General features: G+C 56.1%; 54 protein-coding genes and 1 pseudogene (1 of these 55 running past the window's edge). 9 read left to right on the top strand and 46 right to left on the bottom strand.

What is annotated here, in order from left to right; translation table 11 throughout:
* The 14 genes from ftsY to rsmD form a co-directional block, all read right to left on the bottom strand.
* A protein-coding gene (gene ftsY, locus AAC01S_RS08890; RefSeq protein WP_067621338.1) for a signal recognition particle-docking protein FtsY crosses the window boundary here: on the bottom strand, window positions 1-379 show its start. It extends 533 nt beyond the left edge of the window; 379 of the gene's 912 nt are visible here — the first part of the coding sequence; it begins with the start codon at window positions 377-379; its stop codon lies beyond the left edge, outside the window.
* 14 nt (window positions 380-393) lie between these two features.
* Window positions 394-3,966: a chromosome segregation protein SMC gene (gene smc, locus AAC01S_RS08885; RefSeq protein WP_067621337.1), complete on the bottom strand. Its 3,573-nt coding sequence runs from the start codon at window positions 3,964-3,966 to the stop codon at window positions 394-396.
* Window positions 3,947-4,672 carry a ribonuclease III gene (rnc, locus tag AAC01S_RS08880; RefSeq protein ID WP_067621336.1) on the bottom strand — a complete coding sequence of 242 codons (726 nt, stop codon included), beginning with the start codon at window positions 4,670-4,672 and terminating at the stop codon, window positions 3,947-3,949. Before rnc ends, smc begins: the two co-directional genes overlap by 20 nt.
* A gap of 127 nt (window positions 4,673-4,799) precedes the next feature.
* On the bottom strand, window positions 4,800-6,044 hold the full coding sequence (gene fabF, locus AAC01S_RS08875) for a beta-ketoacyl-ACP synthase II (RefSeq protein WP_067621335.1): 1,245 nt from the start codon (window positions 6,042-6,044) through the stop codon (window positions 4,800-4,802).
* 72 nt (window positions 6,045-6,116) lie between these two features.
* Window positions 6,117-6,356, bottom strand: a complete 240-nt coding sequence (acpP, locus tag AAC01S_RS08870) for an acyl carrier protein (protein ID WP_067621334.1) — start codon at window positions 6,354-6,356, stop codon at window positions 6,117-6,119.
* Between the two features lie 24 nt (window positions 6,357-6,380).
* Window positions 6,381-7,121: a 3-oxoacyl-[acyl-carrier-protein] reductase gene (fabG, locus tag AAC01S_RS08865; protein WP_067621333.1), complete on the bottom strand. Its 741-nt coding sequence runs from the start codon at window positions 7,119-7,121 to the stop codon at window positions 6,381-6,383.
* Window positions 7,118-8,074, bottom strand: a complete 957-nt coding sequence (gene fabD / locus AAC01S_RS08860; RefSeq protein WP_067621332.1) for an ACP S-malonyltransferase — start codon at window positions 8,072-8,074, stop codon at window positions 7,118-7,120. Before fabD ends, fabG begins: the two co-directional genes overlap by 4 nt.
* Before the next feature lie 40 nt (window positions 8,075-8,114).
* On the bottom strand, window positions 8,115-9,113 hold the full coding sequence (plsX, locus tag AAC01S_RS08855) for a phosphate acyltransferase PlsX (protein ID WP_067621331.1): 999 nt from the start codon (window positions 9,111-9,113) through the stop codon (window positions 8,115-8,117).
* The gene (gene fapR, locus AAC01S_RS08850) at window positions 9,110-9,697 is read right to left on the bottom strand and encodes a transcription factor FapR (protein WP_067621330.1); all 588 of its coding nucleotides are present in this window, start codon (window positions 9,695-9,697) and stop codon (window positions 9,110-9,112) included. Before fapR ends, plsX begins: the two co-directional genes overlap by 4 nt.
* Window positions 9,698-9,944: 247 nt before the next feature.
* Window positions 9,945-10,121: a 50S ribosomal protein L32 gene (gene rpmF, locus AAC01S_RS18755; protein ID WP_083511638.1), complete on the bottom strand. Its 177-nt coding sequence runs from the start codon at window positions 10,119-10,121 to the stop codon at window positions 9,945-9,947.
* 36 nt (window positions 10,122-10,157) lie between these two features.
* Window positions 10,158-10,661 (bottom strand): YceD family protein, encoded by a 504-nt coding sequence (locus tag AAC01S_RS08845; RefSeq protein WP_067621329.1) that lies wholly within the window; start codon window positions 10,659-10,661, stop codon window positions 10,158-10,160.
* Window positions 10,658-11,506, bottom strand: coding sequence for a patatin-like phospholipase family protein (locus AAC01S_RS08840; RefSeq protein ID WP_083511637.1), 849 nt, complete (start codon window positions 11,504-11,506; stop codon window positions 10,658-10,660). The genes AAC01S_RS08845 and AAC01S_RS08840 overlap by 4 nt, the downstream gene beginning before the upstream one ends.
* Window positions 11,507-11,527: 21 nt before the next feature.
* A complete protein-coding gene (coaD, locus tag AAC01S_RS08835) occupies window positions 11,528-12,007 on the bottom strand; it encodes a pantetheine-phosphate adenylyltransferase (protein ID WP_067621328.1) in 480 nt (159 codons plus the stop codon).
* An 11-nt stretch (window positions 12,008-12,018) separates the two neighbouring features.
* A complete protein-coding gene (gene rsmD, locus AAC01S_RS08830) occupies window positions 12,019-12,597 on the bottom strand; it encodes a 16S rRNA (guanine(966)-N(2))-methyltransferase RsmD (RefSeq protein ID WP_083511636.1) in 579 nt (192 codons plus the stop codon).
* Between the two features lie 357 nt (window positions 12,598-12,954).
* Between rsmD and AAC01S_RS08825 the strand changes: the two genes are divergently transcribed.
* Both AAC01S_RS08825 and AAC01S_RS08820 read left to right on the top strand, forming a co-directional pair.
* Window positions 12,955-13,602 carry a CBS domain-containing protein gene (locus AAC01S_RS08825; RefSeq protein WP_067621327.1) on the top strand — a complete coding sequence of 216 codons (648 nt, stop codon included), beginning with the start codon at window positions 12,955-12,957 and terminating at the stop codon, window positions 13,600-13,602.
* Between the two features lie 42 nt (window positions 13,603-13,644).
* Window positions 13,645-15,036 (top strand): amidase, encoded by a 1,392-nt coding sequence (locus AAC01S_RS08820; protein WP_067621326.1) that lies wholly within the window; start codon window positions 13,645-13,647, stop codon window positions 15,034-15,036.
* On the opposite strand, the gene AAC01S_RS08815 is transcribed toward AAC01S_RS08820, so the two are convergent.
* From AAC01S_RS08815 to AAC01S_RS08790, 6 genes are all read right to left on the bottom strand, one after another.
* Window positions 15,018-16,172, bottom strand: a complete 1,155-nt coding sequence (locus tag AAC01S_RS08815) for a glycosyltransferase family 4 protein (protein WP_067621325.1) — start codon at window positions 16,170-16,172, stop codon at window positions 15,018-15,020. The genes AAC01S_RS08820 and AAC01S_RS08815 overlap by 19 nt on opposite strands.
* A 9-nt stretch (window positions 16,173-16,181) precedes the next feature.
* The gene (locus AAC01S_RS08810) at window positions 16,182-17,330 is read right to left on the bottom strand and encodes an NAD-dependent epimerase/dehydratase family protein (RefSeq protein ID WP_067621324.1); all 1,149 of its coding nucleotides are present in this window, start codon (window positions 17,328-17,330) and stop codon (window positions 16,182-16,184) included.
* Between the two features lie 143 nt (window positions 17,331-17,473).
* Complete coding sequence (gene asd / locus AAC01S_RS08805; protein ID WP_067621323.1) at window positions 17,474-18,316, bottom strand: archaetidylserine decarboxylase; 843 nt, start codon at window positions 18,314-18,316, stop codon at window positions 17,474-17,476.
* Window positions 18,317-18,491: 175 nt separating this feature from the next.
* A complete protein-coding gene (locus AAC01S_RS08800; protein ID WP_067621322.1) occupies window positions 18,492-18,692 on the bottom strand; it encodes an alpha/beta-type small acid-soluble spore protein in 201 nt (66 codons plus the stop codon).
* A gap of 83 nt (window positions 18,693-18,775) precedes the next feature.
* Window positions 18,776-20,818, bottom strand: coding sequence for an ATP-dependent DNA helicase RecG (recG, locus tag AAC01S_RS08795; RefSeq protein WP_067621321.1), 2,043 nt, complete (start codon window positions 20,816-20,818; stop codon window positions 18,776-18,778).
* 105 nt (window positions 20,819-20,923) lie between these two features.
* Window positions 20,924-21,280 (bottom strand): Asp23/Gls24 family envelope stress response protein, encoded by a 357-nt coding sequence (locus AAC01S_RS08790; RefSeq protein WP_067621320.1) that lies wholly within the window; start codon window positions 21,278-21,280, stop codon window positions 20,924-20,926.
* Window positions 21,281-21,461: 181 nt separating this feature from the next.
* Here AAC01S_RS08790 and rpmB point away from each other — a divergent pair, with 181 nt between their 5' ends.
* The gene (rpmB, locus tag AAC01S_RS18750) at window positions 21,462-21,653 is read left to right on the top strand and encodes a 50S ribosomal protein L28 (protein WP_083511633.1); all 192 of its coding nucleotides are present in this window, start codon (window positions 21,462-21,464) and stop codon (window positions 21,651-21,653) included.
* Between the two features lie 98 nt (window positions 21,654-21,751).
* Here rpmB and spoVM read toward each other — a convergent pair whose 3' ends face one another.
* The 14 genes from spoVM to AAC01S_RS08720 form a co-directional block, all read right to left on the bottom strand.
* Entirely contained in the window at window positions 21,752-21,838 is an 87-nt protein-coding gene (gene spoVM / locus AAC01S_RS20215; RefSeq protein WP_067621319.1) for a stage V sporulation protein SpoVM, read from the bottom strand.
* 156 nt (window positions 21,839-21,994) lie between these two features.
* Window positions 21,995-22,648 (bottom strand): ribulose-phosphate 3-epimerase, encoded by a 654-nt coding sequence (rpe, locus tag AAC01S_RS08780; RefSeq protein ID WP_067621349.1) that lies wholly within the window; start codon window positions 22,646-22,648, stop codon window positions 21,995-21,997.
* Window positions 22,649-22,653: 5 nt separating this feature from the next.
* Entirely contained in the window at window positions 22,654-23,529 is an 876-nt protein-coding gene (gene rsgA, locus AAC01S_RS08775) for a ribosome small subunit-dependent GTPase A (RefSeq protein WP_067621318.1), read from the bottom strand.
* Window positions 23,530-23,543: 14 nt separating this feature from the next.
* Window positions 23,544-25,745, bottom strand: a complete 2,202-nt coding sequence (gene pknB / locus AAC01S_RS08770; protein WP_067621317.1) for a Stk1 family PASTA domain-containing Ser/Thr kinase — start codon at window positions 25,743-25,745, stop codon at window positions 23,544-23,546.
* Complete coding sequence (locus AAC01S_RS08765; protein WP_067621316.1) at window positions 25,745-26,503, bottom strand: Stp1/IreP family PP2C-type Ser/Thr phosphatase; 759 nt, start codon at window positions 26,501-26,503, stop codon at window positions 25,745-25,747. The genes pknB and AAC01S_RS08765 overlap by 1 nt, the downstream gene beginning before the upstream one ends.
* Window positions 26,504-26,541: 38 nt before the next feature.
* A complete protein-coding gene (gene rlmN / locus AAC01S_RS08760; RefSeq protein ID WP_245630136.1) occupies window positions 26,542-27,606 on the bottom strand; it encodes a dual-specificity RNA methyltransferase RlmN in 1,065 nt (354 codons plus the stop codon).
* An 8-nt stretch (window positions 27,607-27,614) separates the two neighbouring features.
* Window positions 27,615-28,979 carry a 16S rRNA (cytosine(967)-C(5))-methyltransferase RsmB gene (gene rsmB, locus AAC01S_RS08755; protein ID WP_067621315.1) on the bottom strand — a complete coding sequence of 455 codons (1,365 nt, stop codon included), beginning with the start codon at window positions 28,977-28,979 and terminating at the stop codon, window positions 27,615-27,617.
* Entirely contained in the window at window positions 28,976-29,920 is a 945-nt protein-coding gene (gene fmt / locus AAC01S_RS08750; RefSeq protein WP_067621314.1) for a methionyl-tRNA formyltransferase, read from the bottom strand. Before fmt ends, rsmB begins: the two co-directional genes overlap by 4 nt.
* On the bottom strand, window positions 29,920-30,423 hold the full coding sequence (gene def / locus AAC01S_RS08745) for a peptide deformylase (RefSeq protein ID WP_067621313.1): 504 nt from the start codon (window positions 30,421-30,423) through the stop codon (window positions 29,920-29,922). Before def ends, fmt begins: the two co-directional genes overlap by 1 nt.
* A gap of 28 nt (window positions 30,424-30,451) precedes the next feature.
* Window positions 30,452-32,887 carry a primosomal protein N' gene (priA, locus tag AAC01S_RS08740; protein WP_067621312.1) on the bottom strand — a complete coding sequence of 812 codons (2,436 nt, stop codon included), beginning with the start codon at window positions 32,885-32,887 and terminating at the stop codon, window positions 30,452-30,454.
* Entirely contained in the window at window positions 32,884-34,101 is a 1,218-nt protein-coding gene (coaBC, locus tag AAC01S_RS08735) for a bifunctional phosphopantothenoylcysteine decarboxylase/phosphopantothenate--cysteine ligase CoaBC (protein ID WP_067621311.1), read from the bottom strand. The genes priA and coaBC overlap by 4 nt, the downstream gene beginning before the upstream one ends.
* 140 nt (window positions 34,102-34,241) lie before the next feature.
* Complete coding sequence (gene rpoZ, locus AAC01S_RS08730) at window positions 34,242-34,436, bottom strand: DNA-directed RNA polymerase subunit omega (RefSeq protein ID WP_067621310.1); 195 nt, start codon at window positions 34,434-34,436, stop codon at window positions 34,242-34,244.
* Window positions 34,437-34,553: 117 nt separating this feature from the next.
* A complete protein-coding gene (locus AAC01S_RS08725; protein ID WP_067621347.1) occupies window positions 34,554-35,432 on the bottom strand; it encodes a YicC/YloC family endoribonuclease in 879 nt (292 codons plus the stop codon).
* A gap of 100 nt (window positions 35,433-35,532) precedes the next feature.
* Window positions 35,533-38,253 carry a calcium-translocating P-type ATPase, SERCA-type gene (locus AAC01S_RS08720; protein WP_067621346.1) on the bottom strand — a complete coding sequence of 907 codons (2,721 nt, stop codon included), beginning with the start codon at window positions 38,251-38,253 and terminating at the stop codon, window positions 35,533-35,535.
* Between the two features lie 202 nt (window positions 38,254-38,455).
* Between AAC01S_RS08720 and AAC01S_RS08715 the strand changes: the two genes are divergently transcribed.
* The 3 genes from AAC01S_RS08715 (at window position 38,456) to AAC01S_RS08705 (ending at window position 42,975) form a co-directional block, all read left to right on the top strand.
* Window positions 38,456-40,273: an Rqc2 family fibronectin-binding protein gene (locus AAC01S_RS08715; protein WP_067621309.1), complete on the top strand. Its 1,818-nt coding sequence runs from the start codon at window positions 38,456-38,458 to the stop codon at window positions 40,271-40,273.
* 92 nt (window positions 40,274-40,365) lie between these two features.
* On the top strand, window positions 40,366-41,652 hold the full coding sequence (locus AAC01S_RS08710) for a Glu/Leu/Phe/Val family dehydrogenase (protein WP_157071108.1): 1,287 nt from the start codon (window positions 40,366-40,368) through the stop codon (window positions 41,650-41,652).
* Between the two features lie 69 nt (window positions 41,653-41,721).
* Window positions 41,722-42,975, top strand: coding sequence for an MFS transporter (locus tag AAC01S_RS08705; RefSeq protein WP_067621308.1), 1,254 nt, complete (start codon window positions 41,722-41,724; stop codon window positions 42,973-42,975).
* A 416-nt stretch (window positions 42,976-43,391) separates the two neighbouring features.
* Here AAC01S_RS08705 and AAC01S_RS08700 read toward each other — a convergent pair whose 3' ends face one another.
* From AAC01S_RS08700 to AAC01S_RS08670, 7 genes and pseudogenes are all read right to left on the bottom strand, one after another.
* Complete coding sequence (locus AAC01S_RS08700) at window positions 43,392-44,255, bottom strand: PhzF family phenazine biosynthesis protein (protein WP_067621307.1); 864 nt, start codon at window positions 44,253-44,255, stop codon at window positions 43,392-43,394.
* 158 nt (window positions 44,256-44,413) lie between these two features.
* Window positions 44,414-44,956: a GNAT family N-acetyltransferase gene (locus tag AAC01S_RS08695; RefSeq protein ID WP_067621306.1), complete on the bottom strand. Its 543-nt coding sequence runs from the start codon at window positions 44,954-44,956 to the stop codon at window positions 44,414-44,416.
* 589 nt (window positions 44,957-45,545) lie between these two features.
* Entirely contained in the window at window positions 45,546-46,415 is an 870-nt protein-coding gene (locus AAC01S_RS08685) for a serine hydrolase domain-containing protein (protein WP_245630135.1), read from the bottom strand.
* A 249-nt stretch (window positions 46,416-46,664) separates the two neighbouring features.
* On the bottom strand, window positions 46,665-47,102 hold the full coding sequence (locus tag AAC01S_RS18740; protein ID WP_169794029.1) for a DinB family protein: 438 nt from the start codon (window positions 47,100-47,102) through the stop codon (window positions 46,665-46,667).
* 292 nt (window positions 47,103-47,394) lie between these two features.
* Complete coding sequence (locus tag AAC01S_RS08680) at window positions 47,395-47,796, bottom strand: AAA family ATPase (protein WP_217997820.1); 402 nt, start codon at window positions 47,794-47,796, stop codon at window positions 47,395-47,397.
* A gap of 179 nt (window positions 47,797-47,975) precedes the next feature.
* Window positions 47,976-48,446 carry a group II truncated hemoglobin gene (locus tag AAC01S_RS08675; protein ID WP_067621304.1) on the bottom strand — a complete coding sequence of 157 codons (471 nt, stop codon included), beginning with the start codon at window positions 48,444-48,446 and terminating at the stop codon, window positions 47,976-47,978.
* Window positions 48,447-48,486: 40 nt separating this feature from the next.
* Window positions 48,487-49,650, bottom strand: a pseudogene (locus AAC01S_RS08670) (IS256 family transposase).
* Between the two features lie 1,590 nt (window positions 49,651-51,240).
* On the opposite strand from AAC01S_RS08670, the gene AAC01S_RS08650 reads away from it, so the two are divergent.
* Complete coding sequence (locus AAC01S_RS08650) at window positions 51,241-52,131, top strand: hypothetical protein (RefSeq protein ID WP_067621300.1); 891 nt, start codon at window positions 51,241-51,243, stop codon at window positions 52,129-52,131.
* A gap of 72 nt (window positions 52,132-52,203) precedes the next feature.
* Here the strand turns inward: AAC01S_RS08650 and AAC01S_RS08645 are convergent, their stop codons facing one another.
* From AAC01S_RS08645 to AAC01S_RS08620, 5 genes are all read right to left on the bottom strand, one after another.
* The gene (locus tag AAC01S_RS08645; protein ID WP_067621299.1) at window positions 52,204-52,782 is read right to left on the bottom strand and encodes an ATP-dependent Clp protease proteolytic subunit; all 579 of its coding nucleotides are present in this window, start codon (window positions 52,780-52,782) and stop codon (window positions 52,204-52,206) included.
* 24 nt (window positions 52,783-52,806) lie between these two features.
* The gene (locus AAC01S_RS08640) at window positions 52,807-53,466 is read right to left on the bottom strand and encodes an RNA polymerase sigma factor (protein ID WP_245630139.1); all 660 of its coding nucleotides are present in this window, start codon (window positions 53,464-53,466) and stop codon (window positions 52,807-52,809) included.
* Between the two features lie 103 nt (window positions 53,467-53,569).
* A complete protein-coding gene (locus AAC01S_RS08635) occupies window positions 53,570-54,055 on the bottom strand; it encodes a GNAT family N-acetyltransferase (protein ID WP_067621297.1) in 486 nt (161 codons plus the stop codon).
* Between the two features lie 42 nt (window positions 54,056-54,097).
* Window positions 54,098-54,391 (bottom strand): hypothetical protein, encoded by a 294-nt coding sequence (locus AAC01S_RS08630; RefSeq protein ID WP_067621296.1) that lies wholly within the window; start codon window positions 54,389-54,391, stop codon window positions 54,098-54,100.
* 901 nt (window positions 54,392-55,292) lie between these two features.
* Complete coding sequence (locus AAC01S_RS08620) at window positions 55,293-55,886, bottom strand: TetR/AcrR family transcriptional regulator (RefSeq protein ID WP_067621294.1); 594 nt, start codon at window positions 55,884-55,886, stop codon at window positions 55,293-55,295.
* Between the two features lie 199 nt (window positions 55,887-56,085).
* On the opposite strand from AAC01S_RS08620, the gene AAC01S_RS08615 reads away from it, so the two are divergent.
* Window positions 56,086-56,670: an NADPH-dependent FMN reductase gene (locus AAC01S_RS08615; protein WP_067621293.1), complete on the top strand. Its 585-nt coding sequence runs from the start codon at window positions 56,086-56,088 to the stop codon at window positions 56,668-56,670.
* Window positions 56,671-57,087: 417 nt separating this feature from the next.
* Window positions 57,088-57,666, top strand: a complete 579-nt coding sequence (locus AAC01S_RS08610) for an MFS transporter (protein WP_245630134.1) — start codon at window positions 57,088-57,090, stop codon at window positions 57,664-57,666.
* Window positions 57,667-57,671: the final 5 nt, after the last annotated feature.

Raw genomic sequence — 57,671 nt, 5'->3', positions numbered from 1 at the left:
TCTTGTAGTACTGCGCCAGCTTGCCGATACTCGTCGTCTTGCCGGCTCCATTGACGCCCACGACGAGAACGAGGGTAGGACCGTCCGGTTGGAGGTTCATTTCCCCGCCCTCGATGTTCAACATCTCGACCATGGCTTCAATCATGACGTCAGGCAATTGATCCGCCTGTTCAATCCTCCGTTTGCGGGCGCGAGTCCGAATGCTCTCCACCAGCTCCATGGCGGTCTCCACGCCCATATCGGACGAAATGAACGCCTCTTCCATCTCTTCGAAAATCGATTCGTCCAACTTCCTGCCGCCAAACAGATTCGTCAATCTGGAGGCCAGCGCCGATCTCGACTTCTGGAGTCCTTGCTTAAATTTATCGAACAATCCCACAGACTCGCACCTCCTTACGCGGTTTCATAATCCGCATCGTCCGTCAGACGCACGCTCACCATGGACGACACGCCCTTCTCCGGCATCGTCACGCCGTACAGCGCGTCAGCCTCTTCCATCGTCCCGCGTCGATGCGTGATCACAATAAATTGAGTCTGCGCCGCGAACAATTTGAGCTGTTGCGCGAACCGCGCGACATTCGCCTCGTCCAACGCCGCTTCCACTTCGTCCAACACGCAGAACGGCACCGGCCGCACGCGGAGGATGGCAAACAACAAGGCCATCGCCGTCAACGCACGTTCGCCGCCAGACAGCAGATTCAAGTTCTGCAGCCGTTTGCCTGGCGGCTTGGCGACGACCTCGATGCCTGTCGTCAGCGGATCGTCCGGATTCGTCAGCGACAGGTCAGCTTCGCCGCCGTTGAACAACACCTGAAAAGCCTTGGCAAACTCCGCCTGAATCTGACGGAACGTATCCATAAACCGCTGCGACATCTCGGTGTCGATCTCGTCGATGAGCTTCTCCAGTTGCTCCTGCGCGCCGACGAGATCGTCCCGCTGCTGAACCAGGAAACCAACTCTCTCAGACAATCGTTCGTGTTCTTCAATCGCCCCAAGGTTGACATCCCCCAACGCGGCGATCTGACGGCGCAGCGACTGCACTTCCTTCTCCAGCGTTTCCAATGGAGCGTTCAGCGGATACCTCGTCTTCGCCCATTCGTACGTCATACCGTGGGCTTCGCCCATCTTTTCCAAGGCGTGCGCCAGATCTGCGTCCGCTCGTTCCGCCGTGACCGCGCTTCGATGGAGCAATTCCTCTTCGGTCGACAACTGCTGACGGTGGCGAAACACAATCTCTTCCTTTCTCCGCACTTCCGCCTCTCGTTCCAACCGATCCCGCCGGACGGATTCCATTTGCGATTCGCCCTCCGCGACGGCGTCCAACAGCGATTGAACAGTCTCCTGGGTTGCCCGTTGCTTCTCAATCAATCGTTCGCGGGTCACGCGCGACTCGCTCACTTCGGACTCAAGCTGGCGAAGGGATTCCATCAGCCTCGCCTGGCGATTCAGCAACTCCTGTTTCCGACTGACAAGGGTGTCACGCTCTTGGCGCAGCGTCGCCACTTCGATACGAAGGCTGGTCACTTGCTCCTGGCGCGTCACGAGTTCGCTTTCAACCGTGGCAAGCTGAGCCCGCTTCTCGCGCAACTCCGCGGCGATTTGCTCCAGCTTCTGTTCCGTCGCCTCCAGCTCCGCCTTCGCCGTCTCACTGCGGGTCGCGATGGCGTCGCGGCCCGTCTGCAATTGGTGGGATTCCCATTTGAGCGCGTCGATCCGCTCTTCCGCAGACGACTTCTGATGCATCGTGTCACGCACCCTGCCCTGCAACGACTGGCGCTCTTGTGCCAAAGCCTCCAATTGCACCTGCTCGTCCCGACGCACATCCTGCAACTCATTGACGCGCTGGCGCAGAGCCACCTGCTGCTCCGTTAGTTCGCGCTCCTTGCGCTCCAAGCTCTCGACGCGCGCTTCAACGTCCTGGCGCTCGCGGGATCGGCCCAACAAGCCTGGACCCTTCCGATTGTGGTGACCGCCGCTCATGATACCGCCCGGCGACACGACGTCGCCCTGAATCGTCACAATGCGATTTCGGTAGCCGAGCTTGCGCGCAAGCATGTTGGCATCTTCCAGTGTCTCCGCAATGATGACATTGCCAAGCAAGTGTTCGACTGCGACTCGATACGCCGCCGACGCGTCCACCAAATCGCTCGCGATCCCGACGTATCCTTTCTCGCCGCGAACCGAATCCAACTCGCCGTCGCGCATCCGCCTCGATTTAATCACATCGAGTGGCATAAACGTCGCGCGGCCAGCTTGCCGCTGCTTGAGCAGTTGGATGGCCGCGCGGGCGTCCACTTCCGTACCGACCACCACGTTCTGCAAGGCTCCGCCAAGCGCGGTTTCAATTGCGAGTTCAAAGCGCTTGTCCACTCGAATCAATTCGGCGAGCGACCCGTGGATACCCTTCAGCACCCCCCGTGAGGCCTGCTGCAAGACGGTTTTGACGCCGAGGGCGTACCCGTCGTATCCTTCTTCCAAGTCTTTGAGCAATTCGAGTCTGGCGCGAAGGGCTTGCAAATCGCCCTGGACGCGGTGCAGTTCCGACACGCAGTTGGACTCCTCGGCCGCAGCCTGATCTCTCGCGGAATCGTACTCTTGAATGCGAATGGTGCACGCTTCCATGCGCTTCTCCACATCCGCAATCTGCAATTCCAATTCGGCGCAAAGCGAGACAGCCTGCTCCACCTGCGCCTGCCACTTGGCGACGTCCTCTTCGTACCGCTGGCGCTTACCCGCCTCGGATGCCGCCTGCTCAGCCAGCATTTTCAATTCGTTGCGCAACGTTGCAGCACGGTGGTTGGCGTCGATAAAATCGGCGTTCAGGTTGTCGATCTCGGCCGAGATCGACTCCTTCCGCCCTTCCCTCGCGCCTTCCGCCGCAATCTCCAACTCTCCAGACTTGAGGCCAAGCCGCGCTTCGACGTCCGACATCGCGACTTGCAATTTCTCGATCTCTGCCTCAACGTCCGTCAATTCGGCGGCTTGCTGTTGTCTGGCTTGTTCGCGAACCGTCTCCGTCGTCTGCAGGTGACTCATCTGCTGCTCAATCAACGCCAAGTCGCCCTGCGCCTTCTGCCTGCGTTCAATCAACTGAACGTACTGGGTCTGCAACGCGTCGACGCGGGCTGCAGCTTCGTCCAGTTGATCCCGTTCCTTCCGCCAAGCCTCCTCGACTTCAGCCAAGGCCTGCGCCGCGGCGTCGCGGGCCGACTGACGCACGAGCACCGCCTCGCTCGCTTGCTTGAACCGTTCGTTCAATCGGTCGATCTCGACGACCAACAGCGTGATTTCGCCCTCTTCGAGGGCGTCGGCCAAATGTTGATAGCGCTCGGCGCGTTCGCGCTCCTGCGCGAGCGGACCCAATTGTTGTTCCAACTCGGCGAGAATGTCCTCGACGCGAACCAAGTTTGCTTGAGTCTCGTCCAGTTTGCGTTCCGCTTCTTTTCGGCGGTGTTTGAACTTCACAATGCCCGCCGCATCCTCGAACGGTCCGCGGCGGTCTTCGGGCCGCGTCGACAACATCTCCTCGATCTTGCCTTGGCCAATGATGGAATACGCGTCGCGGCCAAGGCCGGTATCCATAAACAACTCGTGAATGTCTTTCAACCGGCACGGTTGACGATTGATGAGGTACTCGCTGTCACCGTTTCGAAACACCCGGCGCGTCACGGTCACTTCGTCAAACAGGACGGGAAGGTGGTGATCGGAATTGTCCAGGACCAGGGAAACCTCGCACAGATTCGTCGGTTTGCGGAGATCGCTGCCCGCAAAGATAACATCTTCCATCTTGCTGCCGCGCAGATTTCGCACACTCTGCTCCCCGAGCACCCAGCGAATGGCGTCGGCAATATTGCTCTTGCCGCTGCCATTCGGGCCGACGACACCGGTGAGACCAGGCGACAGAACGATTTGGCACTTGTCTGCAAATGACTTGAATCCAACGATTTCAATCTGCTTGAGATACACTCGTCATCTGCTCCCCCGAATTCTCTTCAACCAATGCCGCCAAAGCGGCCGCAGCCGCCTGCTGCTCTGCTTCCTTCTTCGACTTGCCAAGGCCTACGCCCTTCACCTGATCTCCAATTTGCACGTGCACCACGAATTCGCGCGCGTGAGCCGGTCCACGCTCTTCCACGATGAGGTACCGAAGCGGCACACCCAATCGTTGTTGAACCCACTCTTGCAACGCCGTCTTGTAGTCGACGCCGACCTTTGCGTCGCCAAGATAGGGTATGACATGGGTATGGACAAATTTGCGCGCAGCTTCAATGCCCTGATCCATATACACCGCGCCCAGAAACGCTTCAAAGACATCGGCCAGCAAGGCCGGGCGAGACCTGCCTCCGCTTCGTTCCTCGCCGCGGCCAAGGCGAATAAACTGCTCGAAGGTCAGTCGACGCGCAAACATGACGAGCGACGCCTCACACACGATGGCGGCTCGCATCCGGGTCAATTCCCCTTCGGGAAGGCGCGGGTAGGTCTGAAAAAGAAAGTCGCTGATAATCAGTTCCAGGACTGCGTCGCCCAGAAACTCAAGTCGTTCGTTGTCTTCAATTTGCGCCTTGCGATGTTCATTCCGATACGACGCGTGCGTGAAAGCCTGTTTCAACAAATTCAGGTCGACAAACCGAATGTCGACAAGGCGCTGCAATTCGTCCCATTTGGTCAACACTGTGTCTCTCCCTTTCGGGAATTTTGAGGCGCAGTCGCTCCCACGTCCGCTCGAAGAGCGGCGGCCCCTCAAAACCCTGATTGCACAAAAGCCCCCGGATTGACCAGGGGCATGTGTTTCCAGCCGGTTATTCGGCCGTGTACTTGCGGAAAATCAATGAAGCGTTGTGACCGCCAAAGCCGAACGAGTTGGACATCACGACCTGGACATCCTGTTTGCGCGCCACATTTGGAACATAGTCGAGATCGCACTCTGGATCCGGTGTGTGATAGTTTGTCGTCGGCGGAAGGATTCCTTCCAAGAGCGTCATCACGCAGGCCACAGCTTCCACGCCGCCGGCGGCGCCGAGCAGGTGCCCCGTCATCGATTTGATGGAGCTCATCGCCAGCCTGTAGGCGTGATCGCCAAACAACCGTTTCACCGCGAGCGTTTCGATCCGATCATTGAATTCTGTCGAGGTGCCATGCGCGTTGATATAGTCGATGTCGGTCGTCTGCAGTCCCGCGTCGTCGAGCGCCGCCTGCATCGCCCGAATCGCGCCATCTCCGCCTGGAGCCGGAGCCGTCACGTGGTACGCGTCGCCAGACATGCCGTAGCCGACGATCTCTGCGAGAATCTTCGCCCCGCGCGCCTGCGCGTGTTCAAGCGACTCCAAAATCAATATGCCCGCGCCTTCGCCCATAACGAATCCATCGCGATCCTTCTCAAACGGCCGGCTCGCGCCGGTTGGATCGTCATTGCGCGTAGACAGAGCCTTCATATTGCTAAAGCCAGCCAAGGCGATGTCGACAACGGCAGCTTCCGCTCCGCCCGCAATCATCGCATCGGCAGCGCCACGTTCGATAATCTTGAATGCGTCGCCAATCGCGTTCGATCCCGTCGCGCACGCGGACACCGTAGAACTGTTCGGGCCCCCAACGCCAAACTCGATGGATACTTGTCCAGTTGCCATATCGCCTATCATCATCGGCACCAGGAACGGACTGACGCGCTTCGGACCACGTTCTAATAAAATACGATAATTGCTGAGCGTCGTTCCAATGCCGCCAATGCCAGAACCGATATACACACCGATTCGATTTCGATTTTCATCCGTGATGACAAGCCCGGAATGCTTCACCGCTTCATGCGCAGCGTAAAGCGCATATTGCGTAAACATGTCCATATGTCGAAGCTCTTTCTTATCAACATATCGCTCCGGATCAAAATCCGTCACCAATCCGGCGATCTTGCAAGGATATTCGGACGTATCGAAGCGATCGATCTCTCGAATGCCCGACTTACCTGCCACTAGACTCTGCCAGAAAGTCGGAACATCGTTTCCGACCGGCGTGACCGCGCCTAATCCCGTTACAACTACACGTCGCACCATGAGTTCACCTCCCTTAAATAGCAGAAAGCCCCGGCTCGCGCACGGGACTGTGCCATACTTGAAGCCTAAGCATTAACCTTGGTGCTCAGAGATGTATGTAACTACATCGCCCACCGTACTGATTTTCTCCGCGTCCTCGTCAGAGATTTCGAGGTCGAATTCATCTTCCAGTTCCATAATCAGCTCGACGATATCCAACGAATCCGCACCAAGATCATCTTTAAATGTGGCATCCAACGTGATCTTATCTTCATCGACGCTGAGTCTGTCGACAATAATTTTCTTCACTCGATCAAACACTTCATTTGCCATCCTCTCACCTCCTTCAGCAGTATACTACATGACCATGCCGCCGTCGACATTGAGAACTTGGCCGGTGATATACCGAGCCTTGCTCGATGTCAGGAAGGCGACAGCAGCGGCTACATCTTCCGGCGTGCCGGCTCTGCCCAAGGGTATCCCCGCTCGCATCGCGTTCGCCGCTTCTTCTCCAAGCATTTGCGTCATCTCTGTCTCAATATACCCAGGAGCAACGGCATTTACCGTAATATTTCGCGACGCGAGTTCCTTGGCGACCGATTTGGTCAATCCAATCAACCCCGCTTTGGCCGCGGAGTAGTTTACCTGTCCGGCGTTGCCAATCTGGCCGACCACGGACGTAATATTGATAATGCTACCTTGACGCCGCTTCATCATCGGACGAGTCACTTCGCGAATGAGCAGAAACGCGCCCCGCAAATTCGTGTTGTGCACCGCATCCCAATCCTCGTCCTTCATGCGCATCAACAAGCCGTCCCGGGTGATTCCGGCGTTGTTGACGAGCACGTCGATCTGTCCGAACGCATCCAACGCGGCAGCGACCAACCGCTCGACGTCAGCCGCAACGCTCACGTCCGCCTGGACGACCAGCGCTTGTCCACCGTTGGCGCGAATGGCGGCCGCCGTCTCCTCCGCCGCTTCGCTGCGCCCCTGGTAATTGACGACGACGTTTCCGCCGTCTTTGCCCAATTCGATGGCGATGGCTCGGCCAATTCCCCGCGAAGCGCCTGTCACAATCGATACCCTGCCTGTGCTCAACGCCCTGCCTCCTCAGCGGAAAGCCGCTCACAAACTGCTGCGAGCGTTCCAGGATCTTCGATATGCAACGTTTCAAGTCCTCTATCGATTTTGCGAATCAATCCCGACAAAACGGTTCCAGGTCCCAGTTCAACGACGAGATCCACACCCATGTCGCGAATGGTCAATACGTCGTCCGTCCAACGAACGGGGCTGTAGAGCTGCTTCTTCAGCGCATCGCGAATATCCTGCGCCGCGGTGTAAGCACGCCCGTCCACATTTGCGACGACCGGCAGCTGCGCGTCGCGGATGGAGGTACTGTCGATCAACGCCGCAAAATCGTCCGCCGCCGCACGCATCAAGCTGCAGTGGAACGGTCCGCTGACCGCGAGCGGGATCGCCCGCTTCGCTCCGGCTTCCTTCGCCAGTTCTCCAGCTCTCGCAACGGCCTGGGCCGTGCCGGAGATCACGATTTGACCAGGGCAGTTCAGGTTGGCGATCTCCACAACTTCCCCCGTCTCTTGCGCGGCAGTTTGACACACTTGCAGCAACGGCCGTTCGTCCAGGCCAAGAATGGCTGCCATCGCGCCAGTTCCTGCAGGCAAGGCCTCGTCCATCAGTTGGCCGCGGCGGTATACGAGCGCCACGGCGTCGCGAAACGAGATGGCTTGCGCAGCGACAAGCGCGGAATATTCACCGAGACTGTGCCCAGCAGCAACCGCGGGCCTGACGTCGACGCGCTCTTGCAGCGCGCGCAGGACGGCGACGCTCATCGCAAGCAGAGCGGGCTGCGTATAGTAGGTCAGGCGCAGCGTGTCTTCTGGCCCTTCGAGCACCATCTTCGTCAATTGGAAACCGAGCGTCTCATCCGCCTCTTCAAAGACCATCCGAGCCGCCGACGACATCGACAGCAATTCGCTTCCCATCCCGACGTACTGCGCGCCTTGTCCAGGAAAGACAAACGCCGTTTTCATATGTATTCATCTCCCTAACGAGCTAGACATTCGTCCAAATTCATTCTTCGCGCTCTTCCATGGCAAATGTCAGCTTGGACAACAGCTCGCTGACGATAAACTTCCTGCCTTGCGAAAGCGCCATAAACCAAGCCCTCGCATTGGAGCTGCCATGCGCCTTGATGCACCCTCCATTGACGCCGAGAAACGGTGCACCGCCATGCTCCGCCCAATCGTAGCGTTTGCGAAGTTCACGCAGCTTGCCGCCGACGAGCATGGCGCCAAGACGCGACTGGAACGAGCTGGTCAAGATATCCCGAATTCCGGAAAACAGTCCAAGCCCAATCCCTTCAGCGAGCTTCAACACCACATTGCCGACAAAGCCGTCGCAGACAACCACGTCCGCTTCGCCAGTCATCATTTCCCGGGCTTCGACATTGCCGACAAAATTCAAATTCGACTGTGAAAGCAGGGAAAATGTATGTTTGACAACCGAGTTGCCTTTCGATTCCTCGGTGCCTACGTTGAGCAGGCCGATCCGCGGATTGTCGATATCGAGCACGTGTTTGACATACGCGTCCGCCATGTACGCGTAGGTCAACAGATTTTCGGCCGAAGCGTCCATCGTCGCACCCGCGTCCAAGAGCAGTACGCCCCTGCCGTCAAACGTCGGCAGAATCGGTGCGAGCGCAGGCCTTTCAACCCCCGGCAGCCGCCCAATGACGAGCATGCCGGCGGCCATGATCGCTCCGGTATTGCCTGCGCTGACCATGACATCCGCTTCGCCATTCGCAACCATCGACGCACAAAGGACCAGCGAAGATTCCGGCTTGCGGCGGACAGCTCGGACGGGCTCATCCTCTCCTGAAATCACGACATCCGTATGCCTCACCGTCACGTTGCTCGGATAGGCTTCCTTCGCGCATTGGGCGATTTGTTTCTCGTCTCCGACGAGGATGAAGTGCGTATCTGAAAACGTTCGCGCCGCTTGGAGCACAGCTTCCACTGGTGCATTCGGTGCGTAGTCCCCGCCCATCGCATCCACGACCATAGTGATCACTGGGCTTCCCCCTCATCGATAAACTCCGTTCCGAGATTGGCTGGATCCTTCTGTACCCAAACAACGCCTTCCACCGCGACTTCCGCGTTTACATGGCTAACCGCCCGGCAACGAACGACGTCCCCGTGCTCCCCGATGACATCCACCCGCGCGCGAACCACTTCACCTAGGCGCACAGGCCGATAGAACCTCAATTCGGTTTTGGCTGTCAGTGCGATATCGGCATCCATGAGTGCGGTGGCCAAGGAGTTAATTTGCGCGAACAGAACGTGTCCTCGAACGATGTTCGTCCGACGAAACACATGCGCTTCCTGGATGGTCAATTCCGATTCGGCGTAACGATTCAGCTCCAGCTTGACGAGCCGGCCGATTAACTCTTGCTCGTCCAACGATCGCAAATCGTCCCGTCGGTCCGAAGCGACTCTGCGTATGCGTTCACGCACCTCGGGAATGTGCAAAGCACTCCGATCCAGTCGGATCGTCGCAATGCTTACGCCAAATTTTTCCGCGAGCTGCTCATCCGTCGCAAATGGATTTTGTTCAAGAAGTGAGACAAGCGCGTACCTGCGCTCGGATTTTTTCAGAACGAATACCCTCTTTCAAATCCACCAATCGATCTCCGGTGCAAGGCTGCTTCACTTAATACCACATAATAATAATATATGGATTTGCCTCCTCAGTCTATGACAGTCGACGACATCTCCAAACGTTCGCCCAGAGGGCGCGGATTTCCAACTCAATTTTCTTTCGCGGAGATTTGGCACCCATGACAAAGAGGCTGCCCCTGTGCAATGTGAACTGTGCACGGGACAGCCTCGCTCGCGATATGGATTACTTGACCGTGAGAACCGTTCGTCCTTTATAGGTGCCGCAATTTTTGCAAGCGTGGTGCGGGAGCTTATATTCTCCGCATTGCGGACAGGTGACCAAAGTCGGCTTTTCCAGCTTGAAATGCGTTCTACGCAGACGTTTTCTCGTTTTGGAACTACGATGTTGTTGAACTGCCACACGAGACACCCCCTTTACAGACTACCGCCGAATATCTTACTCCGAAGGAGTATCAGAAAGCAAGCCCCTCAATGCTTCCAAACGGGGATCGACGGTCTCCGTCTCGCATGCGCAGGTGGATTCATTGTGATTGACACCGCACGACGGGCACAGCCCGAGACAGTCTTCTCGACACAGCGGACGCTCGTCTATCGCCAGAAAAATACTTTCCTCCAGCTCCGGCGTGAGATCGATCTCGTCGCCCTCGACCCAGCGAATGTCGTCGTCGGCGCGATTCGCGTCGGTCGTGTAGAGCTGATGAAAATCGGTGGAGAGCGGTCTGGAGAACGCCGTCAGGCATCGACTGCATGTGTAGTGCACGACGGTGTCGATGGTGCCGTCAACGACAATCAACGGCTCCTGATACGTCGCTTTGATTTCGACGTGCACGTCCTCCAGCGATTCGACGTCGACGACAGCGGCGGCGATCCGGTTGAGACGTACGTCGTCTTCCCGGATCAGCTCACCTTCGCGGATGAATGGTTTTACGTCTATCTTCAACTGATGGCACCCTCTCTGCTGTCTTCCGTTGCCAGCCGGAGCGGCTTTTCGTTCGCGTCGACCACTTGTCGCTTCGCTTTGTGAATCGCCTCTTCGATGGCTGGGAGTTGAGCGACTGTAGCTTGATAGCCAAGCTCGATGGCCTCGGCGGCTCTGCCAAATTGCGACGTGCCGATATGCGACACTTCCGGAATGACCGAAACGGTCTGCGAGGTCGAACGCAAGGCGTAGACCTCGTCCTGCATCAGTCCGAGACTCTGCATGATCACGTCGACCATGGAATTCGGAATCGTCCCAGGCGGCGTACAGGACACGTCGACGCCAATCACGACATCGGCGCCGAGATCCCAAGCGGATTGCACAGGCACGCGTTCGATCACGCCGCCGTCGACATAGACTGCGCCATCGCGCACCACTGGCACGAAGACCCCGGGAATCGAAATGCTGGCGCGGACCGCGTCCGCGATGATCCCTTCGCGGAACACCACCAGTTTGCGCTGGACGAGGTCCGTCGCGACAATCGACAACGGGATTTTGGTGTCTTCGAACCGCCCATGTCTCGTCATCAGAGCGACGACCTCGCGCACCCGATCCCCCTGGATCAAGCCCATCTTCGGGACGGTCAAATCCAGCCAGTGCCGCCGCTTCAAACCGACCGCCAGGCCGCGCATCATGCCGGGACTCGCCCCCATCGCGTAGACGGCGCCAACCAGCGCGCCCATGCTCGATCCCGAGATGGCGTCAATCGGAATGCCGTGATCGACCAAGGCAGTTATGACCCCGATGTGCGCAAACCCTTTGGCACCACCGGACCCGAGCGCTAAACCGACTCGCACACTCGACATATCGTGCGCCCCCTTGAATCGTTATCCGTTCAATTTGGCTGCCAACGCGCGCAAAACACAAGGAGGCACGAAGTGCGAGACATCCCCGCCATGCGCCGCGACGTCCTTGACCAACGTCGAGCTCACAAAGGCGTTGGCGGCGGAGGTCGGCACGAAGATCGTGCGAATCGTTGGGAGCAGCGACGCGTTCATATGCGCCATCGCCATCTCGCCGAGCAAATCCTGGCTGTTGCGGATGCCTCGGATCACGGCGTCGCACGACTCCCTCTGGTAATAGTCTACGAGTAAACCTTCAAAGGAATCCACGCGAACGTTGTTCAGGTCGCGAACAGCTTCCTGAATCAGCGCCACGCGAGTCTCCGTCGGAAACCAGGGAACTTTGCCAGGGTTGTGAAACACGCCGACGATCACTTCGTCAAACAAGGACGAGGCGTGCTTCAAGATATCGATGTGGCCGTACGTAATCGGATCAAACGTACCTGGATACAAAACTCGCCGCATGACGCAACTCCTCACTCTGAAGGCTGCCGCCACGGCCTGTAGATCGACACGGAGATATCTCCGTAGACCTTTACCTTGGTCTGCGACAGACCGTTGATGGTTTCTGGCAATTGGACCGATCTCGGCGATTCACAGACGACTCCGCCGTGCACCAGTTCAATGGGCAGCACCTCGAGAATGGACTCCCAAAGATTCATCCGATACGGCGGATCGAGAAAAATCCATGACATAGGCTGCCCAGACTGGGTCCACTGCTCGACAGCCCGCCGCCAATCCATTTGCCACACTTGCGCTTCGTCCTTGCAGCCAAGGCGCCGCAGATTTTCGCGAAGCGTGCGTAACACTTTGCCGTCTTTGTCCACGAAGATCGCGTTCGTCGCGCCGCGGCTCAACGCTTCAATCCCAAGGGAGCCGGAGCCGGCGAACAAATCGAGCACATGTCCGTCCAATTGGTGAGGCAGCAGGTTAAACATCGACTCTTTGACTCTGTCCGTCGTAGGTCGAGTCGCGCCGCCGCTCGGCACTTGCAAGGTCAATTTCTTCCACTTTCCCGCGATGACTCGCACGTTGTTCTCCGCCTTCTTGGACAATCGAGATGCAGACTTCGACAATATCGTATAGGTTCACACTAACACACGTGTTTTTATCAGACAAAGTCATGTCACACATCGGCCATGACTCTTGTATAATCTGCGACGCAAAGGGAGAGAATAGGAATACCAACGGCGATAGCTGTTGTAGGCGACCGCGTGTGAAGAGACAATCCCCATCCACTCTTCCTCCGGTTTCTCCTCTCCCAGAATTTGTGCAGATCCTTTGGGGTGGCACAAGAGGATCCCACGCGTACCCGGGCGTGGGATTCTTCTCTGTTCAGGCGGCACACAAAGTTCTCCCAGACTCCTGTAGACATAGTATAATGGCATCAAAATACGGGGGAGTGGATGCACATGTTCATCCGAAACTGCCTGACGCCAATCCAACACCTGACGCTTTTGCATCCGACGGATACCGTTGGCGCCGCGCTTCAGAAAATGGGCAGCTTGTTGAGTTTGCCTTGCGTCGACGAAGAAAATCGGTTTCTGGGATTGGTGAGCAAACGAAGTATGTTTGAACTGCTCGAGAGAGACACGTTTCCGGACGGTGATATTGAAGAATTTTTGAACAAGCCTGTCGTCGAATGTGTCCTCCGAGACGTTCCCAAGCTGACACTCTCCGACTGGTTTGAAGATACCATCGAAATTATCACCCGCATTCCATTCGTCCCCATCGTCGAAGGCGACAAACTCCTTGGCATCGTGAAACGCAGCGATGTACAACGATCGCTTGCCGTCGTATTCGCGCAGAATATGCCTTGCGTTCGCCTGATCCTCGGCGTGCCAGAAGTCGAGGGCGTCTTGGAACGACTGTTCAACATCACGCATCGACTCGGGATCGACGTAGTGACTTGCGTGCCATTTGACGCTGGCGGCAATCTGAATCGGCGATTGATTCTCAAGGTGCATCCGTCGCCAAAGGTTCCCGCACTGATTGACCAGCTCGAGCGGTCCGGATTTTTGGTCGTGGAACACTCCGCAGATCGCCAGGCGATATCCTAAGCACCACGACCACCACCGAAGAATCGTACGACGAGAGGAGTCATGAAATTGAGTACGGCGGATGACAAGCTCGGTTTGCTCGGCTTGCGATCAGCGATGATGACGGGGGAACTCAGCGCAACGACCGTGGTCGATGCCTGCCTGAGCCACATCCAGACAGAAAACCCCGGTCTTGGCGCGTATCTGCATGTTTGTGAAGAACGAGCCAGACGAGCCGCCGCGACTGTCGACGCCGTCAGACAGCAACAGCCTCAGCTGCTTGGGGAACTCGCGGGTGCCCCTTTGTCCATCAAGGACTTGCTGGACACTTCATACGCTCCGACCACGTATGGAAACGGGCATTTTCGAAACAACGTGCCGACGACGACGGCGACCGTGATCGAACGGCTTGAGCGAGAGCACGCCATCGTCCTCGGAAAAACCAACCTTCACGAATTCGCGTTCGGTGTGACCAACGAGAATCCACACTTCGGCCCAGCCCGCAACCCGCGGGATCCAGAGCGAATCACGGGAGGCTCCAGCGGTGGCAGCGCCGCATCCGTGGCCGCAGGCCTCGCCGTCGCAAGCATTGGCACAGACACCGGTGGCAGCGTGCGCATTCCCGCGTCGTTGACCGGCGTTGTCGGATACAAACCGTCCTTCGGACTCGTTCCGACAACAGGGGTCTATCCGTTGGCACCATCTCTCGATCACGTCGGACCACTCACCACCTCCGTCTTCGACGCGGCACTCCTCACCGATATCATGGCGGCTATCGGCGGCCATCGACTCAGTCGTTCTGTGGCTCGGGCGAAGAGTGCTCCTGGTTCGTCGATACGCGCAGGCATACCGAACTCGCTTATCCAGACATACGCGCGAGCCGATGTGGCTCTTTGGTTCATTGACTTGATTGGGAAGATGAGCCACGACGGCGTGATTCGCAACAGTGCCAACGTGGAACTCGATGGTGAAGTCATTGCGCGTCATCAGGGGAACATCATCAGCGCGGAAGCCTATGCGGTGCACGCGGACCAACTGGATTCGAACCCGGATGTGTACGGCAAAGATATCCGAGAACGCCTATCCGCAGGCAGACTCATTTCGGCGAAGGACTATATTGGGAGCAAAGCATTCCAGACATCATTTGCGTCTCAGCTCGAGACGTGGTTTGAACGAGTCGACTGCATCTTGATGCCCACGACCCCCATCACCGCGCCGCGGATTGGCACCGCAGAGATTGTGTTTCCATCGGGCCCGGTTCCAGTGCGCCAGCTCTTGACCCGGTTCACAAATCCATGGAATCTGTCCGGTCTGCCGGCTATCACTCTTCCCGCCGGGACAATCGAAGGCATGCCAATCGGCCTGCAAATCATAGGGCCACGCGACGGAGACGAACATCTCCTGCGCGTGGCCGCATGGATTGAATCGTATTTGCCTTATCGAGTGGGGGATTGAACCGGCGACGGCACCAGCGCGTGCATCTGACACACTCTCTCGTAATGTCCCAGAAGCTGCTCACTGGGCCCGTCCCAGTCGAGCGTCTGGGCGATTTCCAAACCGCGGGCGCGAACCTGTTCCCGCCGCTCTGAATTGGAAATCATGTCCTTGACGAGTTGTATCATCGACTCCGTCGAAGTCGGATCAAAGATGAACCCTGCCCGACCGTCCTCCAGCACTTCGCGCGTTGGCGCACTGTCCGCCGCCAAAACTGGAAGCCCTGCGGCCATGGCCTCAAACAGCACCAAACCCAGCGTTTCCGTCGTCGACGGAAACAGGAACGCGTCTGCGGAAGCGTATGCTTCGGCCAGCGTGGTTCCATGCATGTAGCCGGTAAAATGGGCGTTCGTTCCAGCAAAAATGCGCTCCAAGTCGGGGCGGTATGGCCCGTCCCCTACGATGGCGAGATGTAAATTGGGAATGGCGTCGAGACACGGCCGAATTCGATCGATATTTTTCTCGGAAGCCAACCGTCCGACGTAGAGTAGAACGGGATCGGATGGGCCGGCGCCTGGCGCCAACCGTTTGCGCATTTCCTCAGAGCGCTTCGCACTTTGAAACAACTCGACATCAACGCCGCGTTCCCACAAATCGAGATTGAGGAACCCGTGTTCCTCCAATTCCCGCAACGTCGCTTTGGACGTCGCGAGGTTGAGGTGCGCCCGGTTGTGCAGCGTTCGAAAGTACCACCACAAGGCCGGTTCAAGGAAATCCAGCTTATAGTGCCGAGCGTATCCCGGAACGTTCGTGTGATAGGATGCGATGAACGGAAGCCGAAACTTCCAGGCGTAATAGACGCCGCCGATACCAAGAAACGCCGGATTCACGGCGTGAATCAAATCCGGCCGAAACTGTTTGATGCGGCGTCCGATGCGCGGCATCGGCAAGGCGTAACGCTTCTCGGGATAGAGAATGAACGGGTAGGCTGGAATGCCCACGATGGTCGCGGAGGCATATGTTGACGGCGACCCAGATGGAGCAAACAACAACACTTCATGACCCTTTCGCTCCAAGTATTTGAGCGTGGCGCAAAGTCGTGTCACAATTCCATCGGTCGACGGCAAAAACGTCTCCGTAAACATCGCGATTCGCATGGCTATCCCTTACCTCCAAGTCGCATTCGGACGAATGACTTCAAAATCAACTCGATCACGATAGCGTTGCGCTGTTTCGATCAATCCTTGAATCAACTCATCCGACAACAGGTGCGGCTGAAGTCCCAGGTCCAACAGCTTCGTGTGCACCGCGTGATAGTAGTGTTCTTCCTTCTCCACACGCGGATTTTCGAGGTGAGCCACTTTCGCTTCGATGCCCATGTCGGCAGCCACACGTTGTACGCGTTGTGCAAGTTCCAACACGGAGAACTGCTCCGTAAATTGGTTGAACACGCGGAATTCACCGCGATCGGCAGGATTCAGAGCCGCCAGTTCGATACATTGCAGCGTATCCCTGATGTCGAGGAACGCGCGTGTCTGACCACCCTTGCCATACACCGTCAACTCGTGCCCAACGGCTGCTTGAATGCAGAAACGGTTGAGCGCCGTGCCAAATACCCCGTCATAGTCGATCCGGTTGTAAAGGCGCTCATCCAGCTTTGTTTCATCCGTCCACAAGCCATACACGACACCTTGATTGAGGTCGGTCGCGCGAATGCCCCAAGAGCGGCAGGTGAACATGATATTGTGGCTGTCGTGCACCTTCGACAAATGGTAGAACGAGAACGGCTGCTTCGGATAGGGAAGCACGTCTTCGCGCCCCTTGTGCTGGATGCGAATGTAGCCCTCTTCAATATCGATGTTCGGCGTTCCATACTCGCCCATTGTACCCAACTTGATCAGGTGGCAATCAGGCGCGTGCTCCTTCATCGCGAAAAGAACGTTCAAGTTTCCGACGACGTTGTTCACCTGAGTGAAGACCGCGTGCTGGCGATCGATCATCGAATAAGGAGCGGATCGTTGTTCCGCATAGTGAACAAACGCCTCTGGCTCGAAATCTTTAAAAATATGTTCTACAAAATCATAGTCCTGCAAGTCGCCAAAATAGAACTTAATATCTTTTCCCGAAATCTCTTTCCATGCGCGCAAACGTTCTTCCATAGTCGCAATTGGCGTCAGAGACTGTGTTCCGAGCTCCTTGTCCCATTCACGACGAATGCAGTTGTCTACGATGGCAACCTCGTGTCCACGTTGTGAGAAATACAGTGCAGTAGGCCATCCGCAGAAACCGTCACCGCCGGCAATTATGATCTTCACGTCGACAATTCACCCCAACAATTCATATAAACGCTAGTTACTCCCTTAACAATGTACAAGTTTTCCGGGTACCCGGCAACCCCAGCAAGGGATTGTCAGTCATTGTAACCTCGCTGCAAGCTTGCTCAAACCTTGCTCAGAGCCTACTCGACAGTCGGCTGACGGGCCTGTACATGCGCGATGGCCTGTCCCATTTGGACCCGATCGCCGGCCTTGACCAGCCATTTCACCTCGACCTGGTTGGGAAACAACACGATCACGGTCGAACCCAAGGTGAAATAACCGACTTCATCGCCTCGTTCAAACGTTTGACGGCACTCCTTCGAATACCATGTCCTGCGACGGGCGGTGTTCACATTTGGATCGAACGACAGCTGCACGGTGCCAACGCCAGCCGCGCCCACCATCACCATGATGAACGGACCATACATCGACTCAAACCAGCCGACGGTCCGTTCGTTTCTCGCAAACAACCGCTCGATATGGTTGGCCGAGAAGGCGTTCACGGGAAACAGCGTGCCAGGAACGTGTACATACTTCCGCAGCGTGGCCGCCATCGGCGCATGGATTCGATGATAGTCGCGCGGACTCAGATACACCGTGATGTACGAGCCCCCCAGAAACAGATTCAGGTCGTCACCAGTTTGCGACACCAACTCAGACAGGCGGTACGCCTTGCCTTTGACTTGAATCATCGTTCCATCGGACGGCAGCGATCCGATCACCTGGACGCGGCCATCCACTGGCGACACAACGCCTTCGGCGATAGGACGCGCTCCCGCTTTGAGAGTTCTCCGGAAGAAGGCGCCAAACGTTTGGAAATTGGACGGGGAACTGTCGACTTCCGTCAGATCAATTTGATAGTGAGCGACAAACTGCTTGATCAAGAATCGACTGAACGGGGTTTCGACGAACCGTCCAAGCCACTTCGTATACATATATGTTGGAAACATTTTCAGCAGAACAACCGCAAGCGCATTTTTCATCGTATGTCCTCAATTGGCGAGACCTTGAGGTTGCGCGGCCACGCACATGCCGCCGCCTCACCCACCACCTTATGTAACGTGACTCGTCGATATGTACCCCATTGTATGTCCAGAGCACACAAAGAAAAAGAGCCGGCCGTTACGCCAGCCCTTTTTCATTTCAAAAGAGGTGCACTTAGCGGCCGCCTGCGAGTTGTTGCTCGGCAAACGCCACCAACCGCTTCGTGATCTCCCCTCCGACAGACCCGTTTTGACGAGCTGTGGTTTCGGCACCCAACTGCACGCCGAATTCCGAAGCGATTTCGTACTTCATTTGGTCGAGCGCTTTGCTTGCACCCGAGATCAATACTTGATTGCTACCGCTTTGATTCGCCATGCTGTTTCACCTCCCCTTCGTGGTACACCTAGTATGTTCGGGGAGTGGAGATTTATAATTGCCATTTGTGTCCACCAAAGCGCTTAATCCCGATAGAGCGCTGAATCCGGCAGCGATGAAATAGCTTCCCGGAGTGCCGCGGTCGATGGAGACAGCCAGAAGGTATCGGATGAGAGCAATGCGTTTGCTTCTTCCCGAGCGACTGCCATGACATTCTGGTCCTGCACGATGTCCCCAACCGCAAATTGCGGCAAACCGCTCTGTCTCACGCCGAGAAATTCGCCTGGTCCTCGCAGTTGCAAGTCCTTCTCGGCAATGTCGAAACCATTTTGCGTCTCGACCATCGTCTGAATTCTGGCCCTCGCGGTGTCGTGGTTCGCCTCGGCAATCAAGATACACGTGCTCTTGTGCGGTCCGCGTCCCACGCGTCCGCGCAATTGGTGCAGTTGGGCCAGACCAAACCGTTCGGCGTTGTAAATCATCATGATGGTTGCGTTGGGAATATCGATCCCGACTTCGATAACCGTCGTCGAGACGAGCGCTTGAATCTCCCTGTCGCGAAACGCTCGCATGGTCGCGTCTTTGTCCTTCGCGCTCATGCGCCCATGCAGCAGACCCAAGGAAAAGCCTGCGAGCTTTTCCTTCATCCGCTCATACAGTTCCGTCACAGCCGCCATGTCGAGGGTTTCCGATTCCTCAATGGATGGCGCGACGATGAAAGCTTGTCTGCCGAGGCTCAATTCCTTCCTGACCAAGCGAAGCGCGTCGTCTTCACCCTTCATCGAGAACGCGATGGTCTGAATCGGCTGTCTGCCTTTCGGCAATTCGTCGAGTGTGGACACGTCGATATCCCCATAGACAGCCAATGCCAGCGTCCTTGGGATCGGGGTTGCCGACAACATCAGAACGTCGGGAAACACGCCTTTGCTTCGCAAAGTCGACCTTTGCGATACGCCAAACCGGTGTTGTTCGTCTGTGACAATCAAGCCCAAACGAGCGAACTGAACATCGTCTGTAAGAAGCGCGTGCGTGCCCACGACCACGTGCACTCGCCCAGCGGCGAGATCGGCCAGAATCGACGAACGTTCCTTCGACGACACGCTGCCAGTCAGCAGGCGAACTTCGACGCCCGCCTTCGACAGTACTTTTTCCGCTTCCTTGTAATGCTGCTCGGCCAAGATTTCGGTCGGCGCCATCAACGCCGCCTGATCGCCACATCGGAACGCCGCGTAACAGGCAAACAGGGCGACCCACGTCTTCCCGGAGCCGACGTCTCCCTGAATCAAGCGGGCCATCGCCTTGGGCTTGACCATATCATTCAGGATATCCTGTGTCGCACGCTGCTGAGCGGCAGTCAGATCCGCCGGGAGCAATTCGCGAAATCGTTCCATTACGTCCGCAGGGACGTCGCGGGCAATGCCTGTCGGCTCGTCGCGATGCATACGAAACCAGTGCAATTGCATTTGAAACAGCAAAAATTCTTCGAACGCCAAGCGCCGGTGGGCCTGCCGGAGATCCTCCTGGCTTTTCGGACGGTGCATCGCGATCACGGCGTCGCGGTGACTCCACAATTTATACTTCTGCACGAGACCGAAGGGGAGGATTTCCGCCAAATGATCCGCATGGAGTTCGAGGGCCTTGACGATGAGCTGATGAATCTGCTTGGAACCAAGGTCCTTCGTCCCGTGATATACCGGCAAGAATCCATTCATGCGGTAATTGGAACCCGCGTCGAACGACGTCTCCGAAACGACGATGATCCGTTTTTCCGCGTTCCATTTGCCGCTCACCGTAACCATGCGGCCGTCCGTCAAGCGAGGCTTCAAATAGTGTTGTGAGAACCACGTCCCCAACACCAGCTGTTGACCATCCACACGAAGCCGAGCCGTCATCATCGATTTTGGCCCCCGCCAACGAATGACAGCTTCGCCCGCTACGGTCGCGCGCACCGTGACTCTGTCGCCGTCTGCCCATTGCGACAGGGGGCGGGGTGTGCGGTCTTCGAATCGAAACGGAAAATAGTGCAACAAATCATGCACCGTATATAGCCCAAGCGCCGCCAGGGACTTTTCCTTGGCAGGCCCGACGCCAGGCAGGCTGCGAACAGAGAGCTGTTTCAATTCCAAACCCGCGCACTCCAAACCGGTCGTCCGAACCAGGCAGCGCCCGCATGCAAGCAGCCGCCGCCGCACGAATCCGAACGCTCATTTCAGTGTGATCCAAAAATGTCATCAAAACTTGACGCCCTGGACGTATATATTGATAGTTGCCGTGTCGATCCCGACGTTTTCGGCAAGCACGTACTGGACTTTTTGGCGGATTGTCTGGGCAGTTTCGTAGATGTTGACGCCGTAATTGACTACGACAAACAGATCGACATGCACTTCATCGTTATTAGGCAGTCGCACTTCAACGCCGCGCCCCGGATTGTCCCGGCCAAACACTTCCGTGAGCCGATCAACCACCTGACGTCGGGATGCCATCGATGCAAGCCCCTCACATTCCATGGCCGCAAATCCTGCTGTTGTCGCGATGACTTCTTCGGCCACAGAAACGGTTCCATACTGTGTCTCAAATGTTTTTGACATGGAGACCCTCCCGACTCATGGTGCACTGAGATTTGCCTCCATTGTACTATAAACCAACTTGTCACAGGAAGAATGGTTGCGGTATCGGGGCCAATATGCTAAGCTAGGCAGGGTCAATTTCGCGATCGAACCGGATGTTATTGCGAAAAAATTATGGACGCCGTGGTAAGGAGGTGTTCGCATGGCAAGACGGTGTGAAATTTGCGGACGCGGACCTCAGGTCGGTAACAAGGTCAGCCACTCGCACATCCTGACCAAGCGTCGTTGGCTTCCCAACATTCAAGTGGTAAGAGCCAATGTTGGCGGGACAGTAAAGCGAATTCGCGTATGCACACGCTGCTTGAAAGCAGGCAAGGTGACGCGTGCTGTCTAAAGTTGTCTAAAAGAGGGCAAAGAAAAAGCACCCATGGGGTGCTTTTTCTATCGCCGAGACCAACGACCCGTTCCATGTTCCCACCGACGAGATGATGACTAGTCCTTCGTAAACGTTCCGAGCACAGCCTTCACAATGCCTCCCAAGAATCGCGGCAACTTGATGGTATAAACTTTCAAGACCACTTCCCCCCTCGTCCAACCTGCACCAGACTGTCCGAGCGAGTCCAAACCCTCACAGGTCCCGCTGATCGGCTGGGCAAGCGCCTCTACGATACTATGTATATTCCCAAACTGTCGAAATGTGCTGAGACGGGCTCAACAATCTCGCAAGTTCCCGCCTCAGGCGTGGAGCGCAGTCCGCAGCCGATCGACGGCCGTTTGTCGATTTTCCTCGCCAAATACCGCGGAACCCGCTACGAACACGGTCGCCCCGGCTTCCGCGACAGATCGAATGGTCGACGCGTTGATCCCGCCATCGACTTCAATTGCGACATCGGAACGGTGCAATGCGGCAAGGCGGGACTTGGCGTCGGCAATCTTGCCGAGCGTGGCTGGTATGAACGCCTGACCGCCAAAGCCGGGATTCACCGTCATAATCAGAAGCAAGTCCAACAGATCAGCAACCTGTTCCAGCCCATCGAGGCCTGTCCCTGGATTGACTGCGAGCCCAGCTTCGATGCCGTGATCCCGAATCATCTGTAAAGCCCGATGCACATGCGGCGTGGCTTCCTTATGAACTGTGATGACATCGGCCCCGGCGTCGGCGAAAGCCGGAATCAGACTCTCCGGATTGGACACCATGAGATGAATATCGAGCTTACACGAAAAGCGCTTGCGCAAAGCCGATACGACGAGCGGGCCCATTGTGATGTTCGGCACGAAGTGGCCATCCATGACGTCGACGTGGATCCAGTCGCACCCGCACGCCACCACAGACGCCACCTCAGATTGCAAATCACCAAAATCCGCCGATAAGATCGACGGTGCGATAATATAGTTCAATATTCGTTCATCTCCCGTTCGCGAATCTCGAAGTACAGCTGACGGTAGCTGTCGTACCGCGACTGCGCGATGTTCCCCTGCTCTGCCCAGCGCTTGACGCCGCAATCCTCTTCATCGATGTGCAGACAGCCTCGGTACGGACACGATTCGGCGGCTTCCTGAAAGTCCGGAAAATGCAGGCGAAGTTCGCGCGAATCGACATCCAGCTGGAGCTGACTGAAGCCAGGCGCGTCCGCGAGCCAAGTGTCCTGTTCCAATTGGAACAGTTCGACATGCCGCGTGGTCTGCTTGCCTCGGCCAATCTTCTCGCTGACCTCGCCCATTTGCAGTCGAAGGTTCGGAGCGAGCGCATTCGCGAGCGTCGATTTCCCCGCCCCGGACGGCCCCGCTACGACGTTGACCCGCCCCTTCATCAAACGCCTGACTTCTTCGATCCCGACGCCTTCTTTCAACGCGACGGTCAACGCCGTGTATCCGCACTGCTCGTAGATGCAGCGAATCCGTTCGGCTTCGTCGGCGGGCGCCAAATCAGCCTTTGTCAGGATGACACTGGGCCGGACACCGGCCAGCATCGCGGCGATGATCGTCTTGTCGAGCATAAGCGTGCTGAGATCTGGCGTGACCAGCGAAAAAACAACCAGAACATGGTCGACATTGGCGATGGGTGGACGAATCAGTTCGTTCACCCGCGGCAAAACTTCGGTAATGATGCCTTCTCGCGAACCGATCGGCTCGTAAGCGACTTGATCTCCAACCAAGACGGTGACGCCGTTCTTCTTGAACACGCCGCGCGCCCGACATCTGCGGACGCCATCGTCACCTTGAACATCGAAAAAGCCGCTGATGGCCCGAATGACTCTGCCTTGTGCCACACAACCCCTCCTGGTCACCCTTGAACCGGGTCGTCCTGTACTAATTTGCCGTTTTCGTAAACCTTCAAGTCGCCCTTTTCACCCGGTGTGAGATACAGCGTCTCTTCCCAGATGGTCTCTTGATTCACGGTTTGATCCACGACCGTCTGATTGCTGCCCCGAGCGTCGCTGATCACGATTTCCACATCGGTGGGCCGTCCCTGTGGATTCACCTTCACCTGAATCAACTGCGGCTGCGCGTTCGGCGGTGGGTTGGTCGTGGTGCCGGTACCGTGCGACGGCGGGCCTGGATGTCCCGACACCGGCTTCCCTGTTCCACCCGTCGGCGCTCCTTGCGCCGTTGTGCCCACAACGTTGCCACCGTTGGTCACTGACGTCGTGTTTTGCAGCGAATTGCCAGAAGTCCCATTCGTCGATCCGCTGCCCACTCCGTTGCTTTCGCCCGTCGTCGAATTGCCCGTGGTGTTGGCGGCATTGTTCCCAGTCGAGTTGATGTCGTTGGTCGATCCCGTCGTCGAATTCGCCGTGTTGTTCTGCGTTTCGTTGCTCGGCGCGGCAGGATTGCTGACCACGTCGATGTCGACCGTCGAACCCTCTGGCACGGACTCGCCCTCCAGCGGGTACACGTACGATACGAGCGGATCTTGCGAAACCAGGTTGCTCGGCGTGATCGATCCGACGACGAGGCCAGCCGACTTCAAAGCCTCCTCCGCTTGCGACAATGTCAAGCCCACGAGCTTCGGCACCTTGACATACTCTTGCACGCTGACCGACAGGACGATCTTCGAATTCACCGGAACCTTGGTGCCAGCGGCCGGATCGGACGAAATCACCTGGCCAGAGGGCACCGTCGCACTCTGCTCGGTCTGTTCCGAAATATTGTTCGCGGAAAACCCTACACTGACCAGCGATTGTTTCGCTTGATCGTAAGGCTGGTTGGTCACGTCCGGAACCTTCACCTCGGGTGCTCCCTGACTGACGTATAAGGTGATCTCTCTCGTCTTTTTCACTTGCGAGTTGCCCGGCGGCTGCTGCTGATAGACGATGCCCTTCGCCCGTTGAAGGTTTGGCGCACGCTTGATTTCGATCTGATTGCGCGCGAAACCCGCGTTCTCGAGTGACGTCACGGCGTTGGTCTCGGGTTTGCCGACCACGGAAGGCAAATCGACATTCGGCACGCTCATCAGGCCGGTCACAAGCGTGATGGCGGCGTAACCGCCGACGCCGAGCGCCGCGATCGCGACGATGACGATGCCCGTGATCAGGCTGATCCGCTTCCACCGTGGCACTTCCTTCTTCGGCTGGACCACGTTGGCGAGCCCTTCGGCCATGGCGGGAATTTCGATGGTCCGATCATCCATCTCGTCCCTGGGCACAAACTTCGGCACATTGGGATTGCTCAAGGCGCTCTCCAGATCTTTCTTCAGCGCCGCCATATTTTCATAGCGCCCATCCGGCGATTTCACCAAACACTTCAGAATGATGTTCTCGACACTCTGCGGAATGGCCTTGTTCAACTGCCTTGGTTCGACGAACGGTTCACGCAGATGCTTCAACGCCACACTCACTGGAGAATTGCCGCTGAACGGCAGTTCGCCCGTGAGCATCTCATACATGACGACGCCGAGCGAATAGATGTCGCTCTTCGCGTCCGTCTGCACACCGCGCGCCTGTTCGGGCGAAAAATAGTGGACAGAGCCAAGCACGCTCGTCGCTTGTTTATCGGCGATGGTGTTTCCGGTCACGGCACGGGCGATGCCAAAATCGGCGACTTTCACTTGGCCGTGTTTGCTCAGCAGAATATTGTGCGGCTTGATGTCCCTGTGAATCACGTTCAACTCGTGTGCATGCTGCAGGGCCGAACAGATCTGCTTGCAAATCTCGATTGTCTCTTCCACGGACAGCGGCGCTCGTTCGACGATCACGTCCTTCAGCGTCGGTCCGTCGACATATTCCATCACAATGTAGTGTTCGTTGTTGGTCACACCGACGTCGTAGACGTTGACGATGTTCGGATGAGAAAGTCGTCCGGCCGATTGCGCCTCCTGGCGAAACCGACCGACGAACTCGTCGTCTTCCAAGAACTGAGTCCGCAGCATCTTGACGGCGACCACGCGGTCAAGCAAGGTATCCACAGCGCGATACACGACCGCCATGCCGCCGCCGCCGATCACGTCCTCAAGCTGGTATCTTCCACCGAGAATGCGCGAGGTCATCAATCGTCGGCCCCCTCTCGATTGACAACCACGAGTGCCGTGACGTTGTCGGTTCCACCTCGTTCAAGTGCTTGCTCAATCATGTCGTCGACCAGCGATTCCAGATCGCCAGCGTTGTCGCACAGGCGCGCGCGACGCAGATACTCCGCCAATTCGCTGTCGCTGACCAGGTTGGTCAGGCCGTCGGAACACAGCAGGGCGACATCGCCGTCGCGCCATGCGACAGAGTCGAGATCCGGCAGACTTTGTGGCTCTGTGCCCAGGGATCTCGTCACGATGTTCCGCTGAGGATGGATCTTGGCCTCGTCTTCCGACAACTGCCCTCGGCGGACGAGTTCCGCCACCAGCGAATGATCCCGTGTCACTTGCCGAAATTCATCCCCAACCAGCACATACGCGCGACTGTCGCCGACGTGCACGATGTGGATGTAATCTCCGACCGCAAGCGCGCAAACGACCGTCGTCCCCATCCCGTGATACGCTGGATTCTCACAGGATTGCTGAAAAATCGCAGCATTGGCGTCGTGCACGGCATCCACCAAGACTTGTGGAGCATCGCTTGTCGGCAGTAAATTGGCCGCCATGTACTCGCCGACACGCTGAACGGCGAGTTGGCTGGCGACATCGCCGGCCGATGGCCCGCCCATTCCGTCAGCCACCAAATACAACTGTCCAACGGGCAGTTCCGACAATATGACATATCCGTCCTGATTCATCGACCGAACGAGACCAATGTGCGATTTCGCAGCGTATAACATGGATAACACCCCTGGGTTCAAAGAAACACACACGCCGGCTACTGCGCGCGTCGATTCATATGTTGAGCTCGAAGCTGGCCGCAAGCGGCCGCAATATCGTGGCCCATCTCTCGGCGTATGGTCGCATTGATGCCGGCGTCCTGCAGCGCGTGCCAGAACGCGTAAATCTGCTTGCGATCCGTGCGGCTGTAATTCCGTTCCGGCACGTAATTGACCGGGATCAAATTGACGTGGCACGGCAGTCCGCGAATGAGTGCCGCCAATTCCTTGGCACACTCCAAGCTGTCGTTCTGACCGCCCACGAGAGCATATTCAAACGAGATCCGCTTCCCCGTTTTTTCATTGTAATAATGACACGCATCCATGAGCTTGGCAATTGGGTACGCCTTATTCACTGGCATCATGGCGCCGCGCAATTCGTCGTTGGGCGCATGCAGCGACACCGCCAGTGTCACTTGACGGCCCTCGTCGGCAAGTCTGCGAATGCCTGGCACGAGACCGACCGTCGAGATCGTGATATGTCGCTGTCCGATGTGCAGCCCGTGTTCACTGGACACGATCTCGATGAATCGCATCACCTCGTCGTAATTGTCCATCGGCTCGCCGCTTCCCATCAGGACAATCGACGAAACGCGTTCCCCAACGTCGTCCAGCAGTCGTTGACTGTATAACAACTGCTCGACCATCTCTCCCGCACGCATTTGCCGGATCATGCCGCCGAGCGTCGACGCGCAGAATGTGCATCCCATCTTGCAGCCGACTTGCGACGAGACACATACACTGTTGCCGTAGCTGTGCCGCATCAGCACCGTTTCGACGGTGACGTCGTCGGGCCACGCGAGCAGGAATTTCGAGGTCGGATCGACCTTGGAATCCTGCCGCACGGCTTCTCGCGCGGTAATCAGCACGGCCCGCTGTGAGAGTTCCTCTCGCAGCTGCTTCGGCAGATTCGTCATCTCCTCAAACGAGGTCACCCGCTTCTGGTACATCCACTCAAACAACTGCACGGCGCGGTACGGTTTCTCTCCACATTCGGCCACGATCCAATCTTTCAATTCAGCCAACGTAAAATTATACAGATGGGTCTTCTGAATCGTCGTCACCCCCTCATTTAACGTTTTAACAATCTCGCCATATAAAAACCGTCCGTGTCGTACAATTCCGGTGTCAATGTCACGCCAACCTCGCCCTGTCGAATGCCCTTCGGGAGATCGGACGAAAGATCGTCCAGTTCCACCCGACCGCCTTGACTCTGCAGCACACGGCGAACCACGGCGTCATTTTCTTCCGGAAGAATCGTACATGTGGCGTAAACAATGACGCCGCCAGACTTCGTCAATTCGCACGCTCGCTCGAGGAGCGCCTGCTGAAGAATCGCAAGAGCTTCCACGTCTTCCGGCTTCCGCCTGTGGCGAATATCCGGCCGCCGGCGAAGTACCCCGAGCCCGCTGCACGGCGCATCGACCAGCACTGCGTCATACGGTTCCAATTCTTCGTCTCCGACGCCGATTTCCCGCCCATCGCCAAGCCGCGGATGGATGCTCGTCAGTTGAAGCCGGCGACTGATGTCCTGCAGCATCCGCACCTTCTGCAAATACACATCGTACGCGTCGATCAGCCCCGAGTCGCCCATCAACTCGGCGATGTGTGTCGTCTTGCCGCCTGGCGCGGCGCACATATCGAGGACGCGCATCCCAGGCTGCACGCGCAGCAACGGCGCAATCAGCATGGCGCCCTCGTCTTGAATCGTCAAATGGCCTTGCTGATAGGCTGGCAGGCTTTCCAGATCGACCGCGGCGTGAATGCGAAGCGCGTCGGGACTGAGCACACCCGGCTGCACGTCGTCGATCCCAGCCTCGCGCAACGACGCAATGGCTTCGTCCAGGCTGGATCGAAGACGGTTGACACGAACCGTCGTCGCGCCAGGCTGGTTGCCGACGTCGAGAATCCGCGTCGTTCGTTCTTCGCCGTACACATCAAGCAGACGCTCGACCAGCCAAGTCGGATACCCGTATCGCAGCGACAAACTGGCGGCGGAATGCGGGTCCTGTCGGCCAATCAAGGTGTCGATCCGCTGATCGACAGTCGCCTTGCTCCTCGTGAAGGACCTCAAAACGCCATTCACGAACGAAGCAGCCTTCGGCGCCTTCGCCTTGGCCAATTCTACGGCTTCACTGATCACGGCGTAGGCGGGCACCTTGGCCAGATAGCACAACTGGTAAACACTCATCCGCAGGATCGCAAGCACAGCTGGGTCGACCTTGGCGAGGTTGCGGCTGACGAACGGTTGAACCAAGGCGTCCAGCGTGATTTGCCGCCGTACGGTCCCATAGACAATCTCGGTCACCAGCGACTTGTCGCGCGGGGACAGGTCCGTGCGCGCCAACGCGTTCTGCAAGGCGACGTTCGTATAAGCATGCTCTACTGCCACGCGCCGCAGCGTATCAAACGCGACGCGTCTTGCTGGTGATATCATTCGTGTCGACCTTTCTGGAATACGACGGTTTCCCCGTGAACGCCAGCCAGCCAGTCGCGCGCAGCCATCCTGCGCTTGCCGGCGGGCTGAACCTCTTCCAACAGCAACGCGCCCTCGCCGCAACGCACCAGGAGTCCTCTGCTGGTCTTCGTGCCAACGCCCACATCCGTCGATGGGGTGTCTGAAACCAGCGCGGCCTTCCACACTTTCATCGCCTGCCCATCGGCAAGAACCGCCGTCGCGCCTGGCGAAGGCGAGAGGGCGCGAACGTGGCGCTCCACTTCGACCGCTGACGCCGTCCACTGCAGCAACTCGTCCTCGCGTTCGATTTTGTTCGCGTACGTGACCTGGTCCTCGTCCTGCGGCGTGGCCGTTCTCTCACCGGCCAGATACAGCGGCAGGACGTCGCGACAAATCTCCGCGCCAAGCTTGGCCAACTTGTCGTGCAGCGTCCCCATCGTGTCCGTCGGCTGGATCGGGATGGCGCGAGCCTCAATCATCGGCCCTGCGTCCAAGGCCTGCACCATCTCCATCAACGTCACGCCCGTCTGCTTGTCCCCCGCCATGATGGCCCGATGAATGGGCGCCGCCCCGCGCCACCTTGGCAACAACGAGGCATGGACGTTCACAGCGCCGACACGCGCAATGGCGAGGACGCGCTTCGGCAGAATTTGTCCGTACGCTGCAGTCACCATCAGGTCCGGCGCAAACGATCGCAGCGCTTCGACACTGGCCTCGTCACGCACGCGCTCAGGCTGCATGACTGGCAACGCCAATTCGAGCGCGCGCTGCTTGACTGGCGACGGCGTCAACACCCGCTTGCGGCCGACGGGTCGATCCGGCTGCGTGACCACCAAGACTTCATAGCCGAGATCGACGATGGCCTCAAGACTGGGCACCGCGAATTCGGGCGTCCCCATAAACACGACGCGCGGCTTCATCAAGTGCTCTCTCCGACCGTCGCCCGCTCAATCTGATCGGGACGGAGATAATCGGTGAACAGGATGCCGTCGAGGTGATCAATCTCGTGCTGGATGCACCTCGCGAACTGATCCCGAGCCTCTATCTCAAAGAATTCCCCATTTCGGTCCTGCGCCCGCACTTTTACATAGGCCGCCCGCTCAACGGTGCCCCAAATGCCAGGCAGCGACAGACAGGCTTCGCTGCCGACCTGGCTGCCCCGCTTCTCGACAATTTCGGGATTGACGAACTCGACCAAGCTGCTCTTGCCTTCCTGATGCTGCTTTGGCCCTTCGACGTCAATCACGACAAGCCTCTTCAGAATGCCAATTTGATTGGCGGCAAGGCCAATCCCTTCGGCGTGGTACATCGTTTCCGCCATGTCGTCCAACAGCTTATGAATGGCCGGCGTGAAATTCGTCACTTCCTTCGCCCGTTGACGAAGCACCGGATCTTCTCCCTTGCGAATGATACGAATCGCCATCGATGGGAGCCCCTTTCTGATTGTTCATCTAACCGATTCGCTGCGCGTTGACATCCAAACGGCATGTCCCGCCCAAGCGATTCATTCGTTCCTTGACCAAACGATATGCCGCAGTCACACTCTGCTGTACATCTTGCCAATGCTCATACTTTAGCACAACTTGAAAACGGTACTGGTTTTCGATCCGCCGTATCCCGCTCGGCACGGCAGGCAAAACCGACAAGGCGTTCCCGTCCGCCGTGCGCCTGAGTTCCCGCTCGAACCGCATGGCTGCGCCCTTTGCCAGCTTCTCTTCCGTGTGCGTCGCGACGAAGACGGCCAACTCGCAGAACGGCGGATAGGCAAAGAATTCTCTTTGCTCGCGCTCTTCTCGATAAAATGCCGCAAAATCGTGCTTTGCCGCAGCTTGGATGGAAAAGTGCTCCGGTCGATACGTCTGAATGATGGTCAAACCTTCCGTGTCGGCCCGTCCAGCCCGTCCAGCGACCTGTGTCAACAATTGAAATGTTCGTTCATGCGCACGATAGTCCGGAACCGACAGCATCGTGTCGGCTGCTACCACGCCTACCAGACGCACATTGGGAAAATCGAGTCCCTTCGCAATCATCTGTGTGCCAATCAGGATATCCGCGCGGCCATGCTCAAAATCGTCGACAATCCGTTTGAGGGATCCTTTTTTCCTCGTTGTATCGACATCCATGCGCAATACGCGGTAAGACGGCCACATGCGGTGAATCGCTTCCTCAATCTGCTCCGTCCCAATGCCAAACGCCCGCATCGCCGGTTCATGGCAAAAACCGCACACATCCTGATAAGGTTGCTGAAATCCGCAGTAGTGACAGATGAGGACGTGGCCAGCGGCTGATTTATGAACCGTTAACGATATATCACAGTTTGGACAATGTACGCTTTCGCCACACGCCCTGCACAGCATCGAATTCGCATAGCCGCGGCGATTGAGAAACAAAACCACTTGCTTGCCCATCTCGACAGTGCGCGCCATCTCCTCTTGCAGCCTCGCGCTGAACAACGACTTGTTTCTGCTTCGCAGTTCGTTGCGCATGTCGATGAGCTCGACTGTCGGCAATGCCTTGCGGTTTGCTCGCGTCGGCAGAGACACGATCTTCGCCCGACCTGTTTCACTCATGCGGATGGCCCACAGCGAGGGCGTCGCCGATCCGAGGATGGCCATCGCCCCCGCGTTCGCCGCGCGTTCCAGCGCGACTTCGCGCGCATCGTAGTGCGGCGATTCATCCTGCTTGTACGATGGTTCATGCTCCTCGTCGACGACGACCAGTCCAAGGTTTTGAATCGGCGCAAACACGGCGGATCGAGCTCCAATGACGATATCTGCCCGACCTTCCAGGATGCGCATCCACTCGTCGCGGCGCTCGCCAGGCGTCAAGGCGGAGTGCAGGACCGCGATCCGTTCTCCGAAACGCGCGTAAAATCGACCGACCATCTGCGGCGTCAAAGCGATTTCAGGGACGAGGACAATCACCTGCATCCCTTGCTCGAGCGTATCTTCAATCGCCCGCATGTAAATCTCCGTCTTGCCGCTTCCAGTCACCCCATGCAAGACGACGGTTTTGTGACCGTTGGCGCGACGTGAGAGACGAATCTGTTGCAGGGCGCGCTCCTGCGCCTCGGTGAGGACGGGAGGTGTCGACGGGATCGCTTTATCATCCCAAGTGAATCGCGAGATGGTCCGCTCCTCAATTCGCAGCAGTCCATCACGAACGAGCGACTGCACGGTCGAACCTGGGTACGTCGATCGACTCCACAAAAGTTCGCCCTGCTCCGCCTCGGCCAATGCGCGGAGCAGTTCCGCCTGCTTGGCCGCCCGCCGATCGCGAACGGCCGCCTCGGCAAGCAACTCGTCGGGCCCGACGCAAGGAAGCAGGAACGATTTCGTCGCCTGCTGGACGCGCTCGCGAACATCCAGTTCCTGACGAAGATAGACCGCGTCCATCCATCCGCGCACCTGATGGCGCGCCTTGTCCCCGAACGCTTGCATCACCTGCGCCTCGTCCGGACGCTGCGCGGCAATCCACTGCCAGAGCCGCGTCGAGCGGACGTCGTCCGGCACCGAATCGTCGTCCACGACAACCATCCGCATACGTCCACGCACGCGAAACGCACCCGGAAGTATGGCACCGAGTGCGTCCTGAATGGTACACGCATACCGATCACACAGCCATTGCGCCAAGGACAGCTGCTCCTCCGTCAAAATGGGGGACTCATCGACCACGCTGATGATTGGCCTGATCTTCTCCGAGACGGCATCCACGTGGTGCAAGCGCCACACGATGGCCGGCTTCACGTCTTTGCGAAAAGGCACGACAACGCGCATGCCAGGCCGCAAAAAGCGAAGTTGTTCAGGCGTGATCCGGTAATCGAACGGTTTGTCCATGAACAGGCCCGGCGATTCCACAATCACTTGAGCGACGGTGCCGTCACTCATACCATCAACTCGCCATTTCCATGCTCTCGCAGTTGCTTCACCGCGGACAGGATCCGATCCGCCACACTGCTCTTGGCCATCAACGGCAATGTCGAAACACCGCCTGATTTGGTCATCAAGGTCACCTGGTTCGTATCCACGTCGAAACCAGCGCCTTGCTGGCTCACGTCATTGATGACGATCAGGTCCAATCCCTTTTCGTTCAACTTTTCCGCGCCGTAGCGAATCACGTCGTTGGTCTCCGCGGCAAAGCCGACGATGGTCTGCCCCTTGTTGCGCTGTCGACTGACCGTGGCCAGAATATCAGGCGTCTGCACGAACTCCAATTGCATGGCACCCTGGGACTTCTTCCACTTCTGCGGGAATGTCGCCGCCGGGCGGAAATCGGCCGGAGCCGCCGCCGCAATCAAAACGTCCGCTTCGCGCATCGCTTCGCGAACGCCGGACAGCATCTCTTCGGTGGATCGGACATACATCATCTTCGCGCCTGGAACAGGGCTCAGATGGGTCGGACCACTGACCAGCGTCACCTTCGCGCCGCGGGCCACCGCCTGCTTCGCCAACGCGTATCCCATCTTGCCGCTGGATCGATTGGACAAATAGCGAACTGGATCGATGTCCTCAATGGTCGGTCCTGCCGTGATGACGATGTGCAGACCTTCCAAATCGCGATGTTCTGAAAGCATCGCTTCGATGACTTCCGCGATGTCTTCAGGCTCGGGCAAACGCCCTTTGCCCGTGTACCCGCACGCGAGTGGACCTTCGTCGGGATCGAGCACAATCGTCCCCCGCGAGCGCAGAATCGACAAGTTGTGCTGCACCGCAGGGTGATCGTACATATGGACGTTCATCGCCGGCGCGACAATCGTCTTGCACGTCGCCGCCAAGGCGGTCGTCGTCACCATGTCGTCCGCAAGGCCATGGGCCAGCTTCGCAATCAAATTCGCTGTCGCAGGGGCAATCACATACAAGAGCGCTCGATCCGCGACCGCGATGTGCGCGATTTCCGACGGATTGGGCTCCGCAAATGTGTCAAAAATCACCGGGTGTTTCGTCAATGCTTGCAACGTAAGCGGTTGGATGAAGCGCGTAGCGTTCTCGGTCATCAGGACTTGAACGTCGTATCCTCGCTTCACCAGCAGGGAGCACAAGGCGGCGGATTTGTACGCAGCGATCCCGCCGCCAACACCAACCAAGATCGATTGACCTTCCATGTCATATGACCCCCCTCTTCGGACACGCTCTTAAGTCTCGGATACGCTCTTTAAGAGGTTGTCCCCTGAAACAACACGAAGAAAGGCAGAACAACGCGAGGTTGCCCTGCCTCCTCCCTCAGGTGAAACCCCGCCTGGGTTCACGCTTCAGTCCGTCCGCGAACGATACCATCGTTGATTTCCCACAACGCTCGGGTTACGTTGCGCGTAGTCGAAGAACCTGGTTGGTTCATCGTTTCAGCCTGAAGTTGTCGAGCACGCTTCGCCGTTAATACCACAAGTGCGTACTTGCTGTCGCACAGTTCAATGAGTTTGTCTATGGATGGATATAACATACGGTCACCTCGTGGTTCTTTCATCGGGCAGATCTGTTGGACGACCACCGAGCCGCCCTATGAACACTACCCTCCATTGTATAACGACATCGTCCGGAAACCAAGTGGAGAATCGTTTTATTCGATGTTTTGCACCTGTTCGCGCAGTTGTTCCACCAATACTTTCATATCGACGACGCTGCGGCTGACCTCTGCATCGCTCGACTTCGATCCGATGGTGTTCACCTCGCGGTGCATCTCCTGGACGATGAAATCCAGCCGTCGGCCGATGGAGCCCGAACCTTCCAAGGCTTCGCGGAAGGATTCGAGATGGCTCTGCAGCCGAACCACCTCTTCATCGATGGCGGATTTGTCCACGAGCAGAACAATTTCTTGCTCTAAGCGCTGGTCATCGAAGGACACGCCGAGCTCGCGAAGCCGTTTTTCGAGCCGATCTCGCTTCGATTCCACGACCAATTTCTCACGCTCGCGAAGCCGCGCGACATATTCGGCCAACTCGCCGATCTTCTCCAAACAATTGGCTGCCAAACGCGCGCCTTCCGTGCGGCGCATCTCGACAAGCGTGCCGATGGCTTCGTCGACGAGCCGCCCGACCCCCAGTTGGATTGCGTGTTCATCCAGCGTTTCCTGCATCGGAATGAGGACATCCGGATACATGAGCCAAGTCCGCGACTGACTTGGCTCAAACGTCACGCCATATCGCTCCGACATCTGGGCCTCCGCCGCCACAAGCGCATCGAGCAGCTGCCAATTCACGTTCACACCCTGCACGGCGTGCTCCGTGCGTTCCACGTTCAAGAACACGTCGACGCGCCCCCGCGCAATCGCGGAGGTCAGCCGCCGACGGATATCCTCTTCAAGAAAACTCCATTCGCGAGGCGTGCGAACGGAGTATTCGGCGAACCGATGATTGACGGATTTCATTTCCACCGTGACCGCATACGACTCCACGATACCCGCGCTTCGCCCAAATCCCGTCATGCTTGCGATTGGCATTTCCCAACCCCCGTCCATATTCCACACGTCCCCATTTTACCGTGATCCAGGACGGGGTCACAAGGGAATCCACCGCAAACGTGGCCTGGTGAACGTTCGATCACGCCGCCATGCCTTGATCTCCCCGCTTCGGCCGGAACATGAGGAGCCCGACTCGCCGCATCGAGAGTGCAAACGTCGGTACCGCAGCCAGGACGAGCACAATGATCCAGTCCGTGACCCCGAGCGGAACGGTGTGGAACGCCTTGGCCAGGTTTGGCAGATAGATGGTGAAGAGAAACAGGACCACCGACGACAGCACCGCAAGTATCAGCCAGATGTTGGTAAGTGGATTGCGCTTCATGATCCCGCCCTCCAATGAGCGGCAGTCGAACACGAGAATCAACTGCGCCATCGTCAACGTCGCGTACGCCATGGTTTGCGCGTGTTCCAAACCGTTCTGTGTGCGCAGCGACCAGAGGAATACGGCGAGCGTCACGATGCCGATGAGGATACCGCGCGATAGAATTTTCGTTCCCATGCCTTTCGCGAAGATGCCCTCGCGGACGTCCCGCGGACGGCGTTTCATGATGTCGCTCTCCGCCGGATCGACGCCCAGGGCAATCGCCGGCAGCCCATCTGTGACGAGATTGACCCAGAGAATCTGAATCGGCGCCAGAGGAAGCGGCAGCCCAGCGAGCATGGCCGCGAACATCGTGACAATTTCACCGACGTTCGAAGCAAGCAGATAGCGGATGAATTTCTTAATATTGTCGTAGATCCCGCGGCCTTCTTCGACGGCGGCGATGATCGTCGCGAAATTGTCGTCCGCGAGCACCAGACTCGATGCTTCTTTCGCGACGTCCGTTCCCGTCTGGCCCATGGCGATCCCGATGTCCGCCTGCTTGATGGCTGGCGCGTCGTTGACACCGTCGCCCGTCATCGCCACAACATGTCCGCGCGACTGCAGAGCTCGAACAATCCGCAGCTTGTGTTCAGGAGTCACACGCGCATAGACGTAGACATCGTCGACGAGGCGGGCCAACTGTTCGTCGTTTGTCTCGTCCAGTTCCGCACCCGTCATCACGCGGCCTTGAGGCGGTAAAATATCGAGTTCTTTGGCGATGGCCATCGCGGTGATCTGGTGATCGCCTGTGATCATCACCGTGCGAATCCCTGCCGATTTCGCCGTGGCGATGGCTTCTTTCGCTTCTTGGCGGGGCGGATCGATCATCCCGCACAAACCCACAAAGACCAGATTCGTCTCCCAGTCTTCACATTTGCGCGCGGCTTCCAGGCTGGGGAACTGCCGATACGCGAAGCCGAGATTGCGCAACGCGCGGGACGCCAGTGCTTGGTTGGTCGATTGAATCGATTTGCGCATCGACGACGCCAGCGTCTCTTCCCGGCCGTTCAGCAACACTCGATTGGCGCGTTCCAACAGCACGTCGGGCGCGCCTTTGACGAACACGAACACGTCGGATTCCGAGCGAACGAGCACCGACATCAATTTTCGATCCGAATCGAACGGGATTTCGTCCAACCGTTCATACACAGCGTCAGGGTCGGTGAATCCAGCCTTGCGTCCAAGCACAAGGAGGGCGCCTTCCGTCGGATCGCCCTGGACCGTCCATGTCGATCCGTCGTCCGATGTTTGCTCCACGAGTACCGCGTTGTTGCAAGTGGACGCGATCTCAATCAAACTTTTCACCGCCGCGCGCCGGTTTGGGTCGATTTTGCTGCCAGCCAAGACGAACTCCCCTTGCGGATCGTAGCCGCTGCCCGTCACTTGAATGAGATGGCCGTCGGCAAAAATCGTTTGCACCGTCATCCGATTTTGCGTCAGCGTACCCGTTTTGTCGGAACAAATGACGGTTGCGCAGCCGAGCGTCTCAACCGACGGCAGCTTGCGGACAATGGCGTTGCGCTTGATCATGCGCTGCACGCCGAGCGCCAACGCGATGGTCACAATGGCGGGCAAGCCTTCCGGAATCGCCGCCACGGCGAGCGATACGCCAGCCAAGAACATCTGATAAATCGGATGGCCGTGCAGGACGCCGGCGATCACGACGAGCACCGTGATGCCGAGCGAGATCCAAACCAGCGTTTTCCCGAGTTGATCCAAACGCTGCTGCAGCGGCGTCAGTTGGTCTTCCGACTGCTGCATCAGGTCTGCGATTTTCCCCATCTCAGTCGCCATGCCCGTGGCAGTGACCAGGATCTCCGCCTTGCCCCGTGTGACCATCGTGCCCATGTACACCATGTTCTTGCGGTCCCCGAGATTGCTGTCCACGGCGATGGTCACCCGTGGATCCTTGCTCGACGGTACAGATTCGCCGGTGAGTGCGGATTCTTCGACGTCAAACACCGTCGCCTTGAGAATCCTGCCGTCCGCCGGCACCCGATCACCGTCTTCCAGCAGCACGATGTCTCCCGGGACCAACTCCTTCGCGGGAACCTCCACGACCTGGCCGCCGCGGCGCACGCGCGCGATCGGGGCCGTCAGCTCCTTGAGCGCGGACAGAGACTTTTCCGCCCGAATTTCCTGGACAAAGCCGAGGATGCCATTGAGAAAAATGATGGCCACAATCGTGATGGCATCCGTATACTCTCCGAGCAGTCCAGAGATGAGCGTCGCCGCCAACAGCACGATGATCATGAAATCGCGAAACTGGTTTAAAAACACGGTGAGGAGAGAGACTTTGGTTCCCTCCGTCAGCAAATTCAGACCAACGGTCTTGCGCCGTTCTTCAACCTGTTCGGATGAAAGTCCGGCCGCTGAGCTGTCGAGCGCCTGAAAGCATTCCGCCTCCGTCAGCGCGTGCCAGTGATGTTCCAACAGAGCCACCCCTTCGCCAACTTGTCTCGTAATCTCTATGCTTGTCTGACGACGAACATGTCCACTGGCGACCTGTGTGCTGCGGATTCGGTGAAACCGGCGCGATCACGCCCGAATTCGCGCGAAATCGCGCCGCCGTGCCAACAGACATACCTGCGCTTTGCCGAATGCGGTATAATTTCGTGAGAGAGAGAGGTATCGAGCCTTGGACGGATTGACCATGCGACGTCTCGCCCGCGAACTCGACGAGACGCTTCGCGGAGCAAAGATAGAGAAGATATATCAGCCTGGTGATCGCGACATCGTCATGGCCCTTCGCGTGCCTGGGCAGGGCGGAATGCGGCTGTTCCTGTCCGCGCACAAGCAGTTCGCGCGCGTCCATTTTTTGGCGGATGAACGACCGGAAAATCCGCAGGAACCGCCGATGTTTTGCATGCTGCTGCGCAAGCACTTGGAAGGTGGACGAATCGCCTCCATTCAACAGCATGGCTGGGATCGCGTCATCGCGTTTCGAATCGAAGCCATCGACGAGTTGGGCGACGTGCGCGTGTACACGCTTATTGCCGAAGTGATGGGGCGGCATTCGAATCTCATCCTGTGCCGCGCGGAAGCGGACGGCGAGCCGTTGCGGATTATCGATTCCATCGTTCGCGTCACCGAAGCCATGTCGCGGCATCGCGAGGTCGTGCCGGGAGCCCCTTACATCGCGCCACCGGAACAACACAAACAGCCTCTGGAAGAATTGCCGCCGACCGCGTTCGCCGGGATCGACGCGACGAATTGGCTTTCCCGCGCCAACGCGATGTTTATCGTCGATCGCGTAGCTGGCGTCGGCCCCGTTTCCGCCCGCGAAATCCTCCACCGAGCATCGCTTCGATGCGAACGCCAGCCAGAGGAATCCCCGTCGGAAGCGGTGTTGGCGGAGGCCAGAACGGTGATCGATTGCGCCGTCCATATGTCGGAGGCGGCATCCGTGGCACTCGACGACATGGGACGCGCCATGGAGTGTGCCCCATTTTCCTTGACGCATCGGACGTCGTACGCCCCCTGCCCTTCCATGAGCGAAGCCATTCGCCGCCGCTTCGCGGACACTGGCGAAGTGTTGTATCATTCGCACCTGCAGGACGAATTGCAACGCGCGGTGATGGAGCATTTGGATAAGCTCCGGGGCAAACGGGTGAAGTTAGAGGAATCGCGGGCAGAGAGTGAGGACGAAGGCGTGTATCGCGTGAAGGCCGAACTGCTCACCGCGTTCGCGCACGAATTTGCCAAAGGTGACACCTCCGTCGTCCTGCCGAACTATTACCAGGACAACGAACCAATGCTGATTGAGCTGGATCCGGCGCTCGATCCCATTGGCAACGCGCAGCGCTACTTTAAGATGGCGAGCAAGCGCAAACGGGCGGCTTCCTCCGTCATGGAGCAGTTGGAAGCGACGGAACGAGACATTCGGTACTTAGAAGAAGTGATGGAATCATTGCGGGACGCGTCGCTGGAAAACTTGGAGCAGGTCCGCGCCGAATTGATCGGCCAGGGGTTTCTCCAAGAGAAACCGACGAAGCGAAAGCGCAATACGGGCCGTTCTCCGAAGCAATCGAAACCGCCGGTTTCGAAGCCGGACGTGTACATATCCGAGAATGGATTCGCAATCCGAGTTGGCCGCAACAACCTCCAAAATGATCGGCTGACGCTGCGCCAGAGCGACAAACAGGACCTGTGGCTGCACGTCAAGGACCAGCCTGGCTCGCACGTCGTGATTGAGCGCGGGCAAGCGGAGGAAATTCCAGAAGAAACTATTGAAGAAGCCGCCCTTTTGGCTGCATACTTCAGTCGTGGACGGGATTCTGCCACCGTGCCTGTCGACATCACGGAAATTCGGCACGTGTGGAAGCCGAATGGTGCGCGGCCGGGGTTCGTCCTGTATGATCATCATCGAACGTTATTCGTCACGCCGGACAGAAACGTGCTTGACGCAATTTTGCGCCGCCGCCAAAACGACGACCGCCAGGCGGGCGGCGGCTAACGGCCGAGCTGCACGCATCCCGTGCGCGTCAGAGGTTGCTTGAAAAGAAACGCTTACCACACTACATGTCGAGAGGAGCCATCACCATGACTATGGCGAATCTGAACAAGCGATTGATTGTGGGTGCAAACATGCCCGCTCCGTCGGAGAACGTCTTGACGAACACACAGAAGGTGATCCGCGATGCGCTGGATCGACTGGGCTACGAGTCCGCCATGTACGACCTGCTGTCCGAACCGATGCGCGTCCTGACGGTGCAAATCCCGGTCCGCATGGACGACGGACGGACACAAGTGTTTACAGGCTATCGCGCCCAGCACAACGACGCAACCGGCCCGACGAAAGGCGGCGTGCGCTTTCACCCAGATGTCACGCTGGACGAAGTGAAAGCGCTGTCCATCTGGATGTCGATTAAATGCGGTATCTTCAATCTGCCATACGGCGGGGCGAAGGGCGGAATCGTTTGCGATCCACGGACCATGTCGCTGGCCGAACAAGAGCGTCTGGCTCGAGGTTACGTTCGAGCCATCAGCCAGATCGTCGGCCCGGCCAAGGATATTCCCGCGCCGGACGTCTACACCAATCCGCAGATCATGTCGTGGATGTACGACGAATACAGCCATATCCGCGAATATGATTCGCCAGGATTTATCACCGGCAAGCCGCTTGTATTGGGCGGATCGAGAGGGCGCGAACAGGCGACCGCCCTCGGTGTATGCATCGCGATGCGGGAAGCTGCGCATCACCTTGGCAAAGAGGTCGCCGATCTCCGCATCCTCGTGCAAGGATTCGGCAATGTCGGCAGCAACGTGGCCCGCATCGCGCATTCGATGGGCGCCAAGGTCGTCGGCATCAGCGACGCAGGGGGCGGCGTGTACAATGAATCGGGCCTCGACATCCCTGCGTTGCTGGAGATGAGAGACTCATTCGGCATGGTGACCACGCAGTTGTCGAATGTCATGTCCAACGAGGATTTTCTTGTTCAGCCTTGCGACGTGCTCATACCAGCTGCGTTGGAAAACCAGATCACCAGCAAAAACGCGAACGACATCAAAGCCTCCATCGTCATTGAAGCGGCAAACGGCCCAACGACGCCGGAGGCCGATGAAATCCTCCAACAGCGCGGTATCCTGGTGGTTCCCGACGTGTTGGCCAACGCGGGCGGCGTCACGGTCTCGTATTTCGAATGGGTACAGAACAACCAGGGCTTTTATTGGACGGAAGATGAGGTGAACTCTCGTCTCGAGGAAAAGATGGTGGCAAGTGTTCAACAGATTCTGGACACGGCCGAACGCTATCAGGTCTCGCCTCGTCTCGCCGCCTATATCGTGGGCATTCGCCCGTTTGCGGAAGCCATACGCTGGCGCGGCTGGGTATAATCACAAATCGTCAGTGACTGCGGGATGAGGCATCGCTCGTCCCTGCACCTGAATGGAGTTTCGATGGAGATGCAGCAAGAACTCTCTGAAGAGGGCATATTTCGGATCGGCATGTTCATGCGCATGGAGACATGGCGAAACTTTCGGATCGACTTTTCGGGTTCGATCCTGTACGCGTTATTCAACGTCGTGTTTAACCAGTTCTACGTGCCCATGGCGATCCGGCACGGTGCCTCGAACGTCGACGTCGGTCTCCTGACTGCCGCTCCCGCCATTGGCATGTTGCTGTCGCCCTTATGGGCGAGTTTCATCGGCACCAAGTCGCCCAAGCCGTACGTACTCTGGCCGCTGACGGTCGCGCGCCTGTCACTCGCCGTAGTCGGCTTTGTCCTCACGCCATGGATGTTTGTGGCGATGTCGTTCTTCATCAATTTTCTCAACGGCGTGCAAGCCCCAGCCTACCCGGCGCTGCTTTCACGCATCTATCCGCCGACGCTGCGCGGACGATTGATGGGATACGTCCGCGTGGCCCAGGGATTTCTGCTCATACCTATCGCCTACGTGATCGGACGGTGGATTGAAATCTCCGGGGATCGATGGCCGCTCGTCATCGCCGCCATCACCGGCACCATTTCGGTGATTGTGTTTTGCCGCGTTCGGGAAGTCGAAGTGGCTCCACAACCGGAGCAAACAATAACGGTCGAAGTCACGCCCCCCAGCACATGGAAGACGAATATCCGCAATCAGTGGCTCATGGTGAAGAACAACCGGGCCCTAGCGGTGTTTTTGGTTGCGACCACCGCCACAGGGTTTGGCAATTTGCTTGCCGGGCCCATCTATCAGATCTATCAAGTCCATCTCTTGAACTTGAACAGTGGACAACTTGGCGTTACGCGCGTGCTGTACTACATCTCGCTGCTCATCGCCTACTTTCTGCTCGGCTGGGTCATTGACAAATTTTCGCCAAAGCGGGCCATGATCATCGGGATCGCTGGATACACACTGTCTCCCCTCTTGTACATCCTGTTGGGAACGTACGGCGGTGTCATGATCTCGTACCTCTTGCTTGGCATCGGCGACGCGGCCTGGGATATCGGCTGTATGGCGTACATCTTCAAAGTGACCCCAGGCAAAGAAGCGACGGCATTCGGACTGCATTACCTACTGTTTGGAATCCGGGGCTCCATCGCGCCCATCGTCAGCACCGCCGCCACGCACGTCGTGTCACTGCAAACCATCTTTCTCGCGTCCACGCTGATTGGAGCCATCGGGCTCGCACTGATTCTCCTGCCGGATCGCAAAAAAGCAAGCCCCAGCACATGACCGGGGCTTGCCTCACTGGGTCCAAACGGACCCCGTTAGCGATAGAAGTTGTGGAACCAGCGGAACTGTTTCAGCGCGTCCACTTGATGGGCTGGCAGTCCCTTACCGTCCGCAATGGCGCAGTTGCGCTCGACGTTGCGGATGATCACGGAAAATAACGTTGTGTACTCAAAATCCTCGTTCTGTGGTCATTAAGCTGTGACGTTCATTCAATCACTAAAAATAAAGTCATATACTTTGGGCGTACAAACTGCGTGTTGCGAGCACATCTAGGAAATAAAGATGTTTACTGTACTGGTCCAGATGGCCCGATGTACTTCGACAAACAGTGGAATTCCATACACCTTATCGTATATCAATTCCCCATTTGAGTGAGCTTTTTATTGCACTATCGCCCCCGTTAACGCAACAGCAGGTTATCTCACTTTTACTGTTCCCTCGATACATGTCACCGCACGCCCACCGAGCAGGATATCACCATTCTCCTGAAACCGTACTTCAACTTTGCCGTTTCGTCCGACGCAATATCCCTGACTCGCAACGTAATTTGGTTCTTTTATAAGTTCGAGTTGTCTCACAAGAGTTGCAACACATCCATTGCCACTCCCGCACACGGGGTCTTCGGCTACACCTTCGCTGGGTGCAAATGACCGTACCTCCACTTGGGAGTCAGTGTTCGAAGATGTGAAGCCAAACACGGTTACTCCAGTCACGCCTGCTGGCGTCAATGCCGAAAGTCTCGCCATGTCTGGGCGTAAACTCCGTACCTCATCTGCATTTGATAATTGCAATGTCATCCAAACTGCTCCAACATCAATCGTTGCACTGGCTTTAACGTGATTTGACGTTACGCCTAATGCGTTAGTGAGTTCCTCCAAACGTTCTGGCGGTATGGTATTAACGTTTGGCTTAGGCAACGTAAGGAACAATTTATCCCCTTCGCTAAGAATGGAAACCAAACCGCTGCCGCATTCTTGTATCAGTCGCCCTGGCGTCTTTGGTTTCAATCCATATTTCAGCACAGCAAATGCAGAACCAATTGTAGGATGTCCTGCAAAAGGGAGTTCGCTATGCGGGGTAAAAATGCGTAGTTTATAGTCCGCTTGCGGATGTGTCGGTCTGCAAACAAAGGTCGTTTCGGACAGGTTCGTCCAGTTTGCAATCGCCTGCATTTCTTCCGTTGACAGTTCGTTGCCATCGAGTACAACGGCAACTGGATTGCCCTTAAATGGCGTATCCGTAAAAACGTCCACTTGTTGGAATGGAACTTGACGGTTCATTATGTATCCCTCCTAACATAAAAATATTATACGTTCAATTCCTTGCCCTTCGCTTATTAAATTTATCTGTCCGATAGTCCCGTACCGAGGGAAAACTGAGAATGCATCTTCATGCAAACTCCGTTGCTCGTCGGTCTTCGTTGTATGCCCCCGTTTGTTCAGGAACGCAATTCAGTACGGAGCAACCCCATGACCACTTGATCCGTTGGTACGCCCTTGACAAGCACAGCTTCACGGAGCGTTCCTTCAATTTGAAATCCGATTTTCAGGTAAGACTTTATCGCTCGCTCATTCCCACTCCAAGTGTCCAACTGTACACGTCTCAGCCGAAAACGGTCAAAGAGGAATTGGCAGATGGTACGTACGGCATCTGTACCGTACCCCTTACCCCAAAAGTTCTTATCGCCAATCATAATGCCAATAACGGCTGTGCCAGTTACCAAATCCATATCTCGATAACTGATTTCCCCTATGAAATCATCAGTCTCAGTGAAAATGCCGAGCATTCCGGACTCCTGTTGACGGCTTTCTAAAACATCCGTATCGTACCGTTTCATAAATGTTTCTTCCGAAATCAAACTCGACATATATGGCTCTCCAGTTGCCCAATACATTACCTCGGCATCTTGCCTCCACTGGTAGTACGTATTGAACATCTCTCGGGTGAATGGCTTCAAAGTCACCAACTTGCCACGAATCACTCAATTTCCTCCCTCAAAAATTGATTATCACCTTACTGACGATAACTGCCCGATAACGCAAAAACGGCGCACTTTCCGTCTGTTTATTTATGCGATGCGTCGTTGGCCCTGCGTGGAAAAGATATCAAGATGGTCTCTGACGTATGCAAAGATACAAAAGCATCCTATAATCGCCCCGAGTTCCAAGGGAATGGTAAAACTCTGACTGTTCCCAAAAACGATAGAGATCACGGTGAACAACAGAGCGATAACACCCGACAAAATCGCACCTATATTATCTAACTGTCTGTCCATGGAGTTTCCCTCCCCACTCTTACCATCCCTTACACGTTAAGGTTCATCAACTATGTTCATTTTAACAACTCCCAATATTCCGTCATCTTATATACTCGGCATTACTGCGCCATAAGCTGAAGAACAGGAGCCCAGGTTACTAACGATTTTCAGTCCAAGCACTTCACTACCCAGTCCCCAAAAGCTCTTACATCTTCGAGGTAGTCGTACCCCAATGGTGAACCCCAACTGTTGAACATACGAACAGCTACAGTTTCATATTTAGGAATCACAAGCAAAGTGACACCAGTGTATCCTAATATTTGATAAGACCCATGTGGGACATCATCACCAATTTCATTTTGTTTGGCGGATGGTCCTTGACGAACCATAAAAAACCGTTCTGCGGTAGCTCGCGATCCTGTAAAACTGGACTTTGGACTGAAGTTGCCAATTCAATGATCTCCTTGGGTACGTGTTGTTTCTCGAATAAATGCCCCTTGGTTAAATGAAAGTATCCCCATAGCGCTAACTCACGAGCTGAAACATACATGTTCATTCTGTCGCCATCGACACTATCAAAAGTCGCCCAACGAGGGTCGTTTGGCTCTCGAACGACATCCACCAAATTGTCATGAGCTTTCGCGTACCAACCCGTTCTTTTGAATCCAAGTGGTTCAAAGACCTGTTCAGTCAATAGTTGCGAAATGGTATTTCCCGTAGTTTTACGTACAATGTCACAAAGCATATCGATGCCTAGCCCACGATACGCCCAACTCTCACCTGGCTCGAATTCTCGTTCCAATTGACCTCGGTCACTTTTCAAGCCATGCGTATGCGTCAATAAATGCCTTATGGTTGTTCCACGCATTACATCCTCATCTAACGTCGGTAAGTAATCCGTTACTGGAGCATCAATAGAAGATATAAAACCATAGTGCACCGCGTAAGCAACCGCAAACCCTATGTAACTCTTGCGAACGGACGCTACGTGAAATTGTGAGTCCTCTTGTATTACCCGAGCCCCACGTGATTGAGAATGAGTTCCCCAATAATGTTCCGACGCCACTTGGTCCCGATGGATTATGATAAATGCCGCCCCACTTGCATTCGTTGTTGTGTATGTTCGAAGAACGTGGTTCATCACGGGATTAAACTGGTCACTATTCTCTTTAGGCAAAAGCATCTTATAGCCCCCATAACGACATCGTTGTATTGGAAATAACCTCTCAATGATTAAAAACGCAATTCTCTATTTAGATTTTTAACAGTGGCGCTATTGCACTAATCTGCCCGATAGTCCCGCAACGACAGGGAGGACGCCGCGAATAATTATGCATGCCCACCCCATCTTGCTCGTGTCATCTTCGCCCTAATTGGTTCCATCACGATTTTATGTGGACAATGTCACCGAACACAACCTGTGAGGGGTTATTCACCAAGTGTTACCTCCAGATGGAGGAGGCCATGAGCCTTGTAATTGACGTAAAAGGACGATTTGTCCAAGATGATAGCTGTTGTGACCCACGAGTGATTCCAATACTTCAATACGAGATTCTTGTGGCCTTGCCAAGAGATTCCCTTCTAACTCTATAGCTGAAGCTTTCTCTGCTAATACCAATCCAGACAAAAGGTTTTCGACTTTATCGAGCCACTGTTGCTCATCGACTGGACCTTGAGGACACTCCCATGAATAACTTGCGTGCTCAGGAGACGTAGGACTGTCGCCTTCCAGCAACATCAGGCAATAATCCTGCCAATAGATTAGGTGATTTAGAATTTCCCAGATAGAATGTGAAGCACCTCCAGGTTTCTCGCAAACACTCGTCCAATCAATGGCCTCAAAAACAGCATCGGGCGATACATGAGCCATCCTCCCATTGAGTCCGTTAGAAATCGCGGTTTTAAGTGAGTCGAACAGCCGGATCATCTCCCCTTCTTATTTGGTGTTCGCTTATCAATCTATTCAGAACACTCGTGTAACTCTCCTGCCCGATTGCGACGAAACAGTAACAACGCCAACACGCAAATTATGATCGGCGACCGCAAGTTAGTGTCATCGTCGTTCCTTTGCTTCGATTTGATGGAGGATTTCGTCAACGACGTGTGCGAGCGGTGCGGTGGCGTCGATTGTAATACCTCTTTTGGGCATGCCGTCTTTCGTTTTATGCACGCGCAACGATTTCCCGTTCCTCCGGTCTGCCGCCCCAGTCAGTTTGGTCCTGTGCCACTCGCTCATCAATCCGCCGGAGAGAGGTTTCCAGGTCGACCTCAAGGACAAATACGTCGTCGAAGAGATCGATGAATTTGGAAAAATCCCGCGAATCACCGCAGAAAAATGTTACCTCCTCATCCTCGTTGGAGACCAAAGCTTTTACTTTATCTACATGCCAAACGTGGTGCTCGTACGTCGTGCCATCCGTCGGCGTACCAGTTTCCGGATCGCCTTGATAAGCCAATTCACGGTCACCATGAATGGCTTGATAGCCGCGCCGGTGCAATTCGTTGCAAACCGAAGTCTTCCCGGCACCGGAAACACCTTCAATCAGATAATTCCTAATGCCCATGACAGCTCCTCCATCCAACTGGACAAGAACAATACATTAAATGTTTCTATACTGTCGCCAAACTGCCCAATTGCTCATGAAGAACCATTTGAATGGTATCGGATAGTTATGCGTATGCCGAACGAGTGTCTCCATCTGTCGATAGAATAATATGATGGGGTGCCTGCAGAAATCGCAGACTAGTCGTGGTCAACATTGTTTTGATTGACGGGACCGTCCCAAGACCAGTGCGGGATTTGGAGTCCCTCTGGCACGTCATTGGCCGAGCTAGGATAGCGGGACATCGTGGTAGTCGTGACCCACGCAAAGTAGTCGTGCAGTACCTTTCGTAGTTGTTCGTCGGTCGCCAGTCCCACATCGACTAACGCCTGATCAAAACAGGCGATAGCTCGTCGATCCATGTCCTCGTGCGGTCCTTTACCGCTATGTAGTCGAACCACGAAGGTCTCACTACCATATTCTTCGGTGTAGCGCATTGGACCACCCAAAGCCTCTCCCCAGTACGCCGCCAGCCGCTCCGTGTGTTCGGGGTGATAGCCATGACTGAACGCGTGGCTGACGACCTCATCCTCCAACACCCGAGCATGCCAGGCCGCCGCCAGTCTCAGCATACCCTCTTGCCCACCAGCTACCTCGTACACGGTCTTCATATCATATCATCTCCTTAGCAGTAAAATATAAATTTCGTATTTAGATCACTAGTAGTGACAATATTGGTAGTGTCCCGTTGTAAATTTGAGTGCAACCGGTTAGTGCCGGCTGTTTGTGCAAAACCGACGTTGGTGCCAGTCGTTGCTGTTCATCAGTACCGATTAGTTTCGCCATAGACTCTCGGCTGAAGTAGCGTCTTGTGACGATCCACTCATCGTTCTGCTCCTGGAGAATTGCTCCGCCAACCAGTACGTCTTCTTCAGCTCGCTCCAGTACATCCATCGTTTTTGGAAATTTTTTCTGCAACTGTTCCACAACGACAGCCAATTGCTGCATGGCGGCTTCTTGTGTCGGCTGAGCAAAGATCGTCAGGACGATGGACGAAACCATCGACTGTGACGCTCTGGGCACCTGGCTGAAAATGTTGCGCATCGTGTGAACGCGGCATCGCTGCCACGTCGCTCCGGTCAACGCAGAACCATTGTCGCTACGCAGTCCTTCATGGGCATCGCTAATCACCAACTGCACACCACACAGCCCACGCGCAACCAGACTGCGGATGAATGTGAGCCAAAACGAGCCATCCTCGCTCGTGCCAATGTCAAAATCCAATACTTCACGCTCACCGGTGTCCCGCATTCCAATCGCAATGACAAACGCCATACTTTGGACCCGCCCGCCCTCTCGCACTTTCAGGAAGGTCGCATCTAGCCACAGATACGGGTACGTGCCCTCAAGCGGGCGGTTCTTGAAGTCCTGCACGACGTCGTCGAGCTCTTGGCAGATTCGGAAGACTTCGCTCTTGCTCAGCCTCTGAATCCCCATAGTCTCAACGAATTCATCTACCTTACGGGTGCTCACGCCATGGACATACGCTTCTTGAACTACAGACAGAAGAACCTTCTCAGCCTTGCGTCGAGGCTCCAGGATACTGGGGAAGTAGCTCCCCTTACGCAGCTTCGGAATCCGCAAGTCTATCGTCCCAACACGGGTATCCTACTCTCTGTCCCGGTACCCATTACGGCTGTTACTGCGCTTCTCCGTACGCCCATACCGCTGAGCACCAATCAGAGAGCTCACCTCCGCCTCCATCACCGCGTGGGTGAAGACTCTCAACCCCTCCTTCAGGAAATCCACATCTCCATCATCCAATCCGATCTTGCGAATTAACTCCAAAAGCGCGATCTTGTCTGGAGAAGCCATCGATGTGCCCTCTACTGATTATTTGGCCACTTTTAGTAGATTGCACTCGACGGCTTTCTCGTCAAGATCAAGCCGTGTATTTTACACCACTACTTGAGACTCTAACGCTCCTTATTGCACTATCGCCCCCATTCGTTCAATATTTTTGTCAGACGAACTTCGAGATGCTTCGCCAAATGGAGATAGTAAGATTGCACTTGCCGAGTTCATACTGAATATAGGGTGATGATATGTTTAGTAGTGACGGCTTGGAGGCATTATCGCACCGAGTCGATTACCAACAGAATGGCCCCTTGCTCTTCCACTATTTGGATGTTTCCTTCGAAGACTTAATTTGTCCGCCTGCGATTTGAACAACGGAACATACTACTCTGAACGTTGGATGGACGCTTCAGGAAAGGTATGCTTTCTGCCATTACTGAGTTTCACGGTATAGAAACACTGGGTACTACCTCCGAATCCCGGCATCCCAAGCATCCCGCCAGCACGTCTGTCGATGATAACCCCTACCATTCCGTGGTATTCACCTTGTTCGATTACGGTCACGCTCTCATCATAATCAAATTTGCAAGTCAAACATGCCATCTCCTTTCTATTCCATCCTACTAGTCTGACTTATTAGAAATTGTGCAAGAGTCTTTTTGCGGTAACCTGCCCAATTGCTCATGAAGAACCATTTGAATGGTATCGGATAGTTATGCGTATGCCGAACGAGTGTCTCCATTTGTCGATAGAATAATATGATGGGGTGCCTGTAGAAATCGCAGACTAGTCGTGGTCAACACTGTTTTGATTGACGGGACCGTCCCAAGACCATTCCGATAATAACAGCGGAGACTAACACTTTCATGACACTCATCAACATGAAAAATCCTCCTCAACTCAACTCGTCTCAACTGTGCTCACCTAACATGATATAAGAGTTCACGTTTCTTTGGTCGCCAAACTGCTTCGTTTGCTCAATATCCACTTTACAGGTTTAGCCTGGACCTTATGATTGGGGCGATAGTTCTCAGTATAGAACTTTATTTTTCGGTAAACGACTTTATTTTCTGTGATCAGCGGACGTTGCGCATGCCTGGGATCACGGTGGATATGGCCGGATGGCCCAGCGTGTAGCACAATGCGACTTCTGGTGGATAGGAGCTCAATGTCGATGGTCGACGCGATGGCGGCCTCACAGCGTTCGAACATCTCGCGCTTCCGCTCCCCCTGAATCCCGATTGTTGTGCTTCTGGCACGCGCTCGGTACAGGCCATGACGTGATCGGCCGGAAACGCTTCTGACGCGGGCACGCCCGCTCTTGCCCGCCATTGCCATTTTTGGGTGGAATCTTCGTCGCCACGTAGACTGTCTCGTTGAATTCACGGACGACTTTGCCCACCAGTTGCAGATGCCCCAAGCTCCGTAACCGATCTCGGTGACGGACAGACCTGTTTTTTCCAAAGTGCGTCGATGCATCATCACTCCTCTATGAAGAGAGTGTAGCATGCACCAGATCTAAAGCCCACCTTCCCTTTCCGTAGCCGGCCAACGGCAGGGTGTAACCGAAGTGCCGTCGAGATCGTCCATCTTCACGAGGTGATTGTCATGGAAGAACACGCAAGCAGACGGTTATTCCAACGTTGCGCGGCTGCCCTGCTCGGATGCGGACTGGCAGCGCTTGCCGCCACGGGCTGCGCCGCCGCCGCTCCGCAAACCGGAAACGAAACAGGCAGCGCGAGCATTTCAGTCGCATCGGCGACAGCGTTCCACCCACCCACAGCCCTGTTGGCACCATCGATGAGCGGGGATGGCCCAGCATCCGTGTGGTACGTGCCGAACGCTCCCGCACAACTGCTTCAAAACCTCGTGAAATGGCTCTCCGCGGCGACCGTCACGGGCGAAAGACCGCCGAAAACCAACCAGAATGTACAGTTCGAAGATTACCTGGGCCCGCCGATTCTCCATCTGTACGACGGCTCGGGTGACGAAATTGAAATCGCGCCAGCCTTCTCGATTGCGCACGGACCAAAGGGATACTACCCTGCGTATGTTCAAAATGTCCTGACGTACACGGTCGGCAAAAACGTGACCTATCTGAAAGCTCCGGCACTCTATTCGTTTCTCGCGAACGACAAACGCTGGCAGGCTCAATTCCAGGAAGAGTCCTATACGGTTGCTGAACAGCACGCCATCACCGCCGCCAAACAATCGAAGTGGGGCGGATCGTTCACCAACATTTTCCCTGCCATCCCGAGTATCGACCATCGAACCGTTCGTGTGACGGCTTCGGGCAATGGTGCAGCACAAACAAGCGGCAAGGCGCAAACGATCCCCGTGACGGTCGTGAGCCGCGTCAAACAGACGGGGCAAACGTTTGAGGTGGAATTCGAGGAAATCTGGAACAACGGGGACAAGCAACACACGTGGACCTATCAAGTCAACGCGAAAGATCAGGTCACCGGCCACAGTCAATCGGGCGATCCAGTACCCAATTGAGCCGCGCAGCCGGGCGGATGCAGACGACGCTGAACTCCCGCCTGCACACCGCCCGCTGCGTTTGCTGCCAACTCACAACACGCGGTCGATGAGCCCGTACGCCTGTGCTTCTTCGGCGTTCATAAATCGATCGCGATCGGTATCCGCAGCAATCCTGTCGACCGGCTGTCCCGTATGCTTCGCCAGCGCGCGGTTGATCTTGTCACGTGTCTTCAACATCCAGTCGGCATGAATTTTGATGTCCGACGCCTGCCCTTGAATCCCGCCTGGCGAATGAGGCTGATGGATCATCACTTCGGCATTTGGCAGCGCGAAGCGCTTTCCCGGCGATCCCGCCGCCAACAGCACCGCCGCAAAACTGGCGGCCATCCCCACGCAAATGGTCGATATGGCGGGTTTCACATGCTGCATGGTATCGTAAATGGCGAAGCCAGCCGTGACGGAGCCTCCAGGGCTGTTGATATACACTTGGATGTCCTTGTCGGCGTCGTCGGCAGCAAGAAACAGGAGCTGCGCGACAACGGCATTCGCCAGGTTGTCATCGATTGCCGATCCGATAATGACAATGCGATCCTTCAACAGTCGCGAGTAAATGTCGTAGCTCCGCTCGCCGCGACTCGTCTGTTCAATGACGTACGGAATGAGTGACATCACCTTATCCCCTTCCATTCGGGCTCAGGCTGCAAGGCACATGTGGATGGACGTTCCGCAACCGACCAACGTCAGCACAGATGCGACATCACCTTGCTGTATGGCCGCCGCCAAGGCCCGCAAAACATCGTCGGAAATATCCGCCGCGGTGATCTCCCCGGTTCGATGCAGTTGAGATGGTGTTTGCAATCGCAATCGCGATCGCGCCCGGTGCAACGTCGCCTTAACTGCGCCAACATTCAGAGAGAGCATGCCTGCAACTTCCGCGTTGGTATAGCCAAAGCCCTCGACCAGCAGAAAGACCGCCCGCTGTTGCGGCGTCAACCGCTCCATCACCAGCTCGAGCACCGCCTCCAACGCCGACGTTCCCTCCGGTGCGGCCGAATCGACCATCGCTGCCACCGACTCAGGTTCGCAAACGTCGCATCTCGCGGTCTTGCGGACGTGATCGATCCACGCGTTCCTCGCGATTCGCCGCAGCAGAGCTGGTTGATTGGGATGCGACTGCGCCGCAATCACCGGCAGCGCCCTAAGCAAGGCCGTCTGCGCCAAGTCTTCCGCGAAGTGCGGCGATTTGCACAGCCTTTCGCAATAGCGCACCAACCCGTTTCGAAGCTGCGCAATCCGGTCGTCGTCCTCGTCACCGAACTTCGCCGCCCGATTCGCTGGAACCGAATCCACCACTTGATCCAAGTCAGCCAGCCTCCTTTTCGCCCTTTAACCCTATAACGTTTGACGACGCCAAAAGGATACGCGGCACCCGAACACAGGGACACTTGGTCAATCACTACGCCAGTGCCTTCACCATCGTCGACGACGTGCCGCTCCATCCCACGTGCACATATCCGAGTCGCTCGTAAAAGCGGACAGCCGGATTTTGCGGGTCCACGCTCAAACTAAGCCTGCGAAAGCCAGCACTTTTGGCGCGCATTTCGATCCCGCGCATCAATCGGCCGCCAATCCCTTGTCCGCGATACTCCGGGACGACCGCGATGCCAATCTCCGGCGTCATACTGTCCACGTAACCGTAACCTTTGTTCGCCTCGTCGAACAATCGAGCCCATACCGCGCCAACCTGCCGGCCATCCGCCTCCGCGACCAACGCCATGTCACCGAATCGACCCCACCCTTTCAGGTACTTGGCAATGGCAGGTTCGTCCAAGATCGATCTCGGCAATTCCTCCTCGCCTTTCGGCACATAGATAGATTGATACAGCATCTCCCACAAGAACGCCTCGTCACCATCGTAGTAATCTCTGACGCGAACGCTCATTTGACTTCACCGCTCCTTCGTCACGTGCAACCCCGGCTTACACTACAGTCCGTAACATTCGTGCAGGATGTGGACGTGGTGAGCCGCATGCGCAGGTATCATGCATGCCGCAGTCAACGCAGGGTTGGGCAACCCCTTCAAGGTACCCTGATTCCGCAGCATTGCAGGAGTCAGGCTCTGTAAAAGCGAGATCGTCGCCTCTTCTTCGGACAGATTGCATACCAACGCGCAAATTTCTTCCTGCTGCTGTTGGCAAAACTCGATGAGATCGCCATCGGGAAGGTACTTTAAGTAGTGATCCACTGGAGTTCCCGCCGCCGGCCGTTCGGTAATCACACAAGTTCCCCCAATCCATGCCGAGAATATGATGATGCAATCATACATCCGAAGCCAACTGCAATGAAGCCCCCAGGGTGAGCGGGCGAAGGCGGGCGGCGGGAGGGCGACGCGGAGGCGGGAGGGGGCGGGCCGCTCGCAGCGTAACGGACAAAACTTCCCTTACGGGGGCGCGATCGCGGCGGTGGGCGAAGGTAGGCGAAGGTGGGCGAAGGTGGGCGAAGGTGGGCGAAGGTAGGCGAAGGTAGGCGAAGGTAGGCGAAGGTAGGCGAAGGTGAACGGGCAAATAGACGGCGCTCAGCCGCTTATTTCGGCAAAATGGCGAGATCGAGGGCGAATAGACGGCGCCAGGCAGCTTATTCGCCTCCGTCACGCCCGAAATGCGACGGTTTCAACTGCTTAAGCGTCTGTGGACCGCTTATTCGTCACCAATCAGAAAATTCGACAGGCTTAAGCGGCCAGCGGACGCTTATTTCCGTCCTGCCTTCCTGCCTTCCTGCCTTCCTGCCTTCCTGCCTTCCTGCCTTCCTGCCTTCCTGCCTTCCTGCCTTCCTGCCTTCCTGCCTTCCTGCCTTCCTGCCTTCCTGCCTTCCTGCCTTCCTGCCTTCCTGCCTTCCTGCCTTCCTGCCTTCCTGCCTTCCTGCCTTCCTGCCTTCCTGCCTTCCTGCCTTCCTGCCTTCCTGCGTTCCTGCCGTCCTGCGTTCCTGCCGTCCTCCGTTCCTGTCGTCCTCCGTCGCATCCCTCGCCTCCGTTCCCCCCTGTCGCCCCGACGCTCGCGATCGCGCCGACGCCAGCCAGCGTCCCCCGACGCTCATTCCCAACAGTCGACCCGCGTCCCTGCAATCGTGCCCGTTGCCTCTGGACGTCCGGCCATCACGAACTTCCTCTCCAATCACGAGTGTCATGGCCGTTCCATCAAGCGCTGGATGTGCGGGATGCCATTCAGAATCGGGATCAATCGTTCGGCGAGTTCTTCGCCGGTACCCTGCGGCTTATTTTCCGACCAATAATGCGCCCCGCCGTACATCGCCCAACTCATGACGGCGACCGCCAATTCGCAGGCGCTCTGGTCCCCCGTGGACGCTTCGGGCGCCTCCGACAGCCAATTCGTCAGCACCCTTTTCACAACGTTCATCACCTGCGACTGGAACAACATTCTCTCCTGCTCGTCCCCATGTTGACAACGGCCGTGTAGCCCGCCGAAGTATTCCCACATCGTCGTGATCAGGGCTCGCAGGTTCTCCGCGCTGTAGTGATTTCGATCCGGCAGCTTATTCATCAACTGCTCCTGAAATTGTTGACTGACGGTGTACTCCATGAGCGCGTATTTGTCCACAAAATGATCATAAAACGTCGATCGGTTGATCATGGCTTCAGCCGCGATATCTTGGACGGTGATCGCTTGAAAGCTCTTTTTCGACATCAAGTTGAGCAGCGCGTCCTGCAACAATTTTCTCGTTCGTCGCACTCGCAAATCCAAAGCGTTCTCGTCCATACTGAAACCTTCTCCCTTTCCCACATGACTTGCAAAGTTACTTACAAAATCGGAGTTACACGACATTTTCATGAAGATGTTGTGTAGACGACATCGTTGCCGTATCTGATGGTTGCTCCCACTATAAACAACAAGTATTCTTTTAGCAACAGATGTTGTTTTTGCTTCATCTGATGGATGCAGGAGAGGAGACACACCCATGCCAAAGATCGGTGTAATTATCAGCACAACTCGGGACACTCGCTTTGGAGACAAGGTAGCCGAGTGGTTCATGAGCCTCGCGAACGAGCGTAGCGATTTACAATTCGAACTTGTCGACTTGCGCGACTATCCACTGCCCTTTTTCAACGAAAAATCTTCGAATCTCTACATGCCTACCGAAAATGCCGAGGGTCAGCGCTGGCAAAAGAAAGTGGGGGAATTCGACGGCTACGTGATCGTAACCGCGGAATACAACCACGCACCATCGGCCGTGCTCAAAAACGCGTTGGATTACGCATATGTCGAATGGGTGCGCAAGCCAGTCGCTTTCGTTGGATACGGAGCTGTCGGTGCTGCTCGCGCTGTCGAACAATTGCGCCAAATCGCCGTCGAATTGCAAATGGCCCCCATCCGCTCGGCTGTACATATTCAGGGCGGCGATTTTATGCAGGTCTACATGGGAGAAAAGAAACTGGAAGATTTGACATACTTACCGCCCCTTGTAACCTCTATGTTGGATGACTTGGTATGGTGGGCGAACGCCTTGAAGACAGCCCGGGAGAGCCAATCATCTGCCAAATGATTCTGCCGAATTACTCTGATAGAAGTTTTGCGTGACAATCGAAAACGGAAAGCACTCCATGGCCATGGCGAGTGCTTTCCGTTTTCGGCGAAATGAAACGGCTCTATCGATCGCCTACGTAAATATTCATATAGATGTGTAAATACATATCTTACATTGATCTTACCTGTCGGTTTGCTTATCATAATTCTTTGGGTGCCATCCCCTGCGAATCATCTCGATCCCAAAAGAAGGTGGCCTCAATATGAACCCCAAGAACCTGTGAAATCTTTGGAAAATCGGAATCAAGCTCGCGACACACGCATCAGACGCGCGCATCAGAAATGGAAGGAACAAATCACGATATTTCGCATTGCGCGATATTTCGTGCAACGAAGTTTGAACGGAACGATTTCATACGACATAGGGGTGTATCAAGTGACAGTAGATTCGTCCGAATCGCGGTATGGCTCCCGATACAAGTGGATTGCCCTGTCGAACACGACGCTCGGCGTTTTGATGGCAGCCTTAAACAGCAGTATCCTGATCATTTCCCTTCCTGTAATTTTCGATGGTCTACATGTGAATCCACTCGCCGGCAATCAGACAAGTCTCCTGCTTTGGGTGCTCCTTGGTTTTAACGTTGCGACCACTGTATTTCTCGTCACGTTCGGGCGGCTTTCCGACATTGTGGGCCGGGTCAAATTGTATAACGTCGGTTTCTTGGTGTTTACGCTGGGTTCCATCCTTTGCTCCATCACCTGGAGCAGCGGGACCAGTGGCGAAGTGGAGCTGATCGCCTTTCGGATTGTACAAGGGATTGGAGGCGCATTTCTGTTCGCGAACAGCGCAGCCATCCTGACGGACGCCTTTCCAGCCAACCAGCGCGGTCTGGCACTCGGCCTCAACCAAATTGCAGCCGTCGGTGGCAGTGTCATTGGTCTCGTGATCGGCGGTTTGCTTGCGGCAACGGGCGACTGGAGATGGATTTTCCTCGTCAATGTCCCAATCGCCTGAATCCG

It is taken from the genome of Alicyclobacillus acidiphilus NBRC 100859 (assembly GCF_001544355.1).
GTDB classification, from domain to species: Bacteria; Bacillota; Bacilli; order Alicyclobacillales; family Alicyclobacillaceae; genus Alicyclobacillus; species Alicyclobacillus acidiphilus.
Note: the sequence above shows the minus strand (reverse complement) of the source record. Positions and strands in the feature narration are given on the sequence as shown.

What these genes read in the sequence shown, in the direction of transcription:
- fabF (WP_067621335.1), bottom strand. Translation starts at nt 6,044, where the DNA reads ATGGTGCGACGTGTAGTTGTAACGGGATTAGGCGCGGTCACGCCGGTC.
- acpP (WP_067621334.1), bottom strand. Translation starts at nt 6,356, where the DNA reads ATGGCAAATGAAGTGTTTGATCGAGTGAAGAAAATTATTGTCGACAGA.
- fabD (WP_067621332.1), bottom strand. Translation starts at nt 8,074, where the DNA reads ATGAAAACGGCGTTTGTCTTTCCTGGACAAGGCGCGCAGTACGTCGGG.
- AAC01S_RS08840 (WP_083511637.1), bottom strand. Translation starts at nt 11,506, where the DNA reads ATGTCGAGTGTGCGAGTCGGTTTAGCGCTCGGGTCCGGTGGTGCCAAA.
- coaD (WP_067621328.1), bottom strand. Translation starts at nt 12,007, where the DNA reads ATGCGGCGAGTTTTGTATCCAGGTACGTTTGATCCGATTACGTACGGC.
- AAC01S_RS08825 (WP_067621327.1), top strand. Translation starts at nt 12,955, where the DNA reads ATGTTCATCCGAAACTGCCTGACGCCAATCCAACACCTGACGCTTTTG.
- AAC01S_RS08820 (WP_067621326.1), top strand. Translation starts at nt 13,645, where the DNA reads ATGAAATTGAGTACGGCGGATGACAAGCTCGGTTTGCTCGGCTTGCGA.
- AAC01S_RS08815 (WP_067621325.1), bottom strand. Translation starts at nt 16,172, where the DNA reads ATGCGAATCGCGATGTTTACGGAGACGTTTTTGCCGTCGACCGATGGA.
- asd (WP_067621323.1), bottom strand. Translation starts at nt 18,316, where the DNA reads ATGAAAAATGCGCTTGCGGTTGTTCTGCTGAAAATGTTTCCAACATAT.
- AAC01S_RS08800 (WP_067621322.1), bottom strand. Translation starts at nt 18,692, where the DNA reads ATGGCGAATCAAAGCGGTAGCAATCAAGTATTGATCTCGGGTGCAAGC.
- AAC01S_RS08790 (WP_067621320.1), bottom strand. Translation starts at nt 21,280, where the DNA reads ATGTCAAAAACATTTGAGACACAGTATGGAACCGTTTCTGTGGCCGAA.
- rpmB (WP_083511633.1), top strand. Translation starts at nt 21,462, where the DNA reads ATGGCAAGACGGTGTGAAATTTGCGGACGCGGACCTCAGGTCGGTAAC.
- pknB (WP_067621317.1), bottom strand. Translation starts at nt 25,745, where the DNA reads ATGACCTCGCGCATTCTCGGTGGAAGATACCAGCTTGAGGACGTGATC.
- AAC01S_RS08765 (WP_067621316.1), bottom strand. Translation starts at nt 26,503, where the DNA reads ATGTTATACGCTGCGAAATCGCACATTGGTCTCGTTCGGTCGATGAAT.
- rsmB (WP_067621315.1), bottom strand. Translation starts at nt 28,979, where the DNA reads ATGATATCACCAGCAAGACGCGTCGCGTTTGATACGCTGCGGCGCGTG.
- fmt (WP_067621314.1), bottom strand. Translation starts at nt 29,920, where the DNA reads ATGAAGCCGCGCGTCGTGTTTATGGGGACGCCCGAATTCGCGGTGCCC.
- def (WP_067621313.1), bottom strand. Translation starts at nt 30,423, where the DNA reads ATGGCGATTCGTATCATTCGCAAGGGAGAAGATCCGGTGCTTCGTCAA.
- priA (WP_067621312.1), bottom strand. Translation starts at nt 32,887, where the DNA reads ATGAGTGACGGCACCGTCGCTCAAGTGATTGTGGAATCGCCGGGCCTG.
- coaBC (WP_067621311.1), bottom strand. Translation starts at nt 34,101, where the DNA reads ATGGAAGGTCAATCGATCTTGGTTGGTGTTGGCGGCGGGATCGCTGCG.
- rpoZ (WP_067621310.1), bottom strand. Translation starts at nt 34,436, where the DNA reads ATGTTATATCCATCCATAGACAAACTCATTGAACTGTGCGACAGCAAG.
- AAC01S_RS08725 (WP_067621347.1), bottom strand. Translation starts at nt 35,432, where the DNA reads ATGCCAATCGCAAGCATGACGGGATTTGGGCGAAGCGCGGGTATCGTG.
- AAC01S_RS08710 (WP_157071108.1), top strand. Translation starts at nt 40,366, where the DNA reads ATGGCGAATCTGAACAAGCGATTGATTGTGGGTGCAAACATGCCCGCT.
- AAC01S_RS08705 (WP_067621308.1), top strand. Translation starts at nt 41,722, where the DNA reads ATGCAGCAAGAACTCTCTGAAGAGGGCATATTTCGGATCGGCATGTTC.
- AAC01S_RS08700 (WP_067621307.1), bottom strand. Translation starts at nt 44,255, where the DNA reads ATGAACCGTCAAGTTCCATTCCAACAAGTGGACGTTTTTACGGATACG.
- AAC01S_RS08685 (WP_245630135.1), bottom strand. Translation starts at nt 46,415, where the DNA reads ATGCTTTTGCCTAAAGAGAATAGTGACCAGTTTAATCCCGTGATGAAC.
- AAC01S_RS18740 (WP_169794029.1), bottom strand. Translation starts at nt 47,102, where the DNA reads ATGGCTCATGTATCGCCCGATGCTGTTTTTGAGGCCATTGATTGGACG.
- AAC01S_RS08680 (WP_217997820.1), bottom strand. Translation starts at nt 47,796, where the DNA reads ATGGGCATTAGGAATTATCTGATTGAAGGTGTTTCCGGTGCCGGGAAG.
- AAC01S_RS08675 (WP_067621304.1), bottom strand. Translation starts at nt 48,446, where the DNA reads ATGAAGACCGTGTACGAGGTAGCTGGTGGGCAAGAGGGTATGCTGAGA.
- AAC01S_RS08650 (WP_067621300.1), top strand. Translation starts at nt 51,241, where the DNA reads ATGGAAGAACACGCAAGCAGACGGTTATTCCAACGTTGCGCGGCTGCC.
- AAC01S_RS08645 (WP_067621299.1), bottom strand. Translation starts at nt 52,782, where the DNA reads ATGTCACTCATTCCGTACGTCATTGAACAGACGAGTCGCGGCGAGCGG.
- AAC01S_RS08635 (WP_067621297.1), bottom strand. Translation starts at nt 54,055, where the DNA reads ATGAGCGTTCGCGTCAGAGATTACTACGATGGTGACGAGGCGTTCTTG.
- AAC01S_RS08620 (WP_067621294.1), bottom strand. Translation starts at nt 55,886, where the DNA reads ATGGACGAGAACGCTTTGGATTTGCGAGTGCGACGAACGAGAAAATTG.
- AAC01S_RS08615 (WP_067621293.1), top strand. Translation starts at nt 56,086, where the DNA reads ATGCCAAAGATCGGTGTAATTATCAGCACAACTCGGGACACTCGCTTT.